This window comes from Arachnia propionica (assembly GCF_003932785.1).
In the GTDB taxonomy this organism is placed as follows: domain Bacteria; phylum Actinomycetota; class Actinomycetes; order Propionibacteriales; family Propionibacteriaceae; genus Arachnia; species Arachnia propionica_B.
This window is the reverse complement of record NZ_RQYT01000001.1, coordinates 1-56,521: the sequence shown is the minus strand read 5'-3', so window position 1 is coordinate 56,521 and position 56,521 is coordinate 1. Positions and strand designations below refer to the sequence as shown.

Sequence of the window (56,521 nt, the reverse complement as noted above, 5' to 3'; positions counted from 1 at the left end):
GATGCCGCCCTCGCCATGGCGATGGGGCACGTGATCCTCAAGGAGAACTTCGTCGATCGCAAGGTCGACTACTTCGACAACTACGTCAAGCACTACACGGACATGGGCATGCTCGTGACCCTGGAGGAGCATCCGGACGGTCATGGCCTCACCGCGTCGAAGTTCCTCACCGCCGCGGATCTGGCGGCTCGTCGTCGGGACTCCGACGCCAACTTCAAGACCGTGATGTGGGATCTGGCGACGGGCTCGCCGGCCGTCCCCAACGGGTCGATGGGATTCCGCTACTCCGCCGACGGGGAGGGCAGGTGGAACCTCGATCTGGGGGACATCGACCCGGCCCTGACCCTGCACGGGCTCCCGGGCACGGAAGCCGTCGAGATCGCGTTGCCGTGCTTCGAGGATCCCAGGGGACAGGGGACGATCATCCGACGGGGTGTTCCCGCCCGCCGTGTGGACGGCAGGCTCGTCACCACCGTCCTCGACCTCATGCTGGCCCAGTACGGCGTGCAGCGTGACGGGCTTCCGGGCGTCTGGCCGAGCGGCTACGACGACGCGGAGACCCCCTACACCCCGGCATGGCAGGAGACCATCACCTCGGTGCCGGCCGAGGCCTGCCTCCGTGCCGCCCGGGAGTTCGCCGCCAACGCGGAGGAGTCCGAGGGGCGCAGCATGGTCATCATCGGCGCAGGCATCTGCCACTGGTTCCACGCCGACGTCACGTACCGCTCGATCATGGCGCTGCTCATGATGTGCGGCTGCATCGGCCGCAACGGTGGTGGCTGGGCCCACTACGTCGGCCAGGAGAAGTGCCGCCCCATGACCGGGTGGTTCAACATGGCCAACGCGACCGACTGGACGCGGCCGCCGCGCACCATGATCGGCACCGCCTACTGGTACATGCACACCGACCAGTGGCGTACCGACGGGTACTCGGCCGACCGCATCACCTCGCCCCTGTCGAAGGGGAAGCTGGACGGGATGCACGCGGCGGACTCCATCGCGATGGCCCAGCGGCTCGGCTGGATGCCGTTCTACCCGTCATTCGACATGAACCCGCTCGATCTCGCGGACGAGGCGCTGGCCGCCGTGGACCGTGGCGAGTACGCGACGCCGCAGGAGTACGTGGCGGCCCGACTGAAGTCGGGGGACCTGAAGAGCGCCCTGGAGGACATCGACGCCCCGGAGAACTGGCCGAGGACCATGATTCTCTGGCGCTCCAACCTCTTCGGTTCCTCGGCCAAGGGAGCCGAGTACTTCAGCAAGCACCTGCTCGGCACCCACAACAACGTCATGGAGAACGGGCACGGTGCGGACCGACGTCCCGAGGTGGTGGCCTGGCGGGACGAGGCGCCGGAGGGGAAGCTGGATCTCCTCATCGTCTCCGACTTCCGCATGACCTCCTCCACCCTGCTCAGCGACATCGTGCTGCCCGCCGCCACGTGGTACGAGAAGTACGACCTCAGCTCGACGGACATGCACCCCTTCGTCCATGCGTTCACCCCTGCGATCCCACCGCCCTGGGAGGCCAGGACGGACTTCCGGATGTTCACCGATCTCGCCCGGAAGATCGGGGAACTGGCCAAGGGACGACTCGATGTCCGCAAGGACCTGGTGGCCGTGCCCATGCAGCACGACACCCCCGGCCAGATCGCCCAGCCCGGTGGCACCGTCCCCGACTGGCGGGGGACGGATCTGCCCGCGGTCGCCGGGAAGAACCTGCCCGTCCTGGCCATCGTCGAGCGTGACTACACGGCGATCGCCGACAAGCTGTTGACGGTGGGGCCCCTGGCGGATCAGCTGGGCTTCACGACCAAGAACATCACCTACGACGTCTCGCACGAGGTGGAACGTCTGGCCAGGCAGCACGGCGTCTTCCCCTCCGGGGCCGCAGCCGGACGTCCGGCCATCGACACCGACGAGCGACTCGCCGAGGCCATCCTGACCTTCTCCGGGACCACCAACGGTGAACTGGCGGTCCAGGGGTTCAAGAACCTGGAACGCAAGACGGGGCGCGACCTCGTCGACTACGCCGCCGGTGCCGAGGAGAAGCGGGTCACCTACATCCAGACCCAGCAGGCTCCCCAGTCGGTCATCACCTCGCCCGAGTGGTCGGGATCCGAGACGGGAGGGCGGCGCTACGCCGCGTTCACCATCAACACGGAGCGGCTCAAGCCCTGGCACACGTTGTCCGGCCGGATGCACTTCTTCCTCGATCACGACTGGATCTCGGATGCCGGGGAGAACCTCCCCATCTTCCGCCCGCCGCTCGACATGGTGCGTGACTACGGTGAGCCCGCCGTGGGCAGCACGGGGGAGCGAGCCATCACCGTGCGCTACCTGACCGTGCACAACAAGTGGGCCATCCACTCGCAGTACCAGGACAACCCCTTCATGCTGACGCTCGGTCGCGGTGGGTCCCAGGCCTGGTTGAGTGTCGAGGATGCCGCAGCCATCGGTGTAGCGGACAACGACTGGGTGGAGTTGACCAACGCCAACGGCGTCTTCGTCGCCCGGGCGATCGTCTCCCCGAAACTGCCCACCGGGGTCGCCTACGTGCAGCACGCCCAGGAACGCGTGGTGGACACGCCCAAGTCCCAGGCAACCGGACGTCGAGGGGGCATCCACAACTCGGTGACCCGCATTCTCCTGAAGGCCACCCATCTCATCGGTGGATACGCCCACCTGGCCTACGCCTTCAACTACCTCGGGCCGAGTGGGGTCCAACGTGACATCGTCTCGACGGTGCGCCGTCGCTCGCAGGAGGTGACCTACTGATGCCCAAGCGTCGTCGTGTCATGGCCCAGGTGGCCATGGTGATGAATCTGGACAAGTGCATCGGCTGCCACACCTGTTCGGTGACCTGCAAGCAGGCCTGGACGAACCGGGCGGGCACGGAGTACGTGTGGTTCAACAACGTGGAGACCCGCCCCGGACAGGGCTATCCGCGAACCTACGAGGACCAGGAGAAGTGGCAGGGCGGGTGGGTGCGCACCCGGTCGGGACGGCTCAAGCTGCGTTCCGGTGGCCGGTTCAAGAAGCTGTTGAGCATCTTCGCCTCGCCGGCCCATCCCGAGATCGGCGACTACTACGAGCCGTGGACCTACGACTACGAGAACCTCACCCGGGCCCCGCTGGGGGACGACTTCCCGGTCGCGCGGCCGAAGTCGCTCGTCACCGGCAAGGACATGGCCATCACGATGTCGGCCAACTGGGACGACTCCCTGGGCGGTATCCACGAGACGGGTCACGACGACCCCATCGTGAGGAAGCTCCGCGAGGAGGCCAACCTGCAGATCAAGTTCGAGTACGAGAAGACCTTCATGTTCTACGTACCGAGGATCTGCGAGCACTGCCTCAACCCGTCGTGCATGGCCTCGTGTCCTTCCGGCGCCATCTACAAGCGGGTCGAGGACGGCATCGTGCTCGTCGACCAGGACAAGTGCCGGGGCTGGAGGCAGTGCATCACCGGCTGCCCCTACAAGAAGATCTACTTCAACCACCGCACGGGCAAGGCGGAGAAGTGCACCCTGTGCTATCCCCGGCTCGAGGTGGGCATGCCGACGGTGTGCTCCGAGACCTGCGTCGGTCGGCTCCGCTACATCGGCATCATCCTCTACGACCCGGATCAGGTCACCAAGGCGGCCCTGGCTGACGACAAGGACCTCTACGAGGCGCAGCTCGACGTGATGCTGGACCCGAACGACCCGCAGGTCATCGCGGATGCCCGTGAGAGCGGCATTCCCGCCGACTGGATCCTCGCGGCACAGCGTTCCCCCGTGTACGCACTCATCAAGCACTTCAAGGTCGCCCTGCCGCTGCATCCGGAGTACCGGACCATGCCCATGGTCTGGTACGTGCCGCCGCTGTCCCCCGTCGTGGACCTGCTCAAGTCGCAGGGCCATGATTCCGAGGCGGGGGGCAACCTGTTCGGGGCCATCGACGCCCTCAGGATTCCCGTGGAATACCTGGCCGAGCTCTTCACGGCGGGTGACACCGAGGTGGTGACCCTCGTGCTGCAGCGGCTCGCCGCCATGCGTTCCTACATGCGGGACATCACGCTGAACCGGGAACCCCAACCCGAACTCGCCCATGCGGTGGGGATGACCCCGGAGGCCATGGAGCAGATGTACCGGCTGCTCGCCATCGCCAAGTACGACGAGAGGTACGTCATCCCGCAGGCCCACTACGAGCGGGCCCACAGCCTGGAGGAGATGGCCTGCTCGCTGGACTTCGAGGGCGGACCGGGAGCGGGCGGGACCGGACCCTATGCCAGCACGATGGGCAACGTGGTCCCCGTCACCATCGAGAGCTATGCCTCGGCCAAGGCCAGGCGCGGGGAGTGACGCCGATGGATGCCTCAGTGGTCTTCAGCGCGGCCGCCCTCGTCCTCAGCTATCCGGAGGAGGAACTCCTCGGTCGACTCGACGCGATCGAGGACGCGGTGGCCCGCGCGGACGCGGCGGAGTTCTTCGCGCCGACGCTGGAACACCTCCGATCCGCTCCGCTGATGGAGCTGCAGGCCTGGCACGTCCAGGAGTTCGACCTGTCGCGCCGTCATGCCCTCCACCTCACCTACTGGACGGACGGGGACACCCGTCGACGGGGTGAGTCCCTGCTCCACTTCAAGCGGGCCTACCGCGATTCCGGCCTCGTCGTGCACCTGGCCGGGGAACTTCCCGACCACCTTCCGGTGGTCCTCGAGTTCGCCGCCGAGGGTGACCCGACGGCGGGGCGCCGCCTGCTGGACGAGTACCGGGTCTCGTTGGAGTTGTTGCGCATCGGACTCACTGAGGACGGGCTTCCCCAGGCCGGGGTCGTCGACGCGGTGTGTCGGGTGCTCGGCGGTCCGTCGCCACGGACCCGGGCCGAGGTCGCCAAGCTCCTCCAGGGGCCACCAACCGAAACCGTCGGCCTCGGCGCCGATCTGCTTCCCTACCCCCAGTTCCTAGGACACTGAGATGCATGTTCTGCTCAAGACCGAGAATCCCGTGACCGGCCTCGACATCTTCCTGTGGGGTGTCCTTCCCTATCTGGTGGCTGCCGTGCTCATCGGTGGCACCATCTGGCGGGCCCGCTACGACCAGTTCGGCTGGACCACCCGCTCCTCACAGCTGTACGAATCGAAGTTGTTGAGGATTGCCTCCCCGCTGTTCCACTTCGCGATGCTCGCCGTTTTCATGGGACACGTCGTCGGGTTGTTGATCCCCAAGGCGCTCACCGACTGGATCGGCATCAGCCAGGAGATGTACCACGCGGGGGCCCTGTACGGCGGTGGCCTGGCCGGTCTCGCCCTGGTGGTGGGACTCGTGCTGCTGCTGTGGCGCCGGTTCTCGAACCGGGCGGTGACCCGCGCGACGACCCTCAACGACACGCTCATGTACGTTCTCATGGCCACGGTGATCGGTGTGGGCATGGTGGCCACGTTGACCGGGGATCACACACCGACGGGTGAGCACCACAACTACCGGGAGACCGTGTCGGTGTGGTTCCGGTCGCTGTTCGTGCTGCAGCCCGACCTCGGTGCGATGAAATCCGCCACGTGGCAGTTCCAGACCCATGTGGTGCTGGGGCTGGTGCTCATCGCCTCCATACCCTTCACCCGTCTCATCCACGCCTTCTCGGCGCCGATCCATTATCTGTTCCGTCCCTACATCGTCTACCGTTCCCACAGCCCTCGGGATCGTGCCTCCGCCACCACACAGGGGCGGGGCTGGGATCCGGTCGGCACCCCTGACAACCATCGCAGTCAACGCTGACCCTGCAGCCCCGTCACAGTAAGGAATCACCAAGTTGAGCAAGCACCTGATCGAGGTCGCGCCCATCCATGACACCGGCAAGGGGGCCGGGCGGGTCCTCACGATCTCCACCATCGCCTTCACCCTGATGTTCGCGGTGTGGCTGATGTTCGGGATCCTGGGCATCCCGATCCAGAAGGAACTGGGACTGAGCGACGAGCAGTTGGCGTGGATCTCCGCCGTGGCCGTGTTGAACGGTTCCATGTGGCGGCTACCCGCGGGCATTCTCGCGGATCGCATGGGTGGCCGCAGGGTCACCCTGTTCATGTTGTTCGCGACCGCGATCCCCGCGTTCTTCGTCTCCTTCGCGCAGAACTACATGATGCTGCTCGTGTTGGCGTTCCTCGTCGGCTTCGCGGGCAACCTCTTCTCGGTGGGGACCGCGTGGAACTCCGCGTGGTTCTCCAAGGAACGGCAGGGGCTGGCGCTGGGCGTCTTCGGGGCGGGCAACGTCGGTGCCTCCGTGACGAAGTTCATCGGCCCCGGGCTCATCGCGGCGACGGCGGGCAGCACCTATGTCCTCGGCATCCAGGGCGGCTGGCGTCTCATCCCGGTGATCTACGCGATCCTGCTCGTCCTGGTGGGTGTCATCACGTGGTTCGTCGTGCCGAAGGTGGACCGCGCCCCCGGAACCGCCAAGCCGATCCGGGAGATGCTGCAGCCCCTGCGTCACATGCGGGTGTGGCGGTTCAGCCTCTACTACGTGGCCGTGTTCGGTGCCTACGTCGCCCTGTCGGCCTGGCTGCCCAAGTACTACACGGACAACTTCTCGGTGGACCTCGGGACGGCAGCCCTGCTCACCGCGACCTTCATCTTCCCCGCATCCCTGCTGCGGCCGCTCGGCGGCTGGTTCAGTGACCGCTGGGGAGCGCGTCGGGTGATGTACTGGACCTTCGGCCTGATGCTGTTGACCAGCGGCATCCTCATGATGCCCAGCGGATACCTGACCATCGTTCATCCGGACGGTCACGAGAGCCATCACATGCACTACGCGATGCAACTGCCGTGGTTCGTCATCCTGGTCTTCATCCTCGGCTGCGCGATGGGCATCGGGAAGGCCGCGGTCTACAAGCACATCCCTGAGTACTTCCCGGACAACGTCGGGTCGGTCGGAGGACTCGTCGGGATGCTGGGCGGACTCGGAGGCTTCGTGCTGCCGCCGCTGTTCGCCTACACCAAGACTTGGTCCGGGTTCCCGAGCAGCACCTTCTTCTGCATCTTCGTCCTGGTGGCGATCTGTGCCGTGTGGATGCACGTGACGATCCACCGGATGCTCCACGAGGCCACCCCGGAACTGGCGAACAAGATCGACAAGGAAAGTGAGTGACGATGGGCCCCAAGATCGAGACCAGCGGTGACTGGCTCAAGCACTGGGATCCCGAGGACGAGGCCACGTGGGATCGCGGTCTCGCATGGACCACCCTCACGGTGACGACGATCAGTCTGACCCTCTGCTTCGCGGCCTGGTTCCTGCCCAGCGCCTACGTACCCAAGCTCAAGGCCCTCGGGTATGACATCGACAAGACCGGGTTGTACTGGCTGGCGGCGATGCCCGGACTCTCGGGCGGTCTCATGCGGCTGGTGTGGATGGTCCTCCCGCCGATCATGGGCACCCGGAAACTGGTCACCCTCACCACGGCTGCGCTGGTTCTGCCGCTGCTGGGGTGGGCCTTCGCCATCCAGAACAACCAGACGCCCTACTGGGTGCTGATGATCCTGGCCTTCCTGGCCGGGATCGGCGGTGGCGCGTTCTCTGGATTCATGCCCTCCACATCCTTCTTCTTCCCCCGCAAGGCCCAGGGCACCGCCCTCGGCATCCAGGCGGGGATCGGCAACTTCGGGGTCTCGCTGGTGCAGCTGTTGACCCCGTGGCTCATCGGTTTCGGCATGATCGGTGCGGCCCAGGTCATTCCGCAGCCCTCCGGCGGGACCCGGGAGGTCTTCTACCAGAACGCCGCCCTGGTCTACGTCCCCATCGCCCTCGCGGTGGCGATCTGGGCCTACGTGGTACTGCGTTCCGTGCCCGTGAAGGCCAACATCCGGCAGCAGTTCGACATCTTCGGCAACCAGGACACCTGGTGGATGACGCTGCTCTACATCATGACCTTCGGCACGTTCTCGGGGCTCTCGGCGCAGTTCGGTCTGCTCATGGGGAATCTCTACGGTTCCGGCAACTCCGCGATCGTCGACGGAGGGACGGTGCTCGTGGACGGGTACTCGGTTCCGGACCCGGTGGCCTTCGTCTTCCTCGGGCCCCTCGTCGGGGCGGGGGCGAGGGTGCTGTTCGCGCCGTTGACGGACCGGATGGGAGGCGCCATCTGGACCCTCATCTCCGGTGTCGGGCTGGTGGCCGCCATCGGCTTCACCATCCCCGCCCTGACCCCCGACACGTCGAGCGCTGCGGCCCTCCAGGCCGGATTCAGCCAGTTCCTGTGGGGGATGCTCGCCATCTTCCTGTTCTCGGGGATCGGAAACGCGTCGACCTTCAAGCAGATGCCCATGATCTTCGAGCGGCGCCAGGCCGGTGGGGTGATCGGATGGACCGCGGCGGTGGCTGCCTTCGGCCCGTTCCTCTTCGGCGTCGGCCTGTCCATGCTCGGCCCGGTGGTGTTCTACTGGATCGGCGTGGTGTGGTGTCTCGTCTGCATCGGGATCACGTGGTGGCGCTACGCCCGCAAGGGCGCGGCGAAGCCCAGCTGAGGACGCCGTGACGTATCACGCATCCGTGGTGGACACGGACATCGATGGCGGGTCCGTGCTGCGGCTCGTCGAGGACGAGCGGGCCGGCGCGGTGATCAGCTTCTCCGGGGTGGTGCGCAACCACGACCACGGGGTCGCGGTCACCGGCATCGAGTACGTCGCGCACCCCTCCGCGGAGCAGGTCCTGCAGGAGGTGGTCGCCGAGTTCGCTCCGAGGGTCCACCACGTGGCGGTCCAGCACCGCATCGGCTGGCTCGACGTGGGCGGGGTCGCGTTGTACGTGGCGGTTGCGGCCTCCCACCGCAAGGAGGCCATCCGCTGTCTCGACGAGTTGATCGACGAGATCAAGGCGAGAGTCCCCATCTGGAAGAAGCAGTTCCTCGCCGACGGAGGGTATGAGTGGTCCCAATGCCCCTGAGCCGGGAGCAATGGGAGAGATACGCCCGCAACATCGACGTGGTCGGTCTCGGGGTGGCAGGTCAGGAGCGGCTGCTGGCCTCATCCGTCCTGGTGATCGGGGCCGGTGGGCTCGGCTCGGCCGCCCTGCCGTACCTCGCGGCCGCCGGGGTGGGAAGGATCGGCGTCGTCGACGGCGACGTCGTGGAACTGGGCAACATGCAGCGACAGGTACTGCACACCGAGCTCGGGGCGTCAAAGGCCGTGTCGGCGGGGGAGCGGTTGTCCGCACTCAATCCGGGCGTCGTCGTGGAGGTGTTCCCCGAGCACCTGAACTCCCAACGCGCACTCGAACTGTTCCCCCGGTTCGATCTGGTGCTGGACTGCTGTGACACCTTCGAGGCCAAGTTCCTCATCGCCGATGCCGCCTCGGCGGCGGGCAGACCCGTGGTGTGGGCGTCCGCCGTCGGGATGCAGGGGCAGTGCAGCGTGTTCGGCGTCCCGGATGCCCACGGGGATGTGCTGCACCTCAGGGATCTCATCCCCGACGAACCGCCGGAGGGCACCTATCCGAGGGCGGCGGAGGTGGGGGTCCTGGGGGCCGTCGTGGGACAGATCGGGACGCTGCAGGCGACGGAGGCCATCAAACTGCTCGCCGGCCTCGGCGAACCCCTGGTCGGCAGGGTTGCGGTGTTCGACGCCCTGCGTTGCCGTTGGGATCACCTGCTGTTACGGAGGTCACGTTGAGAACCGTCGAGGAACACCTCGCCCACGTGGTGGGGTTGGGTAGCCGGCTGGAGGCGGAACCCTGCCCGATCGGGGAGGGGGACGGCAGGGGGCTGGCCGAGGACCTGAGCGCCAGGGTTCCGGTGCCGCCGTTCGACAACTCAGCCATGGATGGGTTCGCGGTCCGGGCCGCGGACCTCGCCCCGGGGGTGGTGCTGCGGGTGGTGGGGGACATCCCCGCCGGCGCGGCCACACTGCCGACGGTCGGCGTGGGGGAGTCGGCCCGGATCATGACCGGGGCGCCGATGCCGGAGGGGGCCGACACCGTGGTGCCGGTGGAGCTCACGGATCAACCTCCCGGGGCCGCGCCCCTGCCGGATGCGGTACGCATCGTGGAGCCCGTGACCCCGGGGCGGCACGTACGTCGTCGTGGCGAGGATCTCCCCGCCGGAGCGGTGGCACTCCCCAAGGGCCTGCGGTGGAGTCCTGCTGCTGCGTCAGCGGCTGCCTCCATCGGGTACTCCGAGGTCCCGTTGATCCGGCGTCCCCGCGTGGCGGTCCTCGCGACGGGGTCGGAACTCGTCGAGGCGGGCCAGGAACTGGGTACCGGTCAGATCCCGGACTCGAACTCCTTGCTGTTGGGTGGCCTCGTGCGTCAGTTCGGTGCCCACGTGCTGAGCGCCGGGAGGGTCGGCGACGATCCGGAGGAGTTCGCCCACGCCTTGGCGGCGGCGGGACGGGCCGACCTGGTGCTGACCACCGGGGGGGTCTCGGTGGGTGCCTTCGAGGTCGTGCGGCAGGTCACCCAGGGAGACCTGGATTTCGTGAAGGTCTCGATGCAGCCCGGGAAACCCCAGGCCTGCGGCCTGCTGCACACCGACGATGGGCGGCAGGTTCCGATGATCGGCCTGCCCGGCAACCCGGTCAGCGTCTTCGTCTCGGCCTGGGTGTTCGTGCGCCCCCTGATCGCGGTGCTGGGGGGTGTGGATGCGGCCGACGACATCGTGGAGACCGTCGCAGCGCAGGGATGGAGCGGGCCGCCGGACCGGTGCCAGTACATCCCCGTCGCCTTCACCCCGGAGGGGGTGGTGCCGCTCCACCGGCTCGGGTCCGGTTCCCATCTGGTGGCGAGTCTGGCCTCCGCTGAGGGGCTGGCCATCGTGCCGGCGGGGGTGGCTGAGGTGCGTCCCGGGGACCGGGTCAGGTGCCTTAGGGTGTGATGCCATGAAGTTCACCCACCTCGACGAACGTGGCCAGGCCCGCATGGTCGATGTCACGGCGAAGCAGCCCACGGTGCGGGAGGCATCGGCGGAGGCCGTCGTCTCGTGCTCCCCCCGGGTCGTGGCCGCGCTGCGGGAGGGAACGGTGCCGAAGGGCGACGTGCTGGCCGTGGCCCGGGTCGCCGGTATCGCGGCGGCGAAGAAGGTACCCGATCTGCTCCCGCTGGCCCATGTCATCGGTGTGCACGGGGTGACGGTCGACCTGGTGGTGGTCGACGACGGAGTGACCATCTCGGCGACGGTGCGGACCGCGGACCGGACCGGGGTGGAGATGGAGGCCCTGACAGCCGTGACCGTCGCCGCTCTGGCCGTTGTGGACATGATCAAGGGCAGTGATCGTCTGGCCGAGATCACCTCCGCCAGGGTGGTGGCGAAGTCCGGGGGACGCTCCGGCGACTGGGTCCGCCCGTCAGAGTGACGGGGGACGGCTGAGATCGTGGTCGGCGCCGTCCAACTGCTCGACCAGGTGCTGGAGCAGGGGTCCGACCACGGCGATGGTGTCGCGGGCCCCGCCCCGTGACCCGGGGGCGTTGATGATGACCACCCGTGGGGTGCCCTCCATCACGCCGGCCAGCCCCCGGGAGAGGAGCGCTCTCGGCTCCTTCTCCGCTCCCAGTCGACGCACGGCCTCCATGAGCCCGGGCAACTCGAGGGAGATCAGCTCCCGCACCGCCTCGACCGTCACGTCGCGGGGACCCACGCCGGTGCCGCCCGTGGTGAGGATGACGCGGCTGCCCTCGCGTTGCGCCGCCAGGACAGCCTCCCGGATCCGTGCCGCATCATCCGGGACGATGACGGGCTCGGCGACCTCGAAACCGAGCTCGGTCAGGGCGTCGCGGAGGATCGGTCCGGAGCGGTCCTCGTAGATGTCGCGGGAGGCCCGATCCGAACAGGTGATGACGGCAGCTCGTGTCATGTCGTCACTCTAGCGTTGATGTCTGTTCCACCCCATGGGGGAGGGAAGACGGAGCGCTTCCGCTTCTGCGGTGATAAAGTCCAATTCATGGAGAGAATTCGTGTTTCCGGTGCTGCCGCTTTGCTCGGAGTGAGCGATGACACCGTGCGCAGGTGGATCGAGGCGGGCCGTCTCACCGCTGACCGGGACGATGCCGGCAGGCAGGTCGTGGACGGAGCTGCCCTGGCAGATCTGGCCGTCGAGTTGGCTGACGACTCCCTCGATGCGATGGACGACGGTGTCGGACGCAGGTCCGCCCGGAACCACCTGACCGGCTTGGTCACCAAGGTCGTCTCCGACAAGGTCATGAGCCAGGTGGAGTTGCAGTGTGGTCGTTACCGGATCGTGTCGTTGATCTCGACCGAGGCGGTCCAGGAGCTTGGTCTGGAGCCCGGTTCGGTGGCGACGGCCGTCATCAAGGCCACCAACGTGACCATCGAGGGATGCCGCAGGTGAGGCGCTGCCTCGCGGTCCTGGCCGCCCTGGTTCTCTGTTCCTGTGCCTCCGCGGTTCAGGGCGGGGGAGCGACATCGGTTCCCGGCAGCCCTGCGGAGTCGATGGCCGCCCCGGCCTCGCAGTCGGTCGGCGATGTCGACACCGCCGGGGTCGTCGTCTTCGCCGCCGCTTCGCTGAACAAGGTGTTCCCCGAGATCGCCCCGGCGGCCTACTCCTTCGACGGCTCATCGGGGCTGGTGGATCAGCTCAAGGGCGGCGCCCCGGCGGAGGTCTTCGCCTCTGCGGACCGCAAGAACATGGACAAGGCCATCGAGGCGGGATTGATCGACGGTGAACCGGTCATGTTCGCCACCAACCATCTCGTGCTCATCACCCCGGCGGACAATCCCGGCGGGATCACCGGACTCGACTCCTCCCTCGAAGGGAGGAAACTCGTCATCTGTGCCGCCGAGGTGCCCTGTGGGGCGGCCACGCTGAAGGTCGCGGAGAAGGCGGGGGTGACGCTGGCCCCGGTCTCCGAGGAGTCCAAGGTCACCGATGTGCTCGGCAAGGTCTCCTCCGGTGAGGCCGACGCCGGCCTTGTCTACGCCACCGACGCCACCAGTGCGGGCGATGCGGTCAAGACCTTCCAGATCCCCGGTGCCGACGAGGAGCCGAACACCTACTGGATCGCGAAGGTCAAGGGTGCTGGGAACACCGAGGGCGCGGACGCCTTCATCGCAAGGATCACGGGAGAGGGAACTGCCGTACTCGCGAAGTACGGGTTCGGACCCGCACGGTGAACCAGTTCCCTCGATGGCTGTGGGCTCCCTTCGCGGCAGGGATCCTGCTCTTGGTCGCTCCGTTGCTGGGGATGGTCACCCGGGTTGACTGGGTCAGGCTTCCGGAACTGCTGACCTCGCAGCGGGCCCTGGACGCCCTGCGGCTCAGCATGACCACCTGCTCCCTGTCCACCCTGACGGTCGTCATCGTGGGTGTCCCTCTCGCGGTGGTCCTGGCACGCAGCCGTGGGTGGTGGGCATCGGCGATCCGCACCTTCGTGACGGTGCCGATGGTGTTGCCCCCGGTCGTCGCCGGTCTGGCCCTCCTGGTCACCTTCGGACGGCGTGGACCGGTGGGAGGGCCGTTGGCGGCCGTGGGCATCGAGATCGGTTTCAGCACCCTCGCGGTCATCGTCGCCCAGGCATTCGTGTCCCTCCCGTTCCTGGTGGTCTCCCTCGAGGGGGCCCTGCGGTCCTTCGGGGGACGGTACGAGCGGGTGGCGGCGAACCTGGGCGCGACCCCGAGCCGCGTGTTCTGGTGGATCACCGTTCCGGTGATGGCACCGGCCCTCGCCTCGGGGGTGGCGCTGTCCTTCGCGCGATCCCTCGGCGAGTTCGGGGCGACGCTCACCTTCGCCGGCTCGCTCCAGGGGGTGACGAGGACCCTCCCCCTGGAGATCTACCTCCTGAGGGAGTCCGATTCCGACATCGCCCTGGCCCTGTCCCTGGTGCTCATCGTCATCGCCGTGCTCATCGTCGCACTGTCGACCCGGCTCAGGAAGTGGGGTGGCCATGGGTGACTTGCTGTGCCTCGACGCCTCCGTCCGGGAGCGGGACGTCAGTGTGCGGCTCCACGTCCCGGAGGGCCGGACCCTCGCCGTCGTGGGGCCCAACGGGGCGGGGAAGTCGACCCTGCTGGATCTCATCGCCGGGGTGCTGCGACCCAGCTCCGGAACGGTCCGGCTGCGGGGTGAGGAGGTGTCCGGACCGCATCGGCACCTGCTGCCGTACCGACGTCGCATCTCCTACGTGGAGCAGCGGGCCCTGTTGTTCCCCCATCTCGACGTCCTCGGCAACGTGACCTTCGGTCCCCGGTCCCGGGGGGTGCCGGCGAAGGTCGCCCGGCAACGAGCCCTCGACGAACTCGCCGCCGTGAACTGCCTCGATCTGGCCGGGTGCCGGGCCACCGAGCTCTCGGGTGGGCAGGCCCAGCGCGTCGCCGTGGCGAGGGCCTTGGCCGTCGATCCGGACATCGTCCTGCTGGATGAGCCCTTCGCCGCACTCGACGCCACGGTCACCCCGGAGTTGCGGCAGCTGCTGAGAGCGCGGCTCGTGGGACAGACAGCCATCCTGGTCACCCATGATCTCGTCGATGTCGTCGCCCTCGCCGATCATGTCGTCGAGCTGGCCCGCGGGCGGGTGGTCGCCGATGGTCCCGTGGATGAACTGGTGCAGGCCCCCTCGACCCCCTTCCTCGCCGACTTCGTCGGGATGAACCTCCTGCACGGTCAGGGCGAGGGGAAACGGGTCCGGCTGGACGCGACGACGGTCATCACCGGCATGGGGGAGGTGACCGCGGGTCCGGCTCGCGCGGTGTTCTCGCCGTCGGCGGTGGGGTTGTTCGAGGAGGCTCCCCACGGCAGCCCCCGGAATCAACTGGCGGCACGGGTGGTCGGGGTGGAGGACCGCCCCTTCGGCCAGCGAATCAGCCTGGAGGTCTGCGGGCAACGTTTCGCCGCGGACATCACCGCTGCTGCGGCCGCGGAACTCGGGATCGTCGAGGGGATGAGTCTCGTGGCGGTGGTCAAGGCCAGTGAGGTCACCCTGCACCCCGGTGGGGGCGGCCAGCTCAACGACGTGCCTTGGCGGCCTGTTCCCTGAAGTTGTGGTTGATGAGATGACCGAATCCCTGCGCCTCCAGTCGCGCGACGACCGAGGGGACGTCGATGCGGAGGGCCTCGGCGGCGGAGGGGAGGTGCCAGTCGTGCTCTCCGAGGACGGAGAGCAGGTGGGCGCGGCGGGTCTGCGACGCCGTGAGTCGCAGTGTGTTGAGGTGCAGCACCTCTCCGTCGTCACGCAGGATCCGCTCCCCGATGTGGTTGGCCGCCCCCAGTTCCAGTGAGGTGACGAAACGTTCCAGTCGCATCCCGGGCAGCGAGTAGATCGTCTCGGTGCGCAACCCGCGGTGCGTCAGATCACCCAGCAGCACCTCGTTGGTCACCTGGGCCCACTCCCTTCGGAGTGAGGCCAGTCCTTCCCGGAGCTCTGTGACGGTGCTCGCGCCCTCGAAGTGCGGAGCGGGATCCACGATCCACCGGGTGGGATGGTGGCACGCGTAGGTGATCATGAGGTCGCAGTAGAGGCTGTCCAGCAGTCCGAGGTGCAGTCTCCGATAGTCCCGGGGAGAGGGAACGACGAAGGCCGCGGCGAGAGCGTCGGAGACGAAGACAAGCACCCCGACCTGTCGCGGATGGATCTCGAAGGTCCTGAGCGCGGTGTCGAAACCGGGGATCTCCGTGCCGGGCTCGAAACTCTCCATCCGCATGCCCAGACCGTCACGCATGAAGGTCTGCGAGAGTTCCGGCCATGCGATCGTCGGCGGGTTGAAGTGCATGCTGAGCAGCCCCTCGATGGCGAGGTGTTGGGGCAGGAACCGCAACCGGCCCGGCGACAGTCGCTTCCGAGCCCGATGCGTGACCAGCCAGTTCCGACCCCGATCCTTCGGGTCCTTGAACACCTGGGTGCCGAGGGCGATTCCCCAGTCCAGATGGTAGGCGTGCGGGACGAAACCGAAGCTCAACCGATCCCCGTCGATGACGAAACGGTTCCCCGGCTCCCATCCCGCGTCGACGAGCCGGACGTCCTCGCAGTCCCGGTCCCGCAGCAACGGGACAAGTCGGAACGTACCGCACACCTGGGACGGTGCCGGGGTCAGCCCCGTCAGGGACAGCGGTGCTGCGAGCTCACGCATCGTGACCTCCCTCGATGAAACGACGGACCTGCCCTGCGAGGTTCCCCTCCAGTTCGGCGAGTGTCCCGTCGCCGACGACGTATCGGGCGAACCCGAGGGCCGTCGGCAGATCTTCCGCCCGATGCAGCCCCAGTGCGCGGGCATGCGTGGTGAGGTTCGCCACCTCCAGCTGCTGCGGGTCGAACACCGGGTTGAGGTGCAGCACCTGCACCTCGGCTGGGAGCCGTGCCATGATGCTGCGGAAGGCCCCGGCAGGGTCGTTCTCCACCCCATCCGAGATCACCAGCACCGTCGTCGCTCCCCAATCCAAGGCATCCAACAGCCGCTCCGACAGGTTCGACTGCCCCTCAGGACGGGGCCTCCCCTCGAACGGGGAGGTCCAGAAGCCCCGGTAGTCGGCGTGGCCGAGTCGCAGCAGCCGGTCCGCGGCGAAGGCGATGGCGAGGGGACGCCCCCGTCGCTCCCTCGACGCCGAGGCCGAGAACGAGTTGTCCAGCACAGCGGCCACCCGGCCCGTCAGGGCCAGTGGGCCGCTGCGGTGCAGCACCGCCGTGGCGGCTCGGTCCAGCCACTGGTCGGCCTGCTCGTCGAGTTCCTTCCGGCTGAGCAGCCACGACGTGAGTTCCGTCAACGACAACCGTTCGGGACGGATCTCCACGTCCTCGGTGCGGCCAGCCACCCGAAGACGTTCCTTGTCCGTGAGCCGGGTCTTCATCCGGGAGGCCAGCGTCTCGGGGGCCATGCCGTGCTTCGCTGCGAGGCCCTGGGCAACGGAGTAGGGCAGCCGCAGCACCGCCTGCTGGCTGTACCTCGCCTGACGGTACGTCTCGAGCAGTTCGGTCCCGAACGGGGAACGGTGGTCCCCGAACAGGAACTCGGCCAGTTCCCCGTCGGGATGGATGTGGGCGTGGCGGAAGGCCCCGGCCACCTTGCGACGGTATTTCACCGCCTGGAAGGTCGGGTCCGGATGCGTGTCGAACCAGTGCCGGATCATCGCTCGGGCCCGGCGGTTGTTCACCCCCTCCCGGCGGAGCCTGGCGGTGAGCTTCCAGAACCGCTGTGGCGGGAGGCGACGGGCACCGGCACGGATCAGCGCGTTCTCCTCCTCCCGGAAGTCTTCAGGGGTCTCTCGCCCCGTCGCGAGGAGACCGCGGAGGATCTCCGCCGTGTGGAAGTCGTTGATGCCGACGGCGAGCAACCGCGCGTAGAGCCGCCGGTAGTTGCCCCGAACGTACTCGTGGAGGAAGTCGATGCCCAGTCGTTGTTCCTCAGCCGTCGAGGCGAACTCGGCCTGCCCCGTCGAGACGAAGGCGGCGTTGAGGAAGGTCAACAGATCCTCGCGGGCCACCTCGTCCGCGCTGCGCATGGGTCCTCCTGGAGACATTCGGGGTGCCCGGGGAGGAGCAGGGTGATGTGGAAGGTATTCCAGTCTAGGGAAGCTCGGTAATCACCCAGAGGTCCCACGGGCACCGTCACGAGGCTACCACGGTCCGGCCCTTGTCAGCGCTGTTCCCGCAGCCAGGTGATGGCCTCCTCGGCGGTGGCGACCGCCGGGACCCCCTCCGGGGTGGGGGAGCGGCCGATGACGATGACGGCGACGTCCAGTTCAGCGGCGGCCCGCAGCTTCGGTTCGGTGAGGCGGCCACCCGAGTCCTTCGTGACCAACGCGGTGACCCGCGTCGTCTCCAGCAGCCGCCGCTCCGAGTCGATGTCGAAGGGGCCCCGGTCCAGCCGGACCTCCCACGTGTTCGGCAGCGGATGCTCCGGCAGTTCCACCATCCGCGCAACCACCCCTGTGAGCTCCCGGTAGTGCTCCAGTGCCTGACGTCCCACCGTCAGCAGCACCCGCTCGTACCCGGCAGCCGCACGGGCGGCCTCGTCGTGATCCGCCACCCACAGCCACCGATCCGCCAAGGGGTGGTCACGCCAGCTCGGACGCTCGATGCGCAGCAGCGGCGTGCCCGAACTGTGGCAGGCCGCCGCAGCGTTGGCGCTGATCCGCTCCGCGAACGGGTGCGTGGCATCCACCACCGCCTGCACCCCCTCCGTCGCGAGATAGGCCTCGAGCCCCGCCACGCCACCGAACCCGCCGACCCGCACCGTCCCCGCGATCCTCGCCGGTGCCGAGACGCGGCCGGCCAGCGACGTGACGACGTGATGGCCGCCGTCGGTCAGCCGTGTGGCCAGGTCACGTCCCTCGCGGGTGCCACCAAGGATGAGAACCTTCATGATCGCCATTCAACCGCACCCGGTCGCGCCCAGTAGTCTGGGCCCCATGACTGTGAGCCTCGGCATGCCCGCGCCCGCCGCCAAGGTGTTGGCCCCGCGTCGGAAGACCCGCAAGATCAAGGTCGGCACCACGTGGGTCGGTGGAGACGCCCCCATCGCCGTGCAGTCCATGACCACCACGAAGACCACGGACATCAACGGCACCCTCCAGCAGATCGCCGAACTCACCGCCAGCGGCTGCGACATCGTGCGGGTCGCCGTCCCCTCCGCCGACGACGCCCAGGCGCTGCCCATCATCGCCATGAAGGCGAAGATCCCGGTCATCGCCGACATCCACTTCCAGCCCAAGTACGTCTTCGCCGCCATCGACGCCGGATGCGCTGCGGTCCGGGTCAACCCCGGCAACATCAAGCAGTTCGACGACAAGGTCGCCGAGATCGCCAAGGCCGCGTCCGAGGCGGGGGTGAGCCTCAGGATCGGCGTCAACGCCGGTTCCCTCGACAAGCGACTCCTGGCCAAGTACGGTTCACCCACTCCGGAGGCCCTCGTCGAGTCGGCGCTCTGGGAGGCCTCGTTGTTCGAGGAGGTCGGCTTCCACGACTTCAAGATCTCCGTCAAGCACAACGACCCCGTCGTCATGGTCCGCGCCTACGAGATGCTCTCCGAGAAGTGCGAGTACCCGCTCCACCTCGGCGTCACCGAGGCCGGGCCCGCCTTCCAGGGGACCATCAAGTCGGCGGTGGCCTTCGGCGCGCTTCTCAGCCAGGGGATCGGCGACACCATCCGGGTGTCCCTGTCCGCCCCGCCCGCCGAGGAGGTGAAGGTGGGCAACAAGATCCTCGAATCCCTCAATCTGCGGCCCCGCAAGCTCGACATCGTGTCCTGCCCCTCCTGCGGTCGCGCCCAGGTGGATGTCTACACCCTCGCTGAGCAGGTGACCAAGGGTCTGGAGGGTATGACCGCTCCGTTGCGGGTCGCTGTGATGGGGTGCGTCGTCAACGGACCGGGCGAGGCCCGCGAGGCCGACCTCGGAGTGGCCTCGGGCAACGGCAAGGGTCAGATCTTCGTCAAGGGTGAGGTCATCAGGACCGTCCCCGAGGATCAGATCGTCGAAACCCTGCTCGTCGAGGCCCGGCGTCTCGCCGCTGAGATGGGCGAGGTCGGCGAGCCCCAGGTCTCGGTCTCCTGACATGACGGTGCGGCTGCGCACCCTCGGCCCGAAGGACGCCGACGCTCTCCGTGCCTTTCTCGCGCAACGTCCCGTCGAGAACCTGTTCTTCGCCTCCAGGCTCGACCAGTGCGGCATGGATGAGCGTTGTCTCGGCACCGTCCACGGCTTCGAACGTAACGGGATCCTCACCGCCGCCTGCCTCGACGGGGGCACGTTGTTTCCTGCGGGACTCGATGCGGAGGCCATCCCGCACTTCGTGGCTGCGATCGGGAGGACCCGGCACTGCGCGTCCATCCTCGGCAACTGCCTCATGGCGCTGGGCGTGCACCTGGGGCTGTCGTCGCGTTTCCGCGGTGCCTGGGCGAGGGAGGTCAACATCCGTCGTCGGCAACCACTCATGGTGCTGACCTCGGCGCCGGCCGTCGCCCCCGATCCCAGGGTCCGCCCCATCGGGATGCGGGACTTCGAGTCCTACCTGGCGGCTTCGGTGGCCATGTACACCGACGAGATTGGCTCGTCCCCGTTCCGGCACGGCCCCGGCTACGGGTCCTTCGTCCGGGCCCGCGTCGAGGCGGGCGACGCCTGGGGGGTGGTCGAGAACGGCGAGGTGATCTTCAAGGCCGACATCGGCCCCCGCTACGCCAACCAGACCCAGCTCCAAGGAGTGTGGCTCGACCCGAGACTCCGGGGCCAGGGACTCTCGGCCTCACTCCTGGCCGGCATGCTCGTCCAGGCCCAGCAGCGCTTCCCCGTGATCAGCCTCTACGTCAACGACTTCAACACCCCCGCCATCCGGGTCTATGAAAAACTGGGCTTCCAGGAGGTCGGCTCCTTGGCGACGGTGCACTACTGACCCGCCCGGAGCCTCGGGAAGGGGTGGTCGTGGCAAAGGATAGCGCGAGGGAGCGGGAAGTTGGTGTGTACAGTAACTTGCCGCAGGACAACTTCCGATCTGATCTTACAATGGCGGTGGTTTCAGCCTTCATCTTGCAGTTCATGGAGTTCTACTTTGTCTTTGGGGTGCATGCTCTCGAGCCCAAGGAATGGGGGACTGCCTTTCTGCTTTGGGTAGACCGAGGGCGTCAGCCCGGACTGGATTTTGTGTTGGGAGTGGTGACTATAGGCGTCGGATTATTTGTCGGCGTGGTTTTTTCAGGCTCCACCGTCACGAAGAGACTGGATCGCCGGGTAGTGGGGGAGGTCGTGGAAATGTGCCGCTCCATCCTGCTCATGCTCACAATCCTGCTCTTTTGGACCGGGCTGGCTACCTTTCTGGTCTTCGTAGTGAACTGGGGGCGTTTTGTCAGTTCGGATGTCCTGGTTGACAAGATGGGGATATTGACGGCTGTTCTCTCTTTCGCTTCCGGCTATTTTTTGCTGATGCTTGGATCTCGGGTTGTGGTCAGTCGAGGGGTGGCTGATGAGCGGGCGAGAATTATCGAAAGTCGGCGGGATCGTGTGTTTCGGCTGGCTGTTTTTTTGGGATGTTCATCCGGTATCTCTTTTCAAGATTCCCGATCGTTCCAATCTCAGTCGGACTGGCTCTCTCAAGGGTTGGATGGGGTGTCATTTTCGGTGGAGGGAGGGTTTCAACCCTTGCCTCCGTGGGAGTTGGAGAGCGGAGAGAGAAGAAAGTGGCTGCCGACTCTCGGGGTCTGGGCGTGGTGGCTTCACGTTGCCTTGGTGATGGTTGCCATCTGCGTGGCGTTCATCGCGCGCCTTCCCGCTCATGCTGCTTTGATCTTTGTTGGTTTTGGCTTCTCGCTCATGCTGTACCGGAGTTGTAGGGCCGAGTTCAGGGCGAGGGTGAGGATGCTCGTTGCGCTCTCATCAACTTCAGTTCTGAGCGGGTTTCGAGTTTTGGGGGCTATCCTGCTGTGGGGTGCCTTGGTGTTGTCTTCTTTGACCTTCTTTTCGCCTACTGTTGATAACGCATCAGGCCTTGTTTCCCGCCCTTGGGTTTCCGGGCTTATGGCGCTCCTCGTGGGTTTTTGTTGGCTTCTCTTGGTTTTCCACTTGGTGGCGCTAGCTGGATCGTGGGTTCGTCGAGACGACGTAGCCATGCAGCGACGAATGTGGCTGCGATGGGAGGCTGTGGATGATTCTGAGAGCTCGATCGGGTGGATGGAGGCCAGAGATCTCGTGGTCCTCCGACGGCTGTGGGCCACGCCCTATCTAAAGCGCAAAAGGGCGGAGCGTACACTTCTGTTGACGTGGAGGGAATTGGGGCGACAAGTTGGAGAGTGGAAGAAGGGGGAGGGGTTCGGGATTTCAGACGGGTAGGGCGTTGTTCATGGGGGTGAGGGAGTTGTTCATGACGGCGTGGTTCTCCTGCCCTCCGCTGGCCGAGCCGGGTCCCGAGCTTGCGGAGGACCCGTGTCGAGACCCCGTTGGACTCCCGCTCAACTCGAGTTCCAGCACCGTGTGCCAGAAGTCTCGCCACGGACGGCGCGCTGGCGCACGCAGTCCGATGTGAGCCGCGGAGAAGAAGGGCGTGGATAACACCTTCAGGAGATGGCCCGCTCGGACACAACGCGGGAGAAACCGCCGTTCGGGCAGGAGGCGGGGCGAGTAGGATGCGGTGCAGCCCGTCAGGAAGGACCTCCGCAGTGATCACTCGTCTCAGCCAGCTGTTCGTCCGGACCCTCCGCGACGACCCGGCCGACGCCGAAGTCGCCAGCCACCGCTGGCTCGTGCGCGCCGGGTACATCCGTCGCGTGGCCCCGGGGGTGTACTCGTGGCTGCCTCTTGGACTGAAGGTGCTGCAGAAGGTCGAGTCCGTCGTCCGCGAGGAGATGGACGCGATGGGGGCCCAGGAGGTGCGGTTCCCGGCCCTGCTGCCGCGCGACCCCTACGAGGCCACCCAGCGGTGGACCGAGTACGGAGACAACCTGTTCCGTCTCAAGGATCGCAAGGGCACCGACATGCTGCTCGGCCCCACCCATGAGGAGATGTTCACCCTCATGGTCAAGGACATGTACAGCTCCTACAAGGACCTGCCGCTGTCGCTCTACCAGATCCAGACCAAGTACCGCGATGAGGCCCGGCCCCGCGCGGGCATCCTCCGCGGCCGCGAGTTCATCATGAAGGACTCGTACTCGTTCGATGTCGACGAGGCCGGACTCCAGGCCAGCTACGACGCCCACCGCCAGGCCTACATCCGGATCTTTGACAGGCTGGGCCTCGACTACGTCATCGTGCAGGCGACCTCGGGCGCGATGGGTGGCTCCGCATCGGAGGAGTTCCTGGCGGTGCTGCCCGCCGGTGAGGACACCTTCGTGCGCTCGCCGGGAGGGTATGCGGCCAACGTCGAGGCCGTCGCCACGCCCGCCCCCGAGTCCCGCGACTTCTCCGCCGAGCCGGAGGCCGTGGTGCTGGACACCCCGGACACCCCGACCATCGCGACGCTGGTGGATCTTCTCAACGCCGAACACCCCCGTGAGGACCGTCCCTGGACTGCGGCGGACACCCTCAAGAACGTCGTGCTCAAGGTCACCGACCCGGACGGCTCCAGCTGGCCGCTGGTCATCGGACTGCCCGGTGACCGTGAGGTCGACCCCAAGCGCCTGGAGGCGGCTCTGGCGCCCGCGGAGGCCGCCCCGTTCGAGGAGAAGGACTTCAATGAGCACCCGAGCCTGGTGAAGGGGTACATCGGTCCTCGGGTGCTGGGAGAGAAGTCGGTCTCCAAGGTGAGGTACCTCGTCGACCCGCGCGTCGTCACCGGGACCGCCTGGGTCACCGGGACCGATGAGGTGAACCGGCACGTCGCCCATCTCGTCTGCGGTCGTGACTTCACCCCCGACGGGACCATCGACGTCGCGGAGGTCCGCGAGGGCGACCCGGCTCCGGACGGTTCCGGTCCCCTCACCCTTGCCAGGGGCATCGAGATGGGCCACATCTTCCAGCTCGGCCGCAAGTACGCCGAGGCCCTGGACCTCAAGGTGCTGGACAGCAACGGCAAGCTCGTCACGGTGACGATGGGCTCCTACGGGATCGGGGTCTCGCGTGCGGTGGCCGCCGTCGCCGAGGCCACCTGCGACGACAAGGGCCTCGCCTGGCCCGTTGACCTGGCGCCGTTCCAGGTCCACCTCGTGGTCACGGGCAAGGGAGAGGAGCTGTTCGGGGCGGCCGAGGAACTCGCCGGCCAGCTCTCCGAGGCCGGACTCGACGTCCTCCTCGACGACCGAAAGGCCAGCCCCGGCGTGAAGTTCGCCGATGCCGAACTGCTGGGCATGCCCATCACCGTCGTCGTGGGGCGTGGTCTCGCCGAAGGCGTCGTCGAGGTGCGCAACCGGGCGACGGGGGAGCGGCGGGATCTCCCGGTCGCGGAGGTCGTCGGCGCGGTGAGGGAACTCGCCGCGCGGTGACCTTCCCAGGGCCTAGCCTTGGGAGTCATGAACGCTGAACCCGTCGCGACGAGAGCCTCGGGGCCGAAGAAGTCACGGCCGCACCGATTTCCCCTCGTCGTCGGTGCGGTTTCCGTGGGCGTGGCGTCACTCCTCGTGGTGTGGTCCGGCTTTCATCCCCACGGGAACTTCGAGGCCTCCCTGCTCGGGCTGGGCGCCCTCGCCGTGGCTGCGCCCGCCTGGCTGTGGTTGCTCATTCAGTGCATTCGACGGTCACGCTTCCATCCCGGCCTGGTCGCCCTGCCGCTGACCCTTCTCCTCGCCCTCGGGGCGACCCGGGTCGGCGTGGTGAGGAACCTCGGCTGGGAGCTGGCCCGCCCGAGCCTGGAACATGCGGTCGCGGAGGGCACCTGCCCCGGCTGGGCAGGTCCTGTCCCCGTGAGCCGCTGCGTCTCCCTCGGCGACAGGGCCACCGCCTTCCACATCAGGAATGACGGCTTCCTGGTATCCGGGGGTTGGGCCCACATCGCGGACCCCGAGGTCGCCGCGGAGCTGTTGACCCGCTCACACTTGCAGAATGAGGGGTACCGGTTCAAGGAGATCGGGGACAGCTGGTACCTCTTCGAAGTGGTGTGGTGACTCCCACGTCGTGATCCCTGTTCGACTCCGGGTCGTCACTGACGATCGTCAGGATGCGATCCAGTGCGGCGTCCGCAGTTGAGGGTCGCGATCTCGGCCATGTCCCGGTCGTCGAGGACGAAACCCTCGATCTGCCGGTTGCTCCGCAGCCGATCCGGGTTCGTCGAGCGGGGGAGCACCGCCCCGCCGAGCTGGACATGCCATCTCACGATGACCTGGGCGGTGGACACCCCGTGACGTCTCGCCACGGCCCCAAGGACGGGGTCCTCCAACAGCCGACCACGACCCAGCGGACTCCAGGCCTGCGTGACGATGCCGTGCCTCGCGTGGAAGGCCCGCAGCTCGTGCTGGGGCAGCCACGGGTGGGTCTCCACCTGGTTGATCGCCGGAGCCACCCCGGTCTCATCGATGAGGCGCTGCAGGTGGGCCTCGGTGAAGTTGCTCACACCGATGGTGCGCACTCGGCCAGCGTCCCGCAGCTCGATGAGGGTGCGCCACACATCGACGTACTGGTTCCTGCTGGCCCGCGGCCAGTGGATGAGATAGATGTCCAGTCCGTCCAGGGCCCGTTCCGAGGCGTCGAAGGATCGCAGCACCGCGTCGCGGTCCTGACTCTCCTCACCCCAGAACTTCGACGCCACTCTTAGATCGCTGCGGTCGGCCACGGCCAGCGCCCGGCCCGCCTCGACCTCGTTGGCGTAGAACTCCGCCCCGTCGAGGAGGCGATACCCGGCGGCAAGGCCGTCCCGCACCACCTGCTCGGTGATCTCGGCGGGTACCTGGAACAGCCCGAATCCGATGGCCGGGAGCAGCGAGCCGTCATTGAGTCTGAGATCGTCGGTCATGTCCTCTCCTCAGGCCACCCGGCGCAGGATGCCGGTGAGATCGTCGGCCGTCACGGCGACGGGGTTCGGTGGGGTGCAGCCGTCCGCGAGGGCCGCCGCAACGAGTTCCGGGATGTCCTGGAAGAGGTCCTGCCTGGCCACCCCGGCCTCCCCGAGACGGGAGGGCATCCCGAGCTGTTCCTGGAGGCGACGCACGGTGCTGATGAGTGAGGTGATCGCCGCCCGACCCGTCGCCGACGGGGAGACGAGGCGGCCCAGCCGGACGTAACGGTCGAAGGCGTGCTGGGAGCGTTCCGCGTTGAACTCGATGACGTGGGGCAGCAGCATGGCGTTGAGACGGCCGTGGGCGATGGGGTAGTGGCCGCCGAGGGCGTGGGCCAGGGAATGGGTGATCCCGAGCCCGACGTTGTCGAAGGCCATCGCGGCCATGCAGGAGGCGTTGTGCATGTGTTCCCGGGCCTCGAGGTCATCGCCGTGGCTGTGACAGCGCGGCAGGTACCGGACCGTGAGTTCCACGGCCTTCTCGGCGAGGGCGTCGGAGAAGTCGCACGCCGTGCGAGCCACGTAGGCCTCTACGGCGTGGGTGAGGGTGTCCATCCCGGAATCGGCGGTGATGTGGGCCGGGGCCCCCATGACGGCGCGGGGATCCAGGATCGCCAGCCTCGCCACCATGTCGGCCGAGACGATGGGGATCTTCACGTGCGTCTCCTCGTCGGTGACGACCGCGAAGGACGTGACCTCGGAGCCGGAGCCGCTCGTCGTGGGGATCGCGACGATCCCCTCCGGTGCCCCGAAACCCGCATCCAGGGCCGCCTTGTGCATCACCTTCGCGGCATCCATGACGGAACCTCCGCCGTAGGCGACGACGACGTGCGGTTTCGCGCGGAGGTACTCGGCGACCCCGAGCCCGATCTCGTGGGTCCCCGGATTCGGCAGGACGCCCGTGAACAGCGTCACCCGATCACCCAGGTGGCCGAGGGCCTCCTTGAACACCGGCGTGGTGGTGAGGAACTCGTCGGTCACCATGAACACCGACTCGCCGCGGTACCGGGTGAGGGCGGTGAGGGCCTCCGGCCCCAGCCGGACCAGGGTGCTCAGACGGAACTCTTTCATGGCCTTCTTCCTTGTGTGCCGTGGTTCGAGGCGCCGGTCACGTCACCGGATCCAGTTCGTGATGGGTGCCCAGGACCTCCCTGACGCGGCCGAAGCCCTTGCCGCTGATCGAGTCGACAGCGATCACGGGATCAGCGCCGGCGCGTTTCAGGTGAAGGATCGCCTGGTGGACCTGGTGCTCGGTGGCGAGCCCCGTCTTCGTGACGATGCCGATGACCTCCCGGTTGAACGAGGTGGCGAAGCCCGGCGGGTAGCGGGTCTCCTCCACGTCGGCGGCCTGGATCAGGACCACGGTGTCCACGTCGTAGGAGGCGAGCATGAGGGCGTGCTTGTAGCGCCCCACCTCCAGGTACTCCCCCGGGGTGTCGATGGTGGTGCCGAAGGTCTCAATGGCCTGGGTCTTGGCGTACTCGATGGGCATGCCCTTCAGGCGCTGCATGAAGGTGGTCTTCCCGGCGCCGATGCTGCCGACGAGCAGGATCTTCCTCATGTCTGCGTGATGGGGGCCGGCGTGAACGACAGCACGGACTGGAGGGTGGTGACGATGCCGGAGACCGCGGCCTCGACGTCGGCGACCTGACCGGTGACGATGAGGGAGCCCGAGAAACGGTCGACGAAGGCGAGCTCCACCCCTGCGGACTTGGTGGCGATGTCCGCGGCGATGACGGCGGCCTCGCCGGGGGTGATGGTGAGCACCCCGATGGCCCCGCGGGTTCCGGAGGGCAGGCCGATCTTCGGGTAGAGGTGGGGATCCGGGTTCGCGATGATGTGCGCGAGCGTCACCTGCTTGCCGGGGACGAACTCCTGGATGATCCGCTGTTTGTCGCTCCACTCCGCCATTGACCACTCCGTCTCACAACGCTGTCCGGACGCTCACCACACTAGGGCCCCACCCACACGCGCGCAATGAGGCGACGGCTCCTGATCCGGGGCCCGGGGGTGGTCCCTCCTTTCCGTGCTAAGTGGTCCCCCGGCAGGTGGTTCCCCGACGTCTCCCCGCCGGGCTACAGTGGACCCGACCCCAAGGGCCGCAGCGGTGCGGATCCCGGGTCGGAGCCGACGAGGACGTGAGGGAACTGGCCAGATGAACACCGCTTCCGCCGACAGACCGAACGTCCTCGTGCTGTTCACCGGGGCCCTGCTCGGATTCGAGGACTCCGTGGCGAGTCTCCGCAGGCTCGTCTCCGATGGATGGGTGCTCGACTGGCGGCAGACCCCGGCGGCAAGTCGCATCCTCGACCAAGGGGCCATCGAGTCCATCGGGATGACCCCCGCCGGTCCCGAACTGGTGCGCAACCATGAGGTGCTCCTCATCCCCACCATGACCGTCAACGTGGCCGCCAAGGTGGCCCACGGCATCGGTGACTGTCTCGCCTCCAACCTCATGGCCGAGTTCATCATGACGAACAAGACGATCGTGGCCTCCGTGGCGGGTTCCTGTCCCGATGCGCCGGAGAAGCGCGGCTGGTTCCCGACGATGCCGGAGGGCTACGCCGAGATGCTGAGGGGCAACCTGGCTCGGCTGAGGGCCTTCGGCGTGCACCTGGCCACACCCGGCCGTCTCGACGCCGCCATGCTCCGCGCCCTGGACACGACGGCGCAACCGCACGGGGCGGCCGTCGTCGACCACCACGCCCAGCTGGTGACCGCCACGACGGTGGCGGGGCTGCCGGACGGGGCCACGGTGCGCCTCGAGCCCGGAACCGTCGTGACACCGCTCGCACGCGAGGCCGCCCGATCCCGGGGCATCGTCCTGACCCACCGCGAGGAGAACTGAACATGTACCTGGCCAAGGTTGTCGGCACCGTGGTGTCCACCAGCAAGGACCAACGCCTCGTCGGGTTCAAGCTGCTGCTCACCCAGCGGGTGGAGGACGACGGCACCAGGGTCGGCAACCAGGAGGTCGCCGTCGACACGGTCGGTGCCGGGGTGGGCGAGACGGTCATCATCACGAAGGGCAGTTCGGCCCGCGTCGCCGTCGACAGTCAGCACGCCCCACTCGACGCCACCATCGTGGGGATCGTCGACACGGTCGAGGTGGAGGCCGGGGTCACGGCGTGACCCATCCGGGCCAGGTCGGCAACCCGCCCCCCGCCGCCTGGACCTTCCCGACCTGGGCGGTCATGCGGTCCCGCCACGGATCGGGTGTCGCCGCCGCCAGCGCCGTGACCGCGTCGAGCACGGCGAGCTCAAGGGTCACCCAGGTGCTGCGGAACGAGTCGGCGTCGACGACGGCCGGGAACTCGTAGTGGGCGTCCTGCAACGGGCGTCGGGTCCCCAACGTCGTGAGGATCTCGTTGCGCAGGAACCGCACCTCCTCCCGTCGGGCGAGGACCCCGTCACGCAACGGGTCATCCGTGGCGATCACGCCGAGCCCCCGCTCGATCCCCTGGAGCAACGCCCAGACGTGAGTGAGGGCTCGGGTGGCGAGTTCATCCTGGGCCATCTCCTCGAAAGGGGCCGGCTCGGCCTCCCGGGGTGAGGGGGCGAGGGAGGTGTTGGCCAGCCCGGTGCTTCCCGCGAGGATCGAGAGATGGAGCAGCCGTTCCGGCTGGGTCCCGGACGCCTCCACGCAGCGGGACGCCGCCGCCACGGCCGCAGCGATGGCCTCGGAGAGGTCGCCGGGGGAGGGGGCGGGTGGTTCGGGGAAGAACGGCTCACCGGCGGTGAGGGGATCGAGACGACGCAGCCGCCCGAGCCACGCCTGGACCTGCGCGGTGGCGCCCGATGCGAAGGGATCCGGCTGGCCCGGCAACGCGGCGAGCACCCCGACGAGCCGGACCGTGAGGTCAGCCACATGGGAGGGTTGTGTCGGCTCGGGGGAGGGGGAAGCGGCGGTGGGGACCCCGTGGATCGTCGGGTCGGGGACACAGGCCGAGACGGTGCACACACCGAGGACGGCCAGAAGGCGACGGCGGGGGAGACGCATGGGGGAAGTGTAGTGAGTGGTTTCGCACCCACTTCTCGGTGGTTCGGCCGAACGGCGGACGGACAGGATGCGCGGGCCACGTAGTATGGCCAGCACAACTTGACCCACAATCGAATCGGAGAGCGACATGCAGGACACAGAGCTCACACGGCTGGTGGAGCCGATCCTGGCTGAGGCCGGACTCGAGCTGGATAGCCTCGAGGTGACACCCATCGGGAAACGACGCCTGCTCAGGATCACCGTCGACGGCGACGGACCCGTCGGGCGTGGACCCCTGCTCGACGACATCTCAGCGGCCTCGATGAGGATCTCGGCCGCCCTCGACGCCAGTGACGCGGTCGGCAACGCGCCCTACACCCTCGAGGTGTCGAGCCGAGGCGTCGGCGCGCCGTTGACCGAGAGCAAGCACTACCGGCGCAATCGCGGCAGGCTCGTCAAGCTGAGCCTCGCCGAGGAGGGACTCACCGCGCGCATTCTCGACGTGACCGACGACGTCGTGCGCCTCGGTATCGACGGGGCGGAACGGGAGATCCCCCTGAGCGACATCCGCAAGGCGGTTGTGCAGGTCGAACTGAATCCGCCCAAGGAGTTCGCCCTCCCGGGGGACCACGACAACGAGGACGAGGAGGCCTGACATGGACATCGACATGGCTGCCCTGCGCGCCATCGAGCGTGACAAGGAGATTCCCTTCGAATACCTGGTCAACACGCTCGAGGCCGCCCTGCTCGGGGCCTACCAGAAGACCGATCACCCATTGCGCGGCGTGAAGGTCGAACTGAACCAGAGGACCGGGCAGGTGGCGGTGCTCGCCCCCGAGTTCGACGATGACGACAACGTGATCGGGTACTACGACTGCACGCCGGAGGACTTCGGGCGGGTGGCGGCGTCGACGGCACGTCAGGTGATCTTCCAGCGCATCCGCGAGGCGGAGGACGACCAGAAGTACGGGCACTTCTCGGGGTCCGAGGGAGACATCCTCACGGGGGTCATCCAGGCGGACCGGGATTCCCGGGCCGTGCGGGTCGATCTGGGAACCCTCGAGGCGATCATGCCGCTGTCGGAACAGGTGCCGGGGGAGGACTACTCCCACGGCAAACGCATCCGCGTCTACGTCGTCAGCGTGAGGCGCGAGGCGCGCGGTCCCCAGGTCCTGGTCTCCCGGACCCACCCCAACCTGGTGCGGAAACTCTTCGCCCTGGAGGTCCCGGAGATCGCCCAGGGCGTCGTCGAGATCAAGGAGGTGGCCCGTGAGGCGGGGCACCGTTCCAAGATCGCGGTGGTGAGCAGCAACCCCGACGTCTCCGCCAAGGGGGCCTGCATCGGTCCCATGGGCCAGCGGGTCCGGGCCGTCACCAATGAACTCAACGACGAGAAGATCGACATCGTCGACTGGTCGGAGGATCCCACGAAGTTCGTGGCGGCAGCGCTGTCCCCCGCCAAGGTCCTCTCCGTGACGGTGATCGACGAGGCGGGCCACGCCTGTCGGGCGATCGTTCCGGACTACCAGCTGTCGTTGGCCATCGGCCGGGAGGGGCAGAACGCCCGGCTGGCTGCTCGACTCACCGGGTGGCGGATCGACATCCAGCCGGACGCCTGAAAGGGGGTTCTGCGGTCAGGTCTACCGGCGACCACCCCCTGGGCCGGCCGGGCCGACCAACCCGGCGGCTGCGGCCTTGGCCACGGCGTCGGCCTCGGTCTGGGTGAGGGTGCCGTCGGTCACGGCCTGCTCCAGTACGGAGGTGAGGCGGGCGGCGTGCTCCCTGTTCCTTGCCTCATGCATCTCCGTGAGGGCCGAGGAGACCGTCGCCTTGTCGAGCCCCAGTTTCTCGGCCAGGGCCTTGGCGAGTTCCTCGTGCCGTTGCTCCCGGGCCTCGGCCGAGGGGGGTTGTCCCTTCTCGGACCAGGAGGGGGCCGAGGGTCGGATCGCCTCGAAGGCCTCCTTGAGGGCCGATTCCTCGACTCCGAGACGTTCCGCGAGGGCGGACAGGTCGAGGTGCTGGGGGCCCTTGCCCGGGCCGGGACGAGGCGTCGATGAGCTGGAGGCGCTCGGGCCATCGCTCGGTTGATCGGTCTCGGCGTGGGAGATCTGGGGAATCCCCAGAAGGAGTCCGGCACTGGCCAGGGTCGCCGCTCCCGTGAGGGCGAGTTTCCTCATGGTGTTCTCTTCCTTTCCCAGTCGGTCTCTGCCAACTGATGGGTTCCACTCTCGGAGCCGTGACTGTCAGCAACCTGTGGCCATGCTGGGCATTCGATGAGGGTGTGAGAACCTTGGGGCGTGGAACCCCAACGCACCTGCATCGGATGTCGACGCCGTGACGACCAGTCGCGGCTGGTGCGCATCGTGCGGATCGGCGACGTGCTCGTCGACGCCACCCGACCCCGTCTGGAGGGGCGTGGAGCCTACCTCCACAGGGGTTGTCTGGACGTCGCGATGAAACGGCAGGCCCTGCGTCGGGTGCTCGGTGGGGGAGCGAAGCTCTCGGAGGCCTTGGAACGCAGGCTTCGAGGCGATGCGCCAGTTGGATATTGACGTGCCCTGAGCGGTAGGATGCCCGTTGGCCCTCGGACCATTCCGCGTGGCCCATCACCCGCGCGACATCCAGTCGCGCTCCCCAGAAAGTGAGTTAACGCTCATGACCACTCGATGAGTACATGAGATGACCCAGCAAACCAGCTAGTGGGCCGAGGATGCGTGTCCGGCGGCCCTGACGAAGGAGACAAGTGGCCAAGCCCCGCGTCCACGAGATCGCAAAAGAGATCGGGATCACAAGCAAGGAGCTTCTAGGAAAGCTCAAGGAGATGGGCGAATTCGTCAGCAGCCCGTCATCGACCCTCGAGGCCCCCGTCGTGCGACGGATCCGAGAGGCCTACGCGCCCGCCCCCGAGGCCCCGAAGGAGGCCGCGAAGGCCCCGGCGAAGGAAGCGCCCAAGGACAAGGAGAAGAAGGACCCTGCTCCGGCGAAGCCCGCGGCACGCCCGAACTCCCCGAAGCCGTCCGCCCCGGCGGCTCCCGTCGCCACCCCCGGTGCCCCGACGGTGAGCCAGCCCGCCGAGGTGTCGCGTCCGACCCCCGCGCCCCGTCCGGGTGCCCCGCGGCCCGGTGGTGCTCCGCGGCCCGGTGGTGCTCCGCGTCCTGGTGGTGCACGCCCTGCCGCCCCCGGACCCAAGCCGACCCCGCCCGCCCAGCGTCAGGGCGGTGAGACGACGCCGCGTCCCTCCGAGGCGGCCCCTCGTCCCGGTTCCGGAGCACGTCCGGGCCCGCGTCCCGCCGTTCCCGGTCAGGCTCCCGGAGCCGGGGCGCGCCGTCCCGGAGCGCCTCGTCCCGGGAACAACCCCTTCGCCGCGTCCCAGGGCATGGGTGTCGGCCGTCCCGGTGCGCAGCGGCGCCCCGAGGGCGGCGCCGGTGGTGGTGCACGACCCGGTGACGGGCAGCGGATGCCCCGCCCCGGTGGCACCGGGGGTCTGCCGCGCCCCAACCCGGCCATGATGCCGAAGACGCAGAACTCGAACCTCGGCCAGGCGGCCGTGCGTGGGTCGGGTCGCCCCGGCCCCGGCCGTGGCCGTCCCGGCGGCGGTGGCCCCGGTCGTCCCGGTGGTGGCGGCGGCTTCGGCGGCCCCCCGATGGGCGGCGGCGGTGGTGGCGGTCGTGGCGGCGGCGGTGGCCGCGGTCGTGGCGGCTCCACGCAGGGTGCCTTCGGTCGCGGTGGTGCCGGTGGCCGACGCGGTCGCAAGTCGAAGAAGCAGCGCAGGCAGGAGTTCGACCAGATGGAGGCCCCCTCCATCGGAGGTGTGCGCGTCCGCAAGGGCGACGGGCAGACGGTGCGCCTGCGCCGTGGCGCCTCGCTGACGGATCTGGCCGAGAAGATCGGCGTCGAGCCGGCGTCGTTGGTGCAGGTGCTGTTCCACCTCGGTGAGATGGTCACCGCCACCCAGTCCGTCGCCGACGACACTCTCGAGGTGCTCGGTGCGGAACTCGACTACAACATCGAGGTCGTCTCCCCCGAGGACGAGGACCGCGAGCTGCTGGAGTCCTTCGACCTCGAGTTCGGCGAGAACATCGGTGGCGAGGAGGACCTCGAGGCCCGTCCGCCGGTCGTCACCGTCATGGGTCACGTCGACCACGGCAAGACCAAGCTGCTGGATGCCCTGCGGCACACCAACGTCGTCGCGGGCGAGGCCGGTGGCATCACGCAGGCCATCGGTGCCTACCAGGTCGAGACCGAGGTCGACGGCGAGGAACGTGCCATCACGTTCATCGACACCCCCGGTCACGAGGCCTTCACGGCCATGCGGGCCCGTGGCGCCAAGTCCACCGACATCGCGGTGCTCGTGGTCGCGGCCGATGACGGCGTCATGCCCCAGACCATCGAGGCGCTCAACCACGCGAAGGCGGCCGATGTGCCGATCGTCGTGGCCGTCAACAAGGTCGACAAGCCGACCGCTGACCCGGTTCGGGTGCGCGGCCAGCTCTCCGAGTTCGGCGTCGTGCCGGAGGAGTACGGCGGTGACACCCAGTTCGTCGACGTGTCCGCCGTGACGAAGCAGGGCCTCGACAACCTGCTCGAGGCGATCGTCCTGACCGCGGATGCGGCCCTGGACCTGCGCGCCAACCCGGACATGCCTGCGCAGGGCGTGGCCATCGAGGCCCACCTCGACAAGGGACGTGGTCCGGTTGCGACGGTGCTGGTGCACCGTGGCACGTTGCGCATCGGCGACTCGATCGTCGCGGGGTCGGCCCATGGCCGCGTCCGTGCGCTGATCGACGACCAGGGCCGCAACGTGACGGAGGCCCCGCCGTCGATGCCCGTCCAGGTGCTCGGCCTCACCTCGGTCCCCGGCGCCGGCGACAACTTCCTGGTCGTCGAGGACGACCGCATGGCGCGGCAGATCGCCGACAAGCGCGAGGCGCGCATGCGGGCGGCCCAGCAGGCCAAGACGAGCCGCCGCAAGACCTTGGACCAGCTGTTCGACGAGCTGCAGAAGGGCGAGACCCAGGAGCTGCTGCTCATCCTCAAGGGCGACGGCGCCGGTTCCGTCGAGGCCCTCGAGGACGCCCTGTCGCAGATCGATGTCGGCGACGAGGTCAGCCTGCGCGTCATCGACCGTGGTGTGGGTGCCATCACCGAGACCAACGTGTCGCTGGCTGCCGCGTCGAAGGCCGTCATCATCGGCTTCAATGTCCGTGCCACGGCCCATGCGGCCCAGCTCGCGGACCGCGAGAACGTCGACATCCGGTACCACTCGGTCATCTACGCCGCCATCGACGAGATCGAGGCAGCCCTCAAGGGCATGCTCAAGCCGATCTACGCGGAGGAGATCCGTGGTCAGGCCGAGATCCGCGAGATCTTCCGTTCCTCCAAGTTCGGCAACATCGCGGGCTGCATGATCATCGACGGTGCCATCAAGCGGAACCAGAAGGCCCGGCTCCTGCGCGACGGCATCGTCGTGGCGGAGACCTCCATCGCGTCGCTCAGGCGTGAGAAGGACGACGTCACCGAGGTCCGTGAGGGCTTCGAGTGCGGTATGACCCTGGCCAACTACGGCGACATCCGCATCGGCGACATCATCGAGACCTTCGAGATGGTCGAGCGCGAGCGCTCCTGACGGAAGGGAAGACATGGCCAATCCCAGGAATGCCAAGCTGGCTGACCAGATCAAGGTGATTCTCGCCTCTGCGATCGAGCGGCGGGTGAAGGACCCGAGGCTCGGCTTCGTGACGCTCACCGATGTGAGGCTGACCGGTGACAACCGCGAGGCGACCGTGTTCTACACGGTCATGGGTGACGATTCGGAGCGGGCGGGCACTGCTGCGGCTCTGACCTCCGCGACGGGGATGCTGCGCTCCACGCTGGGATCCCAGCTGGGGCTGCGGCACACCCCCTCGCTGACCTTCGTGCTGGACGCCACCCCCGAGGCGGCGCGCAGCATCGAGGATCTGCTCGCGAAGGCCGCCGCCCAGGACGCGGAGGTGGCGGCCCAGGCCGTCGGCAAGACCTTCGCGGGCGAGTCCGATCCGTACCAGAAGCCGCGCGAGTCCGACGAGGACGAGTGACCGCGGCCTCAGGCCTCGTGGTCGTCGACAAGGCGACGGGGGTGACCTCACACCAGGTGGTGGGGCGCCTCCGTCGCCTGTTGGGCACCAGGAGGGTCGGTCATGCCGGCACCCTCGATCCGATGGCCACGGGGGTGCTCATTCTCGGCGTCAACCGGGCGACGAAGCTGCTCGGTCATCTTGCACTGCACGACAAGCGGTACCTGGCCACGATCCGGCTGGGGGAGTCGTCGAACACCGATGATGCCGACGGTGAGGTGACGGCCGTTGCCGACGCCTCCGCGGTCACCCACGAGGAGATCGAGGCGGCACTTGCCCCGATGCGGGGAGCCGTGTGGCAGACCCCGTCGGCGGTGTCGGCGATCAAGGTGCAGGGCAGGCGTGCCTACGACCTGGTGCGGCAGGGCGTGGACGTCGAACTCAAGGCCCGGCGGGTGGAGATCACCCGGTTGGACGTGCTGGACGTGCGCGTCGGCGACGGTGTGGTGGATCTGGACGTCGACGTGGAGTGCAGTTCAGGTACCTACATCCGCGCGATCGCCCGCGACCTGGGGGCCGCCCTCGGTGTGGGCGGGCATCTCACCTCGCTGCGACGCACGAGGGTCGGTGGGTTCGATCTCGCCGCCGCGGTGCAACTCGGCGACGAGGCCCCCGAACTGATGTCGATGGCCGACGCAGCCCGACGCAGTTTCCCCTGCATCGATGTCGACGAGGTCACGGCCCGGGATGTCCGGTTCGGGCGGCGTATCGACCATGCGGTTCCCGCGGAGGTGACCGGAGTGATCTCCCCGGAGGGGGAACTGCTGGCACTCTACCGCCCCGACGGTGAGGGGGCCCGCCCCGTCGCCGTGCTCGTGCCGTGAGGGGTCACAGCTCCGGGCGGAGGATGGCGTAGGCGCTCCGGATGTGCTGGTCCATGCGTTCAGCGGCGGCATCGGCGTCCCTGTCGGCGATCGACTCGAAGATGCCCCGGTGCTGTTCACAGAGGTTGGTGCGGAGAGCCTGCCAGTCCGGCATGGCCACGGAGGCCCGGTGGATGGGGTCTCGCAGGGCGACACGGATGGCACACGTCAGGTCCCCGATGAAGGCGTGGCGGGCCGCCTGAGCGATCTCCAGGTGGAAGTCCGTGTCGAGGAGGTTGAACTCCTCGAGGCGGTGCTCCTCATCCATGCGCGTGACGAGTTCCTCCAGACGACGCAGAGCGTGGTCGTCGCGATGTCTGGCCGCGAGGGAGACCGTGGAACGCTCCAGGGCCCGTCGCGTCTCGGTGAGATCGCCCGCGGAGGTCGATGTGACCGCGAGGTGGAGGCGGAGCAGTTTGCTGAGCGCCTCGGTGTGTCCCGCGATGGTGCGGGTGCCGCGACCGGGGCCGGGCAGGGACTCGAGGATACCCTGGGCCTGAAGGACGCGGATCGCCTCACGCACTGCCCCTCGGCTGATCCCGAGATGTTCGGCGAGTTCCCGCTCCGAGGGCAGTTTGGTGCCGACGGGGTAGTTCCCCGTCAGCAGCTCGCTCTCGATGTGATCGAGGGCGATCTGGTGGGCTTTCCTGTCTTCACCGGCCACGTGCCCATTCTGGCACCCCTGCGGAACTTCGGCCCACACCTCGCAGGGAAGTTGAGGTTTGTGCAGTCTTTTTCGACCCCGACAGTGTGTCGCGAACGGGTGGATGTTAAGGTCGGACCAATTCGGGCTCGCGGTGGGCCCGGTGGACGATGGAGTTCTGTCTATGTTCATCCCGCTCGAGGGCTTCCAGCCCATAGCTGACCCGCTGGGTACCCAGTGGCTCTCGGCGCTCGTGGCGCTCATACCGATCGCCTGCATGCTCATCACCCTGGGAGCTCTCAGGTGGAAGGCACACGTGGCAGGTGCCGTCTCCTGGGCGCTCGCCTTCCTTGTGGCGATCCTTGCCTTCAAGATGCCCGTGCTCATGGCCCTGTCGACCAGCGTGCACGGCTTCCTCTACGGCCTGTTCCCGATCGTGTGGATCCTCCTCATGGCGATCTGGATGTACCAGGTCACGGTGATCTCCGGCCGCTTCGAGGACCTGCGCAACACGTTCTTCCTCATCAGCGACGATCCTCGCGTGCTCGGCCTGCTCATCGCGTTCTGCTTCGGCGGCCTGCTCGAGGCGCTGGCGGGGTTCGGTGCCCCGGTCGCCATCACAGCCGTGATGCTCGTGGCCATCGGGTTCTCCAAGATCAGGGCAGCCCTCATCGCCCTGCTGGCGAACACGGTTCCCGTGGCCTTCGGTGCCGTCGGCCTTCCCGTCATCCAGGCGGCGAAGGAGGGCAACTTCGGCGACAACGTCCTGGCGATCTCCCCGATCACGGGGCAGATCACCGCGATGCTCTGCCTCGTGGTGCCGTTCCTGCTGCTGGCCGTCATGGACGGCAAGCAAGGAGTCAAGCAGTGCTGGCCCGTCGGACTGGTCGTCGGCATCACCTTCGGTGTGGTCAAGTGGATCGTCTCCGCCACCCCGTTGTACAACCTGACCGAGCTCATCGCCGCCGTCGTCACCGTCGGGGTGGCCATCGTCTTCACCCGCTTCTGGAAGGCCCAGGGAGGGGCCGAGGCAATCCCACGCATCGGCGAGCCCGTCGATGCCGAGCTGGAAACCGAGCCCGTCGAGGTGCAGACGCCGGACACCTCCAACCTCACCGGGGGCCGCATCTTCATGGCCCTCGTGCCCTACATCATGGTGATCGTGGTGTTCAGCCTCGCGGCCCTTCCCGCGGTGAAGGCCGCGATGAAGCGCCTGGACGTCAACGTCCCCTGGCCCGCCCTCGAGGGACTTGTCGACTTCGCGGGCAAGCCTGCCAAGCACATCACCTACACCTTCGGATGGGCCTCCACGCCCGGCATCCTCCTGGCGCTCGTCGCACTCCTCACCGCGCTCGTCTACCGGGTCTCCCTGGCCGACGCTTTCAAGGAACTGTGGGTCAACGTCAAGAAGATGAAGTTCGCGATGCTGACCATCGGCTCGGTCGTCGCTCTGGCCTACGTGATGGGCGACTCCGGGCAGACCCTCGCCCTCGGAACCTTCATCGCGGGTGTTGGCGTCCTCTACCCGTTCTTCGCTCCCGTGCTCGGCTGGATCGGTACCTATGTCACCGGGTCCGACACCTCGGCGAACATCCTGTTCTCCGGTCTCCAGTCGAACATCGGCACCGAGATCGGAGAGGCCTCCGCGCTGGGTGTGGAGAAGATGCGGGCCCTCCTCGTCGGCTCCAATGCCGCGGGTGGCGTCGTGGGCAAGATGATCTCGCCCCAGTCCTTGGCCATTGCGGCCAGCGCCATCGGGCTCGCGGGCAGCGAGTCCGCCATCCTGCGTCGCATCATCGCCTGGAGCTTCATCCTGCTCTTCCTGCTGTGCCTCATCTCAGGACTCATGTCGACGCCGGTCCTGAGCTGGCTGCTTCCCTGACCCCCACTGGACTGCCTCGTCGAAAAGGAGAGAGACATGGCACCCGGAACCGGAAAGACGGTGGCGCTGTTCGCCACCTGCATCAATGACACGATGTTCCCCGGCACCCCCATCGCGGTGGTGAAGGTGTTGGAGCGTCTCGGCTGCAAGGTCGTGTTCCCGAAGGAACAGACCTGCTGTGGACAGATGCACGCCAACACCGGCTACTTCAAGGAGGCCTTGGCCTCCGTGAAGAGCTACGCGAGGGCCTTCGAGCCCTACGACTACATCGTCGGCCCGTCCGGCTCCTGCATCGGAGCGGTTCGGCACCAGCACCCGATGCTGGCCGAGAGAGCGGGCGATGAGGGCCTCAAGGCAACCGCCGAGTCGCTGGTCCGAAGGTCCTACGACTTCACGGAGTTCCTCGTCGACGTGCTCGGCGTCACCGATGTGGGCGCCTACTTCCCCCATCGGGTCACCTACCACCCGACCTGCCACTCGGTACGGGTCGCGAAGGTCGGCGATCGTCCCTACCAGCTGCTCCAGGCGGTCCGTGGCATCGACCTGGCGCCGCTGCCCGACGCGGACCAGTGCTGCGGCTTCGGCGGCACCTTCTCCGTGAAGAACCCCGACGTCTCCGTCGCCATGGGGTCCGACAAGGCCCGCAACGTGAAGTCCACGGGCGCTGAGTTCGTGGTCACGGGAGACAACGCCTGTCTCATGCACATCACCGGCATTCTCCACCGCATGAAGGCCGGAGTGAAACCCATCCACCTGGCCGAGATCCTCGCCCACACGGAAGGAGACGCAGCATGACCGTCACCGAGTCCCGTCGCCGCCTCACCCCGGCGCCCCCGTCCGGCACCTATCTGGGGATGCCTGCCTTCCCCAAGTCGGCGAAGGCCGCCCTGGACAACCAGCAGCTGCGCAAGAACCTCCACCACGCCACGTCGGTGATCCGCGCCAAGCGGGCCACCCGCGCCTCCGAGGTCGCCAACTGGGAGGAACTGCGTGAGGCCGGGGAACAGATCAAGAATCGGGTCGGCCGTCACCTCGACCAGTACCTCGTCCAGGCGGAGGCCGCCATGACCGCCGCCGGGATCAAGGTCCACTGGGCCCGGGACGCGGAGGAGGCCAACCGGATCGTCATCGACCTCGTCAAGAGCAAGAACACCACCGAGGTCGTCAAGATCAAGTCGATGGCGACGCAGGAGATCGACCTCAACGAGGCCCTGGAGGAGGCCGGCATCGCCGCCTGGGAGACCGACCTCGCCGAGCTCATCGTCCAGCTCGGACACGATCGGCCCTCCCACATCCTCGTCCCGGCCATCCACCGCAACCGCTCCGAGGTGCGCGAGATCTTCCTCGAGGAGATGGGGCAGTGGGGGACGCCGGCGCCGCAGGGCATCAGCGACAACCCCCCGGAACTCGCCGGTGCGGCCCGCGTCCATCTCCGCGAGAAGTTCCTCCGGGCCAAGGTCGCCGTGTCCGGTGGCAACTTCATCGTGGCGGAGACCGGATCGTTGGTGATCGTGGAGTCCGAGGGCAACGGGCGCATGTGTCTGACGCTGCCCGAGACGCTCATCTCGGTGGTGGGCATCGAGAAGCTGGTGCCGACCTTCGAGGACCTGGAGGTCTTCCTCCGGTTGCTGCCCCGAAGCTCCACCGGCGAGCGGATGAACCCCTACACCTCCATCTGGACCGGTGTCACCCCGGGTGATGGTCCCCAGGACCTGCATGTCGTCCTCGTCGACAACGGGCGCACCAACGTGCTGGCGGATCCGGTGGGTCGTGAGGCGCTGCGCTGCATCCGCTGCTCGGCATGCATGAACGTCTGCCCCGTCTACGAACGGGTCGGCGGTCACACCTACGGGTCGGTCTACCCCGGGCCGATCGGGGCGATCCTCACCCCCCAGCTGCGGGGCGTCGCGTCAGCCGTGGACAAGTCGTTGCCCTACGCGTCCAGTCTCTGTGGTGCCTGCAATGATGTCTGCCCGGTGAAGATCCCCATCGCCGACATCCTCGTCCACATGCGGAACAAGGTGGTGCAGAAGAAGACGGAACATCGCCCAACCGTTGAATCGCTCATCTTCAAGGTCGTCGCCTGGGTCTTCGCGAAGAGCCGAAACTTCGCCTTCGTGCAGTTCTTCACGAAGATGGCGGGACGGATGTTCGGTAAACGCAGTCACTTCGGGGCGCTCCCGTGGCCCGCCTCAGGATGGAGCAGCGCCCGCGACCTGCCCGTGCCACCCAAACAGACCTTCCGCGACTGGTGGAAGGAACGAGAGCGAGAGGAGGCCTCCAAGTGAGCGCCCGAGAGGAGATCCTGGAGCGGATCCGCAAGGCGACGAAGGACGTCGTCGAGAAGGATCCCGTCAAGGACGTCGCCGTGACGTGGAAGTACAACCAGCCGACTCCGCTGGAGGACGTCCTCGAGACCTTCGTCGAGAACATCCTCGACTACAAGGCGCGGATCACGAGGACCCCTGCCACGGGGACCCCCGGAGCGATCGTCGCCGCGTTGAAGGAGTTGGGGGCCCGCACCGTGGTGGTACCGGACGGTGCACCCCAGGCGTGGGTCGAGGCCGTGTCCGCGGCCGGGATGCAGGTGGTGCGGGACGAGCAGCTGAGCCATCAGCAGCTCAACGACATCGACGCCGTCCTGACCGGTTCCGCGGTCTCGATGGCCGAGACGGGAACCATCTGTCTCGACCACGCCGCCGATCAGGGACGTCGTGCACTGACCCTGGTGCCGGACCGTCACGTGTGCGTCGTTCGGGCCGAGTCCGTCGTCTCCGATGTCCCAGAGGCGGTGCACCGGCTGAAGGAGGCCGTGGTCGCGGGTCGACCCGTCACGTGGATCAGCGGTGGCTCCGCGACGAGTGACATCGAGTTGAGCCGTGTCGAGGGCGTGCATGGTCCCCGGCAGCTCTACGTCGTCCTCGAGGACGGCTGACACCAGCCCTGAGGTATCGCACCCGCACACCGCCAGCCCGGTGTCGCGGGTGCGATCCTTGTTGTGCACGGCTAACGTATGGGCCGTGAATCAGGGATCCCGTGTCGTGGCCGTCGGAAACTTCGACGGTGTCCATCTCGGACACCGTAGTGTTCTCGAGGCCGAAAGAGGTGATGGAGAACTCGCGGTCATCACCTTCTGGCCCCACCCGCTCCTGGTGCTGCGTCCCGAATCCGCGCCGAAACTCCTGACCGACCTCGAGGCGCGGATCGAACTGCTCAAGGATGCAGGGGCACATGAGGTGAGGGTGGTGCGTTTCGACGAGAAGGTCGCGCAGCTGAGCCCGGCCGAGTTCGTCGAGCGGTTCGTGGCGCCATTGGAACCACGCGTGGTGGTGGTGGGGGAGAACTTCCGGTTCGGGCATCGGGCGGCGGGCGACGTCGAGACCCTGATGACCCTCTCGCAGGGGCGCTTCGAGGTGCGGGCCCTGGCATTGGCGACGGTGGCTGAACAGGCCACGTGCTCCACCCTCATCCGGGACGCCCTCGAGGTGGGTGATGTCGCTCTCGCTGCGGAGCACCTGGGACGCTGGTTCCGCTTCAGCGGGCTCGTCGTGGTGGGGGACCAGCGGGGCCGGGAACTGGGGTTCCCGACGGCGAACCTGACGGTTCCCTCGGAGATGGCGGTGCCGGCGGACGGTGTCTACGCCGGGTGGCTGACCCCGCAGGGTGGTGAACCCTTGCCCGCTGCGATCTCGGTTGGCTCCAACCCGACCTTCGAGGGTGCCGATCGTCGGGTCGAGAGCCATGTCATCGACCACACGGATCTCGAGCTGTACGGCGTCCGGGTGGACGTGGACTTCGTCGCCCGGCTGCGCGGTCAGGTGCGTTTCGACGGCGTCGAGGGCCTCATCAGCCAGATGCGCACCGACGTCGCGGAGTGCCGTCGGATCCTCGGTGTCGAGTGAGGGCGGGCTCCGGACCCGGTGATTCCCGGTCAGATGGTGAACAGGGATTTCTGGTAGATGGCGTAGTGTCGGCTGGGCTGTGAGTCGCCGCTGACCTGGGGAACCTCGGGGGAGTCGACGAGGATGTGCTCGCCCGTGGGGAGGTAGTCCAGCGAGACGTAGAGCGGGATGGCGCGCTCATTGTTCGGGTCGACCGCGAGGAAGACCTCCCGGTACCCGGCTGCGCGGGCCTGATCCTCCACCCACCGGGTGAGCGCGCGGCCGGCACCGCGTCGGCGTGCATGGGGGTGGACGTACATGTTCCGCAACTCAGGTACCAGTGCCTCCGGGCCGAAGTCCAGGAGCGCGGTTCCCAGCACCTCGTCGTCCTCGATGGCGACGGCGAAGATGAGCGTACCGGCCTGGGCGGCCGCGAAGTGTTCGTCGACCAGGCCCAGCTCTGGGCGGGCCTGATGCTCCCGCAACGTGGGGAGATCGGCTTCGTTGACGGGGCGAACGATGACAGCCATGGCATGGTCCTCTCTGCGAAGCGTTGGCCTCACCCTAGTGCCTCCCGGCAGATCAGGTGGAGATGAGGTCCATCCGGTCATCCTTTGGACAGCCGTTGGGTCCACATCCGGGGTGATTGTTTCCCGATTGGGGGCAGGGGCGCCGAGGTGCTAGGATCCTCAGGTTGCCGTAGATCGGCCACGGCCCTGTAAGAGCCCCAACCGCACCCGCAACGGGGGCGCCGTGCAGCGAACCGGAGAGGAACCCAGACATGGATGCTGCCGAGAAGAAGAAGATCATCGAAGAGTACGCCAAGACCCCGGGTGACACCGGATCGCCGGACGTGCAGATCGCTCTGCTGACCAAGAAGATCGCTCACCTGACCGAGCACCTCAAGGTCCACAAGGGCGACCACCACAGCCGTCGTGGTCTCATGCTGATGGTCGGCCAGCGCCGCCGTCTGCTCAACTACGTCGCGCGTGAGGACATCGAGCACTACCGCGAACTGATCGCCCGCCTCGGCCTGCGTCGCTGATCTGCAAACGAAACGTATCCTGAGGACAGCCCCGCTCCCACGGGGCTGTCCTCGTGTTCTTTTCGTGGGAAGCCGGTAGGATTCCCACGACACAACTTCATCATTCATCTCCCCGCTGCCACCCAGGGGTTCTCACCTGGTCCTCGGTAGTGGCCCTCGGGTTCGGACAACGGCCCCGCGGGTCTCGATCGAAGGCCGGTGGAACTGGCGGCATGACCGCGTCCTGCGGGTAGCCAACCACCGAAAGGAGCCAGCTTTGTCCATGGAAGGACCTGGTCTCGAGTTCACCGAAGCCGTCATCGACAATGGCAAGTACGGCCGTCACGTCATCCGCTTCGAATCCGGCATTCTCGCCCAGCAGGCCGACGGATCAGCCGCCGTCTACCTCGACGGCGACACCATGCTGCTGGCGGCCACCACCGCCGCGAAGGCGCCCCGTGACGCCATCGACTTCTTCCCGCTCACCGTCGACATCGAGGAGCGGATGTACGCCGCCGGGCGCATCCCCGGCTCGTTCTTCCGCCGCGAGGGACGTCCGGGTGAGGCCGCCATCCTCGCCGCCCGCCTCATCGACCGGCCGCTGCGTCCCGCCTTCGTCAAGGGGCTGCGCAACGAGGTCCAGGTGATCGTCGACGTCCTGTCCCTCAACCCGACCCACTACTACGACGTCGTGGCCATCAACGCGGCCTCCATGGCCACCACGCTGGCGGGCCTGCCGTTCTCGGGCCCCATCGGCGGCATCCGCATCGCTCTCATCGACGACACCTGGGTCTGCTTCCCGACCGTCGAGCAGGTGACGAAGTCCTCCTTCCAGATGGTGGTCGCCGGGCGTGTCCTGGCTGACGGTGACGTCGCCATCATGATGGTCGAGGCCGGCGGTACCGAGTCGACGTGGGAGAACGTCCGCGCCGGGCGCACCGCGCCCACGGAGGAGGTTGTCGGCCAGGGGCTCGAGGCGGCCAAGCCGTTCATCAAGATCCTCTGCGACGCCCAGTCGGAGCTCAAGGCGAAGCTGCCGAAGGAGACCTACGACTTCCCGGTCTTCCGCGACTACGAGGACGACGTCTACGCCGCGGTCGAGAAGCTGGCCGCGGATCGGGTGGCGGAGGCCATGCAGATCCCCGGCAAGCAGGACCGCGACGACGCCACGCACGCCATCCGCGCGGATGTCGTCGAGCAGCTCGCCGAGCAGTTCGAGGGCCGCGGCAACGAGGTGTCCGCCGCTCTGAAGGCGCTCACCAAGAAGATCGTTCGACACCGCACCCTCACCGAGGGCGTCCGCATCGACGGGCGTGGCACCCGTGACATCCGGACCCTGTCCGCGGAGGTCGCGGTGATCCCGCGCGTCCACGGCTCGGCCCTGTTCCAGCGGGGCGAGACCCAGATCCTCGGCGTCTCCACCCTCAACATGCTCGACCTCGAGCAGAAGATCGACTCCCTCTCGCCGGAGACGACCAAGCGCTACATGCACAACTACAACTTCCCGCCCTTCTCGACCGGCGAGACCGGCCGCGTGGGTTCGCCCAAGCGTCGTGAGATCGGCCATGGGGCGCTCGCCGAGCGCGCCCTGTTCCCGGTGCTGCCGACCCGCGAGGAGTTCCCCTACGCGATCCGTCAGGTCTCGGAGGCGCTCGGCTCCAACGGCTCCACCTCCATGGGTTCGGTGTGTGCGTCGACCCTGTCCCTCCTCAACGCCGGTGTGCCCCTCAAAGCCGCCGTCGCGGGTATCGCCATGGGTCTCATGAGCGAGGAGATCGACGGCGAGACGAAGTACGTGGCCCTCACCGACATCCTCGGTGCCGAGGATGCCCTTGGCGACATGGACTTCAAGGTGGCCGGGACCAAGGACTTCGTCACGGCGCTGCAGCTGGACACCAAGCTCAACGGCATCCCGGCCGAGGAGCTCCAGAAGGCGCTCCTGCAGGCCCGGGAGGCCAGGCACACCCTGCTGGAAGTGATGGGTGAGGCCATCGACACCCCGGATGAGATGAGCCCCTACGCTCCCCGGATCGTGACCATCCGCATCCCCGTCGACAAGATCGGTGAGGTCATCGGGCCCAAGGGCAAGGTCATCAACCAGATCCAGGACGACACCGGCGCCAGCATCGCGATCGAGGACGACGGCACGATCTACGTCGGCGCCGAGACCGGAGAGTCCGCGGACGCCGCCGTCGCCGCGATCAACGCCATCGCGAACCCGCACATGCCGGAGAAGGGCGAGCGTTTCCTCGGCACGGTGGTCAAGACCACCACCTTCGGTGCTTTCGTGTCTCTGCTGCCGGGCAAGGACGGCCTGCTCCACATCAGCAAGCTGCGTTCCTTGGCGGGGGGTAAGCGTGTCGAGAACGTCGAGGACGTCGTGAGCGTCGGCCAGAAGCTGCAGGTCGAGATCTCCGAGATCGACGACCGTGGCAAGCTCAGCCTGATCCCCGTGGTCGAGGAGACCGAGGAGAAGGCGGAGGACTCCGAGCAGGAGTGATGCCATGACGTGAACGGCCGGGGAGGTTCTCCCCGGCCGTTTGTCACACCCGGGCCGAAGAGTGGTTGACTGGTCCCATCAATGAGGAAGGAAGGGCGCAGCAATGGACAGAATCCTGGTGGGGATCTTTGGGTCCAGCGGGCGGATGGGTTCCGAGGTGGTGCGGGCCGTCACCCAGGCCGAGGACATGAACGCCATCGCGGGGGTGGACATCGGGGAACCGAGGGAGCAGATCGGGCGCGCCCAGGTCGCCGTCGACTTCACCCATCCCGACTCGGTGATGGACAACATCGAGTGGTGCCTCAGCCGTGACATCCACATGGTCATCGGCACCACCGGGTTCACCCCGGAACGGCTCGATCGGGTACGGGAACTGTGCGACGCCCACCCCGAGGTGGGGGTGCTCATCGCGTCGAACTTCTCGATCGGGGCAGTGCTCATGATGCAGTTCGCCGCCAAGGCGGCCCCATTCTTCCCCAGCGTGGAGATCGTGGAACTGCACCACCCGAACAAGGCGGACGCACCCTCGGGGACGTCGGTGTCGACGGCTGGCAGGATCGCCGAGGCCCGCCGGGCCGCCGGGCTCGGTCCGGTCCCGGACGCGACGGTGCACGACGACGGGGCTCGGGGGGCCGTCGTGGACGGCATCCACGTCCATGGGGTCCGGCTCATGGGGCTCGTGGCCCATCAGGAGGTGCTGCTCGGGGCGTCAGGGGAGACCCTCACCATCCGTCACGACAGCTATGACCGGGCCAGTTTCATGCCCGGGGTCCTGGCGGGGATCCGGCACGTCGTCGGCCATCACGGCCTGACCCTGGGGATCGAGTCAGTCCTCGGTATCTGAACCGATCCTGGTCATCAACCGTACTTGTTTGATGGCGTCCGTCTCCTCCTCGAATCCGAGGCTGCGATGGGCGCCGTCCGCTGCCCAGCCGCACTCGACGAGGAAGCCACGCAGGGCGTCGTCCTCGCTGCGCACCCACCACGTGGCGGTCTCGTAGCCGTCCGCTCGGAGGGTGTCCACCGCTGCGTTGAGCAGCCGGGAGGCGTCATCCCCGAGTTCGTCACCGTCCACGACGAACTCGGCGATCATCCCGTCATCAACTGCGGCATCGGGGTCGTCGCTGGGGCCGGTGACGGCGAAACCGACGACCTGCCCTTGCTGGAGGGCGACGAGGACCCGGCAGTGTGCCAGCGGGGGTTTGACGATGGCCTCGTGCCAGGTGCGGACCGCCTGGTCGGCGGTGAACGCTGCCAAGGCTGGTGCCATGCCCTTGATCCGGGACCAGGACCGTCGCTGCAGACGGGCCACGTCGACGGCCTCGGAGGGAAGGGCGAGTCGCACGGAATCGGGAGTGGGCATGACCGCCAGTGTATTAGAGGTTGTGACGGCGCCATTGCGACGACGGGGGGCGGACCCTGCTCGAGGTCGTGTGGGGCAGCGCGCGTGCGGTGAACCTCGCTCACCTATAGTGAACGTTGGTGAGACTCCAGGAAGATGGGTGGGACTGTGAAGCTCGATGATGCCAACCTCGACAACCTCAAGGGTTTGCCTGATGTCGCCTACGACTTCAGTGTCTCGTCGAGCTTGCAGACGGCGTTCAAGAATGCCGCAACCGTGTTGGAGGGGCAGCGTGGGTCGCGTTCGACGTACCGGACCAACGGTCTCACCGACTTCGAGGGCTACTACTCGTCGCTGTTCAAGGCCAATGGCGCCACTCAGTTGAGTGATCTGGATGAGATCGCGAGGTACCTGCGGCTGGTTGCGACGAGGGTTGCGGAGGTTGATGTCAAGGCCCGTGAGGAGAACAAGCGCCGTCGTCAGGCCCGGGAGTGGGCGGAGCGCCGGGCGAACCGTAATTTGTTGCAGAAGACTTGGGATGGCATCTGGCAGTGCGGAGAGACCCCGCCCTTCCCGGAGATCGATGAGGATTCGAAGGGGCCGAGTGAGTCGGTGACGCCGCCGGCTCCGGTTGAGCGTTCGCCTTTGGAGGGGCGGGGGGCTGGGTCGACGTCGTCGGCGAGGCCGTCGAATCTGCGGAGTTTCGCGAAGAACTCGCGGGCCGCTGATGAGGAGGTGAGGTCGACTCCGGGGACGCTGCGGACGCATTGTTCGTCGTTTGCGACGTCGTGTTCGTGGGCCACGTTGGATGCTTCGAGTGTGATCTCTGGTTACGAGGCGTGGTTGGCTGCGAATGAGACGGATGCGGTGTGGGCTGATACTGTGGCGCAGGCCTTTGAGGAGGCGGGGGGTGGGGATGGGCCGGTCTCGGTCTCTGATGCCACTTTGGATGCTGCTTTGGCGGCGGCGGGGGTCGCGGATCAGCGCACGGATATCCAGATTGATCCGCCGACGGCTTACGGTTCGCCTCCCACCACTGGGTATTCCAATGATCCGGTGAACGCTGCCTCGGGTGGTTTCCTTGAGAATGAGGAGGATCTTCCGTTCACTGGTCCTGCGGTGTCCTTGGGGGTGACGAGGGCTTACAGTTCCTTGAATCCTGCGGTTGGGGCTTTCGGGCCGGGTTGGTCGTGGTGGACGGAGGCGGGGCTTGAGTTCACTGGGGAGACGGCCCGGTTGACTTTGTTCGATGGCCGCGTTGTTGTGTTTCCTCGTCTTGGTGAGGGTTGGGGTCGGGCCAGGGGTGAGAACCTGTGGTTGGAGAGTACTTCGAGTGGTCACGTGGTGACCTCCTCGTGGGGGATGCGTTGGTTGTTGGATGCTGCGGGCCGGGTGCGGAGCATCTCGTCGGGTCCGGGTACCGGGGTGATCTTTGACCACGACGCGGATGGGCGGCTGGTGGGGATGCGGCACGAGTTCGGGCGCGGCATCGAGGTCTGTTGGGATGGCAGTGGTGAGCGTGTGGTGGCGGTGGCCGCTACGGACGGCCGCAGCGTCGCTTATGGCTATGACGAGGTCGGGCGTTTGGTTGAGGTTCGGGCGCCGGGGCGGATCCGTCGTTACGGCTGGGATGATGTGGGTCGCATCGTCGAGGTGAGGGATGCCGACGGGGTCGTTGAGGTGCGCAACACCTATGACGATCGGGGGCGGGTGGTCACGCAGTTGTCGCCTTTTGGTCGTAGCACGAGGTTTGTGTATCTCTCGGGTGGGATCACGGAGACCAGTGATGAGGATGGTTCCCGGGCCAACACGTGGATTCATGATCGGCGGGGTCGTCTGATCGGGCTGATCGATGCTGATGGTCGTCGCCAGTCCACCGCCTATGACCAGTGGGGCAACCCGGTCATGGTGCGTCGGCGTGACGGTGCGATGACCGTCAGCAGTTACGACGCCCGTGGACGTCTGGTGATCAGGCAGTTGCCCTCGGGAATGGTGGAGGAGCGCCAGTGGGATGACCAGGATCGGCTGGTCAGCCTGAGGGTGCGCGCCGAGGAGGGGGAGCCGGATGCGGTGACCCGTTACTTCTACGAGGGCACGGATCGTTCGCCTTCGCGGGTGGTGGACGCCGAGGGTGGGGTCACCGCGATGTTGTGGGAGAACGGGCTGCTGCGGCGGATCACTGATCCGAGCGGGGTGAGTGTGGACTTCGCCTACGACGAGCACGGGGAACTGGTTTCCTCCACCGATGCCATGGGCGCCACCGCCCGTTTGGAGCGCGATGAGGTGGGGCGGGTTGTTGCTGCGGTCACCCCGCTGGGGCACCGGACGACCTTCCGTTACGACCCGGCGACAGGACTGTTGACCTCGCGTACCGACCCGACGGGGGCGCGTTGGAGTTTTGAACACAGCTCGGCGGGGCGTCTGATCGCTGTCATCGATCCTGAGGGTGCCCGCACCGAGATGGCCTATGACGATTCGGGTGAGAATTCCGAGACGGTGGATCCGCTGGGTCGGAGGTTGCGGAAGAGCTACGACGACTTGGGGAACCTTGCCTCGGTGGAACTGCCGGATGGTTCGTCGTGGCGTTTCGGCTACGACGCCCTGTCGCGGCTGGTGACCATGACCGACGCGGCCGAGGGGGCCCGCACCCTGACCTACGGTGAGGATGGTGAGCTGGCCCGCACCGTGGATCCGACGGGTGTGGTGCGTTTGGTGGAGCGTGATGCCTCCGGTGCACCGACGAAGGTGTGTGATGGTGGCGATGATCTGTCGGCGAGGTATGACCTGCAGGGGCGGCTCGTCGCGATGGCGGGTGCTGACGGGCAGGAGGTCGTCAATCGTTATGACCTGTGTGGTCGGTTGGTGGAGCAGGTGGCGGCTGATGGTGCGGTCACCCGGATGCAGCGGGATGCCGCGGGGCGGCTGATCGCGGTCACTCAGCCCACCGGTGGCACCTATCGGTACGAGTACGATGCGTGCGGGCGGTGGGTGGCGACCGTCTCCACGGGTGGGGATCGTTACGAGTTGATCCACGACGCGGACTCTCGGGTCGTGGGTGAGGTGTGGCCGACCGGGGAGCGTGTGACGACGCGCTTCGACGAGGCGGGTCGGATCATCGAGCGTCGACAGCCGGGGCGCGGCACGGTGCGGTTCCGGTACGACCGCTGTGGCCGGATTGTGAGCATCCGGGATCCGTGGCATGGGCACCGGAGGTTCCGCTACGACGCCGCAGGGCAGTTGGTCGAGGCGGTGGATGCCCTGGGTGGGGTGACGCGGTTCGTCTATGACGAGTTGGCCCATCAGGTCGAGGTCATTGATCCTGCCGGGGGAGTGACCCGGCGCACCTTCGACCAGATGGGGCGGGTCACCTCCGAGACCGACCCGCTGGGTCGCACCACCGTGTGGACGCGGGATGCTGCCGGACGGGTGGTGCGTTCGGTGCGGCCGTCGGGGCAGGTGCTGGCCTGGGAGTGGGATGAGAAGGGCCGCCTGTCGCGGACGTTGGCCGATGGCAGGTTGCTGTCGGGGTTTGAGCGGGACTTCTCGGCGCGGACCATGACGCTGACCGAGGGCAGCGGTACCCGGGTGGAGATGGCGTGGGATGCGCGCGGTCATCTGCTGCGGCGGCTGCGCGATGGTGCCGGGGTGTGGTGGACCTACGACGAGGGGGGGAGACGCTCGTCGATGTGCCGTCCGGACGGGTCCATCACCCGCTATGACTACGACGCCAACAACCGTCTCGCCGCGGTGGAGCATCCTGCGACGGGACGCATCGAGATCAGTCGTGACGCGATTGGGCGGATCACCCGGGTGGTCGGGGACGGTCTGGACGCCACGTGGACGTGGCGAGGCGGCGCCGTGGTCGGGAACCGGGTCAATCGGCGTGGGTTCATCCAGGAGCTGGTGCTGGAGCGGGACGACGATGACCGGGTGGTGGCCCAGGTCAGCGACGGGTTGCGCACGGAGTTCAGCTACGACGATGCCGGGCGTCTGGTCGGCTCGGTCACCAGCGAGGGCCTGGTCAGTGCCTATGAATGGGACGCGGGCGGCCGTCTGGTCTCGCAGGTCGTGGGAGGGGCCCGATCCGAGTTCAGCTATGACGTGGCTGGTCAGTTGGTCTCCGCCACCGGCCCCGGCGGGGTGGTGACCACCTTCAGCTATGACGCGGACGGGCAGCGGATCCGTGAGGTCGGCCCGGATGCGGAACGCATCTTCACCTGGGACCCGCGCGGCTTCCTGGCGTCGGTGACGAGTGTGGTCCATGACGGCGACAGTGTGCGCGTGACCTCGCGTCGGGATCTCGAAACCGATGCGGGTGGGCAACTGGCCCGGGTGGATGGCGCGGAGGTGTACTGGGACTCCGCGGCGGCGGCACCGTCGTTGGCGCAGGTGGGCAGCCAGGTCGTGGTTGATGCCCTGGCCGCCGTTGCTCTGGCGGGGGAGCCGAGCCGGGCCGATGCGGGCAGCGGCGGAGGGTCGTGGCTGGTGCCGGAGATCGACGGTGCCGGCGCGGACGCCTGGCTGATCCCCTCGATCGAGGTCCCCGGCGCCGCCGGGTTCGGCGATGCCGCCCAGCAAGGGGCTGGTGAGGTGGGGATCGGTCCGTGGGGTGCGTTGAATCTGGAGGGGCTGTCCCTGACCGGGGTGAGGGCCTACGATCCCGCGACCCGTTCGTTCCTCTCGCCCGATCCGTTGTTGCCGGTGACGGCGTCGGGTTGGGCAGGGAACCCGTATGCGTGGGCCGGGAACGACCCGGTGGGCGCGTCGGATCCGCTGGGGCTGCGGCCGGTGTCCGAGGACGACCTCAAGGTGTACCAGCAGGCCTCGAACGGGTGGCTGGCCAACACGGCTGCTGCGGCGACCTCCTGGGTGAAGAACAACTGGGAGTACATCGCCGCCGGTGCGGTGATCGTCGCCGGGGTTGCGGTGATGTGCACCGGTGTCGGCGGGCCGATCGGTGCCGCGATGATCGGTGGCGCGCTCATGGGCGCCGGGAGTTCCATCGCGACCCAGAAGTTCACCACCGGGTCCGTCGACTGGGGCAAGGTGGCTGTTGATGGCGCCATCGGTACTGTTTCTGGTCTGGCCGGTGGCGGCGCGGCGGCCGCTGTGGGCCGTGCGGCGCAGGGAGCGTCGTGCCTGGGAAGGAACATCCTCACCGGGGCGGCGGAGTCGGCAGTCGACGGAGCCGTCTCCGGAGGACTCAGCTACCTCACCGGCCCCGGCCCCCACACCGTCGCCGGATTCGCCTCCGCCGCGGGCAGCGGAGGCCTCGAAGGCGGAGTCATGGGCGGCGCTGGTGGTGCCCTGTCCAAGGTGAGCGGGGTGTCACGGTACGGCTGCTTCACCGCGGGCACCCAGGTGCTCATGGCCGACGGCACGACCACACCGATCGAGGAGGTCGCAGTCGGCGATCGTGTGGTCTCGCACGACCCGGTGTCGGGAAACAACGTCGAGGGCACCGTCGAGCAGGTCCACGTCCACGAGGACGTGCCAACGCTCACACTGACCACAACGGCGGGCGAGATCACCACCACAACAACCCACCCGTTCTACGTCGAGGACAAGGGCTGGCTCCCAGCAGGCGACCTCCAAGAAGGCGACCGCCTCAGACCCGCCGACGGCACAACCGACACCACCGTCGAAATCATCAGCCTGCAAGCAACCGGCCACACCGAAACGGTGTACAACATCACGGTCACCGGCTGGCACAACTACCACGTCCTCACCAAGGACAACCCGGACAACACCCCAGTCCTGGTCCACAACGATGGAGCATGCACTACAGAAGATCTATGGGCCGCTGGCAACAGAGCTGCGCCACGTCCTCCACGCACCTCTGATTTTGGCGTAGCGGATGGCACAGACATGGTCGGGTCAGGGCCAAAACCCACAGTCCCGACTGATGAAGTGAAAGGGGCTTCGACGTTCAAGTCCTATGAAGATCTGGCGGATAATTTAAATGGCCAAGCCCATCGACTCCCCAAGGGAAGTGAACTGCCCGATGGGCTCGCAGTTCATGCAGACGGAAAAGACGTTGGTGGAGAGATGCCCTGGGGGCACAGAACGGTCTACCCGGACAAGCCTATGACCTTTGATGAGTTCAGCAGCAAGTTCAGTTCAATGGAATGGGGATATGAGCGAAAGATCAAGTGACAGCATCAAAGTTGGTATCACTCAAAAATTCAAAGACACCTGCAATGCTCTGAGTCAAGCCAGCAAAGAACTCAGTGTTCTCTCTGTGGAGTGCGATGCCACGGCAATCCTTCGAAGCATGATGGAAGGCAAAGAAGTCAAGGAGGTTGCAGCCGCTCTGCGCGTTCTTCGCCACTTTGATCCGAAGCAAATTCTAGAGCTGCTTCCCCTCATCTACGGGTTGACCGAGGTCAGCGTCCATTACTATGATGCCCTCAGGGTGATGGCTATGGTGCCGGCAAAAAAGCTGAGACGCGCCTTGATTCCACTGGTCTTCGAAAGACTGTTGGACCCTGACAACAACTACGACTACTACTCTTGGCGACTGACTGTTTCAATCTTGCAGTACTGCGGGTTTGACGAGGAAGCTCAACAAGTCGCAGTACTTGCCTTGGCAAGTGATGACCCGGAGGTGCGCGAAGTTGGAGCAGAGCTCATCGCCGAGTTGGCCTCACGTTAGTGCAGCTGGCTCACGTGTTTGGATACAGGGCCGTGCAGGGATGCTATGTGGCCTTCCTCCGGGGACGGTCGGAACAAGTGGCGGCGAACCAACGAATTGGATCAATGTCTACCGGAATCAAAGCAATATAGTTCATGGGTGTCCGGGTAACCCGCCAAGTTGAGGATTTCTTTTATGATTGATATTGGTAAGATCCTCGAAAACGCGGAGCAGGGGAGAGACGGGTGGGGCAGTAGCGTTGGGCTTCCTGTCCTCGAAAGAGTCGCAAGAGAAAATGAACTTGTCTTGGAGTGGGATGAGGGTGCCGGTGAAGATTGGGTGCTAATGAGAAAAGCGGGTGAGTTGCAGGTAGTCGCGGGGGTTGAACTTCCGCTGGCTTTCCTGCTGGATAGCAATGGGATAAATCTGCCTCCGCCAGTTGTCTTGGTGAGAGTTTCATCGATGACGCGGCCGATTCTTTGTTGCACTCGGAGCGTTCTCGAGGTCGCATTTCGGCGCCAGTTTAAGGCTATTGACTTCTATCCCGCGGGATTCAGTGTGCTTGATCTCGCGATGGCCACTATTTAGGGGAAGGTTTTATTTCGTGATGAGTCTGACTGAAGCTGTTGCGATGCTTCGCTCGGCCAAGGAGGGAATTGCGGCACTTCCTTCTGCTGAGGTGCTGTCATGTGTTCAGACACTTCTGAATAGTGGTGAGAAAATAGTTGACGGGCTTCAGCTGGCGCAGGAGCTTCCCTCTCGAGAGCTGATGGAGCTGATTCCAGATCTTGTGCGCATGGCCCGTGACGAAGTACTTCACGAGTTGATCTGCAAGCTGCTCGGAAAATTGCCATTTGATGCTGCGGCGGAACTCATCGTCCCTGAAGCTTTCCGGGTCCTGCGTGAGCCCTCGAGTGACTATTGGGTGGTGTGGATGCAGGCTCGCTTGTTCCATTACCTCGGTTATCATCGAGCGCTTCGCCATATTGTCACTATGACAGAGGAAACCATGGACGAGGGGTGGCGCATGGTCGGGGAGTGGGTCGAAGTGGAGCTCCTGAGTGAAGCGAGCTCGGAGGCTTCGCGGATATGATGTGCGATGCGGTACTCGGCGTTGGCGCGGAGACTCAAGATGGTTTTGTTGAATGTCTTCTCTCAGTCGGCTCTGGGCTGGTTGGATTTCTTCTTGACCGGGGTAAGAGCGGTGGTGGGGTAGGCGATCCAGTCGGCATGTGCCTCAGCCAGGAGAACTCCAACCACATTCTTGGATCACTCTCGGGGCATGACGGGATCCGGGCAACGGGTTGGAGACCGCCACGGGGTCTCCCCGGTCGGTGGAGGCGACCTGGATGTGAGGCACTGGATCTTGCGTTTCCCGGAGTGGCTCGCAGCTGTCTGTCCGCTGCCTGGGTGGTTCCCACTCGGGATGTAGGTGTCATCGACCAGCAGGAGGTGCCCCTGCTGGATCGCCTCGGTGAGTCCGCAGGGGAGGAGGACCAGGACTGCCTCAAGGAGGGAGGTGATTACGTCACCAGATCCTGGAGATCGTGGGTTGGGAGACTCCCAGGAGGCCGGAGACCGCCATCTGGGGCAGGTTCTGGCGAAGGACCAGCAGGCAGACCACCATCTGATCGCGTAAGGGGATACGGCATCTGGACAGATCCATTCCACGACTCGCGATCACGTCAGCGAAACGGCAGGTGATCTTGTCAATTGTTCCTCGCAAAGGCCTGGAGGGTTATTCAGAGGATGCCAAAAATGATCCCGAGTACGGCTTTGATGGTGGTTTCGAATGTCGTGTATGGGCGGCGGTGGATGGTGCTGAGGATGTGCCATGTTTTGAGGTGGGCGATGGCTCGTTCGATGGACCATCGGATGTGGTTGATGTTTCGGTTGTGTTCTTCGTCGTCCGAGGTGCGGTGTTCGCGGGGTGGGGTTCTGACTGGTGTGGTGAGGCCTCGTCCGATGTAGCTCTTGTCGGCGATGATCTTGGTCGGGTCGAGGTGGGTGAGGATGTCGTGGGTGTCGAGGGCTGTCGCGTCAGGGGTGCTGCCGGGGAGTGGGTTGGAGATCCAGTGGGGTCGTCCCGGGGTGTCGGTGATGACCTGGATGTTGACGCAGGTGTGGTGGTGCTTGACCGAGTACAGGCTGGGCTGGTCGGCCCAGTCGTGACTGGGCGGGATGGTGCCGTCGATCAGGAGGGCGGTGTTGGTGGGGATGTCTGCCAGGGTGGGGATGTCCTCCTCGAGGGTGTTGGCCAGGAGGGTGGTGACTGTGGCGATGGCTCTGCTGATGGTGGACTGGGACACGCCATGGCTTTCGGCGAGTTCGGCCTGCACGTGGTTGCG

54 protein-coding genes (1 of these 54 cut by a window edge) are annotated in these 56,521 nt (G+C 66.8%); 39 read left to right on the top strand and 15 right to left on the bottom strand.

The window, feature by feature from the left end; genetic code table 11:
• The 10 genes in view from EII35_RS00265 to moaC are tightly spaced (at most 34 nt apart) and all read left to right on the top strand, a layout consistent with a single transcriptional unit that may run on beyond the window.
• A protein-coding gene (locus EII35_RS00265; protein WP_125226457.1) for a nitrate reductase subunit alpha crosses the window boundary here: on the top strand, nt 1-2,775 show its 3' portion. It extends 939 nt beyond the left edge of the window; only the last 2,775 of its 3,714 coding nucleotides appear in the window; the start codon falls outside the window, past its left edge; its stop codon occupies nt 2,773-2,775.
• Nucleotides 2,775-4,343, top strand: coding sequence for a nitrate reductase subunit beta (narH, locus tag EII35_RS00260; protein ID WP_125226456.1), 1,569 nt, complete (start codon nt 2,775-2,777; stop codon nt 4,341-4,343). The genes EII35_RS00265 and narH overlap by 1 nt, the downstream gene beginning before the upstream one ends.
• A 5-nt stretch (nt 4,344-4,348) precedes the next feature.
• Nucleotides 4,349-4,957, top strand: a complete 609-nt coding sequence (gene narJ / locus EII35_RS00255; RefSeq protein ID WP_125226455.1) for a nitrate reductase molybdenum cofactor assembly chaperone — start codon at nt 4,349-4,351, stop codon at nt 4,955-4,957.
• A 1-nt stretch (nt 4,958) separates the two neighbouring features.
• Nucleotides 4,959-5,756 (top strand): respiratory nitrate reductase subunit gamma, encoded by a 798-nt coding sequence (gene narI / locus EII35_RS00250; RefSeq protein ID WP_125226454.1) that lies wholly within the window; start codon nt 4,959-4,961, stop codon nt 5,754-5,756.
• A 34-nt stretch (nt 5,757-5,790) separates the two neighbouring features.
• Nucleotides 5,791-7,122, top strand: coding sequence for an MFS transporter (locus EII35_RS00245; protein ID WP_260464961.1), 1,332 nt, complete (start codon nt 5,791-5,793; stop codon nt 7,120-7,122).
• Nucleotides 7,123-7,124: 2 nt separating this feature from the next.
• Nucleotides 7,125-8,495, top strand: coding sequence for an MFS transporter (locus EII35_RS00240; protein WP_125226642.1), 1,371 nt, complete (start codon nt 7,125-7,127; stop codon nt 8,493-8,495).
• Nucleotides 8,496-8,502: 7 nt separating this feature from the next.
• Nucleotides 8,503-8,913, top strand: coding sequence for a molybdenum cofactor biosynthesis protein MoaE (locus tag EII35_RS00235; protein WP_260464960.1), 411 nt, complete (start codon nt 8,503-8,505; stop codon nt 8,911-8,913).
• Nucleotides 8,904-9,638, top strand: coding sequence for a HesA/MoeB/ThiF family protein (locus EII35_RS00230; RefSeq protein WP_260464970.1), 735 nt, complete (start codon nt 8,904-8,906; stop codon nt 9,636-9,638). The genes EII35_RS00235 and EII35_RS00230 overlap by 10 nt, the downstream gene beginning before the upstream one ends.
• Entirely contained in the window at nt 9,635-10,837 is a 1,203-nt protein-coding gene (locus EII35_RS00225) for a molybdopterin molybdotransferase MoeA (protein ID WP_125226452.1), read from the top strand. The genes EII35_RS00230 and EII35_RS00225 overlap by 4 nt, the downstream gene beginning before the upstream one ends.
• Nucleotides 10,838-10,841: 4 nt before the next feature.
• On the top strand, nt 10,842-11,315 hold the full coding sequence (gene moaC / locus EII35_RS00220) for a cyclic pyranopterin monophosphate synthase MoaC (RefSeq protein ID WP_125226451.1): 474 nt from the start codon (nt 10,842-10,844) through the stop codon (nt 11,313-11,315).
• On the opposite strand, the gene EII35_RS00215 is transcribed toward moaC, so the two are convergent.
• Nucleotides 11,307-11,813, bottom strand: coding sequence for a MogA/MoaB family molybdenum cofactor biosynthesis protein (locus tag EII35_RS00215; RefSeq protein WP_125226450.1), 507 nt, complete (start codon nt 11,811-11,813; stop codon nt 11,307-11,309). The genes moaC and EII35_RS00215 overlap by 9 nt on opposite strands.
• 87 nt (nt 11,814-11,900) lie before the next feature.
• Here EII35_RS00215 and EII35_RS00210 point away from each other — a divergent pair, with 87 nt between their 5' ends.
• From EII35_RS00210 to EII35_RS00195, 4 genes are read left to right on the top strand one after another with little or no spacing between them, the layout of a single operon-like run.
• Complete coding sequence (locus EII35_RS00210; protein ID WP_125226449.1) at nt 11,901-12,308, top strand: TOBE domain-containing protein; 408 nt, start codon at nt 11,901-11,903, stop codon at nt 12,306-12,308.
• Nucleotides 12,296-13,090, top strand: a complete 795-nt coding sequence (gene modA / locus EII35_RS00205; protein WP_125226448.1) for a molybdate ABC transporter substrate-binding protein — start codon at nt 12,296-12,298, stop codon at nt 13,088-13,090. The genes EII35_RS00210 and modA overlap by 13 nt, the downstream gene beginning before the upstream one ends.
• Nucleotides 13,087-13,869: an ABC transporter permease gene (locus tag EII35_RS00200; RefSeq protein WP_260464959.1), complete on the top strand. Its 783-nt coding sequence runs from the start codon at nt 13,087-13,089 to the stop codon at nt 13,867-13,869. Before modA ends, EII35_RS00200 begins: the two co-directional genes overlap by 4 nt.
• Nucleotides 13,862-14,950, top strand: a complete 1,089-nt coding sequence (locus EII35_RS00195; RefSeq protein WP_125226447.1) for a sulfate/molybdate ABC transporter ATP-binding protein — start codon at nt 13,862-13,864, stop codon at nt 14,948-14,950. The genes EII35_RS00200 and EII35_RS00195 overlap by 8 nt, the downstream gene beginning before the upstream one ends.
• Here the strand turns inward: EII35_RS00195 and EII35_RS00190 are convergent.
• The 3 genes from EII35_RS00190 to EII35_RS00180 form a co-directional block, all read right to left on the bottom strand.
• A complete protein-coding gene (locus EII35_RS00190; protein ID WP_125226446.1) occupies nt 14,919-16,040 on the bottom strand; it encodes an ARPP-2 domain-containing protein in 1,122 nt (373 codons plus the stop codon). The two genes, EII35_RS00195 and EII35_RS00190, sit on opposite strands and share 32 nt — an antisense overlap.
• Nucleotides 16,033-17,406, bottom strand: a complete 1,374-nt coding sequence (locus EII35_RS00185; protein WP_125226445.1) for a hypothetical protein — start codon at nt 17,404-17,406, stop codon at nt 16,033-16,035. The genes EII35_RS00190 and EII35_RS00185 overlap by 8 nt, the downstream gene beginning before the upstream one ends.
• A 134-nt stretch (nt 17,407-17,540) precedes the next feature.
• Complete coding sequence (locus EII35_RS00180; protein WP_125226444.1) at nt 17,541-18,269, bottom strand: cobalt-precorrin-6A reductase; 729 nt, start codon at nt 18,267-18,269, stop codon at nt 17,541-17,543.
• Nucleotides 18,270-18,315: 46 nt separating this feature from the next.
• Between EII35_RS00180 and ispG the strand changes: the two genes are divergently transcribed.
• The 5 genes from ispG (at nt 18,316) to EII35_RS00155 (ending at nt 24,425) form a co-directional block, all read left to right on the top strand.
• Nucleotides 18,316-19,458, top strand: coding sequence for a flavodoxin-dependent (E)-4-hydroxy-3-methylbut-2-enyl-diphosphate synthase (gene ispG / locus EII35_RS00175; protein WP_125226443.1), 1,143 nt, complete (start codon nt 18,316-18,318; stop codon nt 19,456-19,458).
• Nucleotide 19,459: 1 nt separating this feature from the next.
• Entirely contained in the window at nt 19,460-20,293 is an 834-nt protein-coding gene (locus EII35_RS00170) for a GNAT family N-acetyltransferase (RefSeq protein ID WP_125226442.1), read from the top strand.
• 65 nt (nt 20,294-20,358) lie between these two features.
• Complete coding sequence (locus EII35_RS00165; RefSeq protein WP_125226441.1) at nt 20,359-21,723, top strand: hypothetical protein; 1,365 nt, start codon at nt 20,359-20,361, stop codon at nt 21,721-21,723.
• A 326-nt stretch (nt 21,724-22,049) separates the two neighbouring features.
• Nucleotides 22,050-23,807: a proline--tRNA ligase gene (locus EII35_RS00160; protein ID WP_125226440.1), complete on the top strand. Its 1,758-nt coding sequence runs from the start codon at nt 22,050-22,052 to the stop codon at nt 23,805-23,807.
• A 27-nt stretch (nt 23,808-23,834) separates the two neighbouring features.
• The gene (locus EII35_RS00155) at nt 23,835-24,425 is read left to right on the top strand and encodes a hypothetical protein (RefSeq protein ID WP_125226439.1); all 591 of its coding nucleotides are present in this window, start codon (nt 23,835-23,837) and stop codon (nt 24,423-24,425) included.
• A gap of 35 nt (nt 24,426-24,460) precedes the next feature.
• Here EII35_RS00155 and EII35_RS00150 read toward each other — a convergent pair whose 3' ends face one another.
• From EII35_RS00150 to EII35_RS00135, 4 genes are read right to left on the bottom strand one after another with little or no spacing between them, the layout of a single operon-like run.
• Entirely contained in the window at nt 24,461-25,270 is an 810-nt protein-coding gene (locus tag EII35_RS00150; protein ID WP_125226438.1) for an aldo/keto reductase, read from the bottom strand.
• Between the two features lie 9 nt (nt 25,271-25,279).
• The gene (locus tag EII35_RS00145) at nt 25,280-26,383 is read right to left on the bottom strand and encodes a 1-propanol dehydrogenase PduQ (protein WP_125226437.1); all 1,104 of its coding nucleotides are present in this window, start codon (nt 26,381-26,383) and stop codon (nt 25,280-25,282) included.
• Between the two features lie 37 nt (nt 26,384-26,420).
• Nucleotides 26,421-26,873, bottom strand: coding sequence for a EutP/PduV family microcompartment system protein (locus EII35_RS00140; RefSeq protein ID WP_125226436.1), 453 nt, complete (start codon nt 26,871-26,873; stop codon nt 26,421-26,423).
• A complete protein-coding gene (locus EII35_RS00135; RefSeq protein WP_125226435.1) occupies nt 26,870-27,223 on the bottom strand; it encodes a BMC domain-containing protein in 354 nt (117 codons plus the stop codon). Before EII35_RS00135 ends, EII35_RS00140 begins: the two co-directional genes overlap by 4 nt.
• A 244-nt stretch (nt 27,224-27,467) precedes the next feature.
• On the opposite strand from EII35_RS00135, the gene EII35_RS00130 reads away from it, so the two are divergent.
• Both EII35_RS00130 and EII35_RS00125 read left to right on the top strand, forming a co-directional pair.
• On the top strand, nt 27,468-28,160 hold the full coding sequence (locus tag EII35_RS00130; RefSeq protein ID WP_125226434.1) for a flavoprotein: 693 nt from the start codon (nt 27,468-27,470) through the stop codon (nt 28,158-28,160).
• 2 nt (nt 28,161-28,162) lie between these two features.
• Nucleotides 28,163-28,444: a EutN/CcmL family microcompartment protein gene (locus EII35_RS00125; RefSeq protein ID WP_125226433.1), complete on the top strand. Its 282-nt coding sequence runs from the start codon at nt 28,163-28,165 to the stop codon at nt 28,442-28,444.
• Here the strand turns inward: EII35_RS00125 and EII35_RS00120 are convergent.
• Nucleotides 28,434-29,312, bottom strand: coding sequence for a hypothetical protein (locus EII35_RS00120; protein ID WP_125226432.1), 879 nt, complete (start codon nt 29,310-29,312; stop codon nt 28,434-28,436). The genes EII35_RS00125 and EII35_RS00120 overlap by 11 nt on opposite strands.
• Before the next feature lie 127 nt (nt 29,313-29,439).
• Between EII35_RS00120 and rimP the strand changes: the two genes are divergently transcribed.
• Together rimP and nusA are read left to right on the top strand one after the other, a co-directional pair.
• A complete protein-coding gene (gene rimP / locus EII35_RS00115; RefSeq protein ID WP_125226431.1) occupies nt 29,440-29,946 on the top strand; it encodes a ribosome maturation factor RimP in 507 nt (168 codons plus the stop codon).
• Nucleotide 29,947: 1 nt separating this feature from the next.
• Entirely contained in the window at nt 29,948-30,910 is a 963-nt protein-coding gene (nusA, locus tag EII35_RS00110; RefSeq protein WP_125226430.1) for a transcription termination factor NusA, read from the top strand.
• A 21-nt stretch (nt 30,911-30,931) separates the two neighbouring features.
• Here nusA and EII35_RS00105 read toward each other — a convergent pair whose 3' ends face one another.
• Nucleotides 30,932-31,468 carry a hypothetical protein gene (locus EII35_RS00105; protein WP_125226429.1) on the bottom strand — a complete coding sequence of 179 codons (537 nt, stop codon included), beginning with the start codon at nt 31,466-31,468 and terminating at the stop codon, nt 30,932-30,934.
• A gap of 120 nt (nt 31,469-31,588) precedes the next feature.
• On the opposite strand from EII35_RS00105, the gene EII35_RS00100 reads away from it, so the two are divergent.
• From EII35_RS00100 to truB, 4 genes are all read left to right on the top strand, one after another.
• On the top strand, nt 31,589-31,843 hold the full coding sequence (locus EII35_RS00100) for a YlxR family protein (protein ID WP_125226428.1): 255 nt from the start codon (nt 31,589-31,591) through the stop codon (nt 31,841-31,843).
• A 191-nt stretch (nt 31,844-32,034) separates the two neighbouring features.
• Complete coding sequence (infB, locus tag EII35_RS00095) at nt 32,035-34,917, top strand: translation initiation factor IF-2 (protein WP_125226427.1); 2,883 nt, start codon at nt 32,035-32,037, stop codon at nt 34,915-34,917.
• A gap of 13 nt (nt 34,918-34,930) precedes the next feature.
• Entirely contained in the window at nt 34,931-35,365 is a 435-nt protein-coding gene (rbfA, locus tag EII35_RS00090; RefSeq protein WP_125226426.1) for a 30S ribosome-binding factor RbfA, read from the top strand.
• Nucleotides 35,362-36,228, top strand: coding sequence for a tRNA pseudouridine(55) synthase TruB (truB, locus tag EII35_RS00085; protein WP_125226425.1), 867 nt, complete (start codon nt 35,362-35,364; stop codon nt 36,226-36,228). The genes rbfA and truB overlap by 4 nt, the downstream gene beginning before the upstream one ends.
• A gap of 4 nt (nt 36,229-36,232) precedes the next feature.
• On the opposite strand, the gene EII35_RS00080 is transcribed toward truB, so the two are convergent.
• The gene (locus EII35_RS00080; protein ID WP_260464958.1) at nt 36,233-36,931 is read right to left on the bottom strand and encodes a FadR/GntR family transcriptional regulator; all 699 of its coding nucleotides are present in this window, start codon (nt 36,929-36,931) and stop codon (nt 36,233-36,235) included.
• 163 nt (nt 36,932-37,094) lie between these two features.
• Here EII35_RS00080 and EII35_RS00075 point away from each other — a divergent pair, with 163 nt between their 5' ends.
• From EII35_RS00075 to EII35_RS00055, 5 genes are all read left to right on the top strand, one after another.
• Nucleotides 37,095-38,792 (top strand): L-lactate permease, encoded by a 1,698-nt coding sequence (locus EII35_RS00075; protein WP_125226423.1) that lies wholly within the window; start codon nt 37,095-37,097, stop codon nt 38,790-38,792.
• A 36-nt stretch (nt 38,793-38,828) separates the two neighbouring features.
• The gene (locus EII35_RS00070; protein WP_125226422.1) at nt 38,829-39,587 is read left to right on the top strand and encodes a (Fe-S)-binding protein; all 759 of its coding nucleotides are present in this window, start codon (nt 38,829-38,831) and stop codon (nt 39,585-39,587) included.
• Nucleotides 39,584-41,080, top strand: a complete 1,497-nt coding sequence (locus EII35_RS00065) for a LutB/LldF family L-lactate oxidation iron-sulfur protein (RefSeq protein ID WP_125226421.1) — start codon at nt 39,584-39,586, stop codon at nt 41,078-41,080. The genes EII35_RS00070 and EII35_RS00065 overlap by 4 nt, the downstream gene beginning before the upstream one ends.
• Entirely contained in the window at nt 41,077-41,727 is a 651-nt protein-coding gene (locus tag EII35_RS00060; RefSeq protein WP_260464957.1) for a LutC/YkgG family protein, read from the top strand. The genes EII35_RS00065 and EII35_RS00060 overlap by 4 nt, the downstream gene beginning before the upstream one ends.
• An 85-nt stretch (nt 41,728-41,812) precedes the next feature.
• On the top strand, nt 41,813-42,694 hold the full coding sequence (locus tag EII35_RS00055) for a bifunctional riboflavin kinase/FAD synthetase (protein ID WP_395858205.1): 882 nt from the start codon (nt 41,813-41,815) through the stop codon (nt 42,692-42,694).
• Between the two features lie 29 nt (nt 42,695-42,723).
• Here EII35_RS00055 and EII35_RS00050 read toward each other — a convergent pair whose 3' ends face one another.
• A complete protein-coding gene (locus EII35_RS00050) occupies nt 42,724-43,203 on the bottom strand; it encodes a GNAT family N-acetyltransferase (RefSeq protein ID WP_185744081.1) in 480 nt (159 codons plus the stop codon).
• A gap of 251 nt (nt 43,204-43,454) precedes the next feature.
• On the opposite strand from EII35_RS00050, the gene rpsO reads away from it, so the two are divergent.
• From rpsO to dapB, 3 genes are all read left to right on the top strand, one after another.
• Nucleotides 43,455-43,718: a 30S ribosomal protein S15 gene (rpsO, locus tag EII35_RS00045; RefSeq protein WP_125226418.1), complete on the top strand. Its 264-nt coding sequence runs from the start codon at nt 43,455-43,457 to the stop codon at nt 43,716-43,718.
• 262 nt (nt 43,719-43,980) lie between these two features.
• The gene (locus EII35_RS00040; RefSeq protein ID WP_125226417.1) at nt 43,981-46,197 is read left to right on the top strand and encodes a polyribonucleotide nucleotidyltransferase; all 2,217 of its coding nucleotides are present in this window, start codon (nt 43,981-43,983) and stop codon (nt 46,195-46,197) included.
• Nucleotides 46,198-46,300: 103 nt separating this feature from the next.
• On the top strand, nt 46,301-47,041 hold the full coding sequence (gene dapB / locus EII35_RS00035) for a 4-hydroxy-tetrahydrodipicolinate reductase (RefSeq protein ID WP_125226416.1): 741 nt from the start codon (nt 46,301-46,303) through the stop codon (nt 47,039-47,041).
• On the opposite strand, the gene EII35_RS00030 is transcribed toward dapB, so the two are convergent.
• On the bottom strand, nt 47,024-47,560 hold the full coding sequence (locus EII35_RS00030) for a GNAT family N-acetyltransferase (protein ID WP_125226415.1): 537 nt from the start codon (nt 47,558-47,560) through the stop codon (nt 47,024-47,026). The genes dapB and EII35_RS00030 overlap by 18 nt on opposite strands.
• A gap of 147 nt (nt 47,561-47,707) precedes the next feature.
• On the opposite strand from EII35_RS00030, the gene EII35_RS00025 reads away from it, so the two are divergent.
• From EII35_RS00025 to EII35_RS00010, 4 genes are all read left to right on the top strand, one after another.
• Nucleotides 47,708-53,695: a polymorphic toxin-type HINT domain-containing protein gene (locus tag EII35_RS00025; RefSeq protein WP_185744080.1), complete on the top strand. Its 5,988-nt coding sequence runs from the start codon at nt 47,708-47,710 to the stop codon at nt 53,693-53,695.
• Nucleotides 53,676-54,194: a hypothetical protein gene (locus EII35_RS00020; protein WP_185744079.1), complete on the top strand. Its 519-nt coding sequence runs from the start codon at nt 53,676-53,678 to the stop codon at nt 54,192-54,194. The genes EII35_RS00025 and EII35_RS00020 overlap by 20 nt, the downstream gene beginning before the upstream one ends.
• A gap of 174 nt (nt 54,195-54,368) precedes the next feature.
• The gene (locus EII35_RS00015) at nt 54,369-54,761 is read left to right on the top strand and encodes a hypothetical protein (RefSeq protein ID WP_125226412.1); all 393 of its coding nucleotides are present in this window, start codon (nt 54,369-54,371) and stop codon (nt 54,759-54,761) included.
• A gap of 16 nt (nt 54,762-54,777) precedes the next feature.
• On the top strand, nt 54,778-55,266 hold the full coding sequence (locus tag EII35_RS00010; protein ID WP_125226411.1) for a hypothetical protein: 489 nt from the start codon (nt 54,778-54,780) through the stop codon (nt 55,264-55,266).
• Nucleotides 55,267-55,701: 435 nt separating this feature from the next.
• Here EII35_RS00010 and EII35_RS16660 read toward each other — a convergent pair whose 3' ends face one another.
• Nucleotides 55,702-55,800, bottom strand: coding sequence for a hypothetical protein (locus tag EII35_RS16660; protein WP_395858204.1), 99 nt, complete (start codon nt 55,798-55,800; stop codon nt 55,702-55,704).
• Nucleotides 55,801-55,915: 115 nt separating this feature from the next.
• The coding region (locus EII35_RS00005; RefSeq protein ID WP_125226410.1) for a transposase family protein at nt 55,916-56,521 on the bottom strand (606 nt) is incomplete at its 5' end.

What these genes read in the sequence shown, in the direction of transcription:
- EII35_RS00190 (WP_125226446.1), bottom strand. Translation starts at nt 16,040, where the DNA reads ATGCGTGAGCTCGCAGCACCGCTGTCCCTGACGGGGCTGACCCCGGCA.
- EII35_RS00070 (WP_125226422.1), top strand. Translation starts at nt 38,829, where the DNA reads ATGGCACCCGGAACCGGAAAGACGGTGGCGCTGTTCGCCACCTGCATC.
- narI (WP_125226454.1), top strand. Translation starts at nt 4,959, where the DNA reads ATGCATGTTCTGCTCAAGACCGAGAATCCCGTGACCGGCCTCGACATC.
- EII35_RS00015 (WP_125226412.1), top strand. Translation starts at nt 54,369, where the DNA reads ATGATTGATATTGGTAAGATCCTCGAAAACGCGGAGCAGGGGAGAGAC.
- narH (WP_125226456.1), top strand. Translation starts at nt 2,775, where the DNA reads ATGCCCAAGCGTCGTCGTGTCATGGCCCAGGTGGCCATGGTGATGAAT.
- EII35_RS00210 (WP_125226449.1), top strand. Translation starts at nt 11,901, where the DNA reads ATGGAGAGAATTCGTGTTTCCGGTGCTGCCGCTTTGCTCGGAGTGAGC.
- EII35_RS00040 (WP_125226417.1), top strand. Translation starts at nt 43,981, where the DNA reads ATGGAAGGACCTGGTCTCGAGTTCACCGAAGCCGTCATCGACAATGGC.
- EII35_RS00020 (WP_185744079.1), top strand. Translation starts at nt 53,676, where the DNA reads ATGAGCGAAAGATCAAGTGACAGCATCAAAGTTGGTATCACTCAAAAA.
- rbfA (WP_125226426.1), top strand. Translation starts at nt 34,931, where the DNA reads ATGGCCAATCCCAGGAATGCCAAGCTGGCTGACCAGATCAAGGTGATT.
- EII35_RS00240 (WP_125226642.1), top strand. Translation starts at nt 7,125, where the DNA reads ATGGGCCCCAAGATCGAGACCAGCGGTGACTGGCTCAAGCACTGGGAT.
- modA (WP_125226448.1), top strand. Translation starts at nt 12,296, where the DNA reads ATGCCGCAGGTGAGGCGCTGCCTCGCGGTCCTGGCCGCCCTGGTTCTC.
- rpsO (WP_125226418.1), top strand. Translation starts at nt 43,455, where the DNA reads ATGGATGCTGCCGAGAAGAAGAAGATCATCGAAGAGTACGCCAAGACC.
- EII35_RS00065 (WP_125226421.1), top strand. Translation starts at nt 39,584, where the DNA reads ATGACCGTCACCGAGTCCCGTCGCCGCCTCACCCCGGCGCCCCCGTCC.
- EII35_RS00120 (WP_125226432.1), bottom strand. Translation starts at nt 29,312, where the DNA reads ATGCGTCTCCCCCGCCGTCGCCTTCTGGCCGTCCTCGGTGTGTGCACC.
- EII35_RS00185 (WP_125226445.1), bottom strand. Translation starts at nt 17,406, where the DNA reads ATGCGCAGCGCGGACGAGGTGGCCCGCGAGGATCTGTTGACCTTCCTC.
- EII35_RS00105 (WP_125226429.1), bottom strand. Translation starts at nt 31,468, where the DNA reads ATGAGGAAACTCGCCCTCACGGGAGCGGCGACCCTGGCCAGTGCCGGA.
- EII35_RS00215 (WP_125226450.1), bottom strand. Translation starts at nt 11,813, where the DNA reads ATGACACGAGCTGCCGTCATCACCTGTTCGGATCGGGCCTCCCGCGAC.
- ispG (WP_125226443.1), top strand. Translation starts at nt 18,316, where the DNA reads ATGACTGTGAGCCTCGGCATGCCCGCGCCCGCCGCCAAGGTGTTGGCC.
- EII35_RS16660 (WP_395858204.1), bottom strand. Translation starts at nt 55,800, where the DNA reads ATGGTGGTCTGCCTGCTGGTCCTTCGCCAGAACCTGCCCCAGATGGCG.
- EII35_RS00145 (WP_125226437.1), bottom strand. Translation starts at nt 26,383, where the DNA reads ATGAAAGAGTTCCGTCTGAGCACCCTGGTCCGGCTGGGGCCGGAGGCC.
- EII35_RS00180 (WP_125226444.1), bottom strand. Translation starts at nt 18,269, where the DNA reads ATGAAGGTTCTCATCCTTGGTGGCACCCGCGAGGGACGTGACCTGGCC.
- dapB (WP_125226416.1), top strand. Translation starts at nt 46,301, where the DNA reads ATGGACAGAATCCTGGTGGGGATCTTTGGGTCCAGCGGGCGGATGGGT.
- EII35_RS00230 (WP_260464970.1), top strand. Translation starts at nt 8,904, where the DNA reads ATGCCCCTGAGCCGGGAGCAATGGGAGAGATACGCCCGCAACATCGAC.
- EII35_RS00135 (WP_125226435.1), bottom strand. Translation starts at nt 27,223, where the DNA reads ATGGCGGAGTGGAGCGACAAACAGCGGATCATCCAGGAGTTCGTCCCC.
- narJ (WP_125226455.1), top strand. Translation starts at nt 4,349, where the DNA reads ATGGATGCCTCAGTGGTCTTCAGCGCGGCCGCCCTCGTCCTCAGCTAT.
- EII35_RS00195 (WP_125226447.1), top strand. Translation starts at nt 13,862, where the DNA reads ATGGGTGACTTGCTGTGCCTCGACGCCTCCGTCCGGGAGCGGGACGTC.
- EII35_RS00050 (WP_185744081.1), bottom strand. Translation starts at nt 43,203, where the DNA reads ATGGCTGTCATCGTTCGCCCCGTCAACGAAGCCGATCTCCCCACGTTG.
- moaC (WP_125226451.1), top strand. Translation starts at nt 10,842, where the DNA reads ATGAAGTTCACCCACCTCGACGAACGTGGCCAGGCCCGCATGGTCGAT.
- EII35_RS00075 (WP_125226423.1), top strand. Translation starts at nt 37,095, where the DNA reads ATGTTCATCCCGCTCGAGGGCTTCCAGCCCATAGCTGACCCGCTGGGT.
- EII35_RS00130 (WP_125226434.1), top strand. Translation starts at nt 27,468, where the DNA reads ATGAACACCGCTTCCGCCGACAGACCGAACGTCCTCGTGCTGTTCACC.
- EII35_RS00140 (WP_125226436.1), bottom strand. Translation starts at nt 26,873, where the DNA reads ATGAGGAAGATCCTGCTCGTCGGCAGCATCGGCGCCGGGAAGACCACC.
- EII35_RS00125 (WP_125226433.1), top strand. Translation starts at nt 28,163, where the DNA reads ATGTACCTGGCCAAGGTTGTCGGCACCGTGGTGTCCACCAGCAAGGAC.
- EII35_RS00155 (WP_125226439.1), top strand. Translation starts at nt 23,835, where the DNA reads ATGAACGCTGAACCCGTCGCGACGAGAGCCTCGGGGCCGAAGAAGTCA.
- EII35_RS00150 (WP_125226438.1), bottom strand. Translation starts at nt 25,270, where the DNA reads ATGACCGACGATCTCAGACTCAATGACGGCTCGCTGCTCCCGGCCATC.
- EII35_RS00030 (WP_125226415.1), bottom strand. Translation starts at nt 47,560, where the DNA reads ATGCCCACTCCCGATTCCGTGCGACTCGCCCTTCCCTCCGAGGCCGTC.
- rimP (WP_125226431.1), top strand. Translation starts at nt 29,440, where the DNA reads ATGCAGGACACAGAGCTCACACGGCTGGTGGAGCCGATCCTGGCTGAG.
- EII35_RS00170 (WP_125226442.1), top strand. Translation starts at nt 19,460, where the DNA reads ATGACGGTGCGGCTGCGCACCCTCGGCCCGAAGGACGCCGACGCTCTC.
- nusA (WP_125226430.1), top strand. Translation starts at nt 29,948, where the DNA reads ATGGACATCGACATGGCTGCCCTGCGCGCCATCGAGCGTGACAAGGAG.